Genomic DNA, 57671 nt, shown 5'->3' on the forward strand with positions numbered 1-57671 from the left:
CCACACACGCTACGACCGCTGCGCCCACACATTCATGTCCGCTATCTGCATCGCCGCAATCGTCATCTTCTGGCTGCCGCAATGAGTCCTGAGCCTAGATCGCGGTGGTTTTACGCCGATCCAAAACACCTCCCGTTCGTGTCGAGCGAAGTCGAGACACCGCGCAAAGTGTCTCGACTTCGCTCGACACGAACGGAAAGTTGACTCAGATTAACGCCATCCCGTTCTAAGGCACAATCACCGTATCAAGCGCCACATCATCGGTTTGCGGGTAATCCAGCGTGTAATGCAGCCCCCGGCTTTCATGCCGCGCGCGCGCTGACCGCACGATCAGTTCGGCGCTTTGCAGCAGGTTGCGCAGTTCGATCAGGTCGGTCGTCACGCGGAAGTGGCCGTAGTAATCGTTCACTTCGTCATTCAGCATCTGGATGCGGTGCGCGGCGCGTTCCAGCCTTTTGTTGGTGCGCACAATGCCGACGTAATTCCACATGAACCGGCGGATTTCCGTCCAGTTCTGCTTGATCACCACTTCCTCGTCGGAATCGGTAACGCGGCTTTCATCCCATGCCTGCACCGGTGGCGGGGCATCGAAACTGTCCCAGCGGCGCAAGATATCGCGCGCCGCCACATCGCCGAACACAAAGCATTCCAGCAAGGAATTGGACGCCAGCCGGTTTGCGCCGTGCAGCCCGCTTTCGGTGCATTCGCCCGCTGCATAAAGTCCCGGCAAATCGGTGCGTCCGTCCAGATCGATCAGCACCCCGCCGCAGGTATAATGCTGCGCCGGAACCACCGGAATCGGCTGCGTGGTCATATCGATCCCCAGCCCGATCAGCTTTTCGTAAATGTTGGGGAAGTGCCCCTTCACGAAATCGGCGGGCATGTGGCTGATGTCCAGATGCACGAAATCAAGTCCGAACCGCTTGATTTCGGAATCGATCGCGCGCGCCACCACATCGCGCGGGGCCAGTTCCAGCCGTGCGGGATCGTAAAATTCCATGAACCGCTTGCCGGTGCGCGGGTTGATCAACCGCCCGCCTTCACCGCGCACAGCCTCGGTAATCAGAAAGTTTTTGACGTCCAGATTATACAGGCAGGTCGGGTGGAACTGCATCATTTCCATGTTGGAAACGCGCGCGCCTGCCCGCCACGCCATGGCAATGCCATCGCCGGTTGCGCCGCGCGGCGCGGTGCTGAACTGGTAGACGCGGCCCGCGCCGCCCGTGGCAAGGATCGTCGCGCGCGCGGTGTGCGCTTCCACGCGGCCCGTCGCCTCGTCCAGCGCATAGACGCCCCACACCCGGCCAGAACCCGAATAACGCGCGGCCTCGTGCCGTCCGGTGATCAGATCAATACAGGTGCGGCCCGGCAGCAGCGTCACATTGGGATGTTCACGCGCGGCCTTCAGCAAAGCCTTTTGCACAGCCGCGCCCGTGGCATCATCCACATGCACGATCCGGCGGTGCGAATGGCCGCCTTCGCGCGTCAGGTGCAATGACCCCGCCTCGGCATTGAACGGCACGCCCAGTTCAATCAGGCGCGCAATCGCCGCTGGCGCATGTTCGATAACAAATTCAACCGTTTCACGCCGGTTAAGGCCAGCGCCTGCCACCATCGTGTCACGGACATGATCTTCAAACGTGTCACCGGCATCCAGCACGGCGGCGATGCCGCCCTGCGCCCAGTTGGTGGAACCGCCATCCAGTCCGCCTTTGGCCAGCACCAGAACGCGGCATTTTTCGGCCAGAACCAAAGCCGCCGTCAGCCCCGCCGCGCCTGATCCGATAATCAGGACATCGTGGGCTGCCAATTCTGTACCGCTCGATTGCGCGCCGCTCATGGGCGGTTCTCCATCCTCATCCCGGCCAGACGGGCGCGGGTCCTTGCCCTAGCTTGAGACTAACCGGCTGGAAAGACCTGCATTCATCCATGAACGGATTTCGAAACATTGTGACGAGCTGACAAAGGCCTTGCTTCGCAATTGCAGCATGATACGTATTTACACGTAGTTTTCTTGAAAACAGCAATAGGTTGAACGTCATGATGCGCGTGTTTTGCCTATTCAACCGACATCGACCGATCCGTGAGGACGTTGAGTGGACCGGTTTGCACCATCAGGGTACGTGCAAGACTTGTGGAGTACTTATCCGTCGGCTCGAAGGCGGCGGCTGGCGCAAGCGCCGCACCAAAAAAGGCTTGAATTGAAAGACTAATCGCGAGGTTTGCTGGTCAGGCTGACGAAGACATCTTCCAGATCGGCTTCGCGTGTTGACACATCGACAATGGCATAGCCCTGCCCTTGCACCAGTGACATCACTTCGCCTGCGGTCACGCGGTCCTTGTCATAAGTGATTTCCACCTGACGCGGACCGGTGCTGATGCACTTGGCAAACGATTCGTGCTGGGGGGCTTGGGCAACATCGCGGTCCAGCGTCAGCACGACAATCTTCTCGCGCGCCATATCCACCAGTTCGCGCGTGGGCTTGTTGGCAATCAGCTTGCCGTGATTGATGATCGCAATGCGGTCACACAGCTCCTCGGCTTCTTCCAGATAGTGCGTGGTCAGCACCACAGTCACGCCGTCTGCGTTCATTTCGCTGACCAGTTCCCACAATTGCCGGCGCAATTCCACGTCAACCCCTGCGGTGGGCTCATCCAGCACCAGCACAGGCGGGCGGTGGACCATCGCCTTGGCAATCAGCAGCCGCCGCTTCATCCCGCCTGACAGCGACCGGGCATAAGCGTTGGCCTTGTCCTCCAGATGGACCGCGCGCAGCAATTCCATCGTGCGCCGCATCGATTTTGGCACGCCATAAAGTCCGGCCTGATTGTCCAGTACTTCGGCAGGGGTGAAAAACGGATCGAACACGATTTCCTGCGGCACGATGCCGATCGATGCTTTGGCATTGCGCACATCGCGGTCAATATCGTGGCCCCAAATCTCGACCGAGCCGGATGTCTTCATCACTAGCCCGGCCAATGTATTGATCAGCGTGGATTTTCCCGCACCATTGGGGCCAAGCAGGCCAAAAATCTGCCCTTGCGGCACGTCAAAGCTCACGCCATCCAGCGCCAGCTTGCCGGCTGTTTTGCTGGTGGCAGCATAGCGCTTGACCAGATCTTTGATGCGGATGGCAGGGGTGAGCGCGGGGCTGGTGTTCATGGCTCTGCTGCCTGCCCCAAGCCGCATCAAAACGCAATTGTCTGTAAGCCCTGCATTTGCTAGCGGTGCCGCCATGCAACAGGCTCCTGAAACCGTCTTTACCAACACCACCCGCGTCAAATGCGATGGTTCCACCGATATTCGCGGCGGCGCAGCGCTTGGCCACCCGCGCGTCTGGCTTGAAATCGATGAACGCGGCTACGTCGAATGCGGCTATTGCGACAAGCGCTTCGTCCTGAAGGGCGGCCCTGCCGATAGCGCGCAGGCGGCCTGATGTCCTGATGCTTCGACAAGCTCAGCATGAGCGGTTGGAGTAAATCAAACAAAAACCCGCTCATCCTGAGCTTGTCGAAGGATGTACGCCACGCCACGCCACGCACATGCCCTACAAGCAGCCTTCCCCCCGGGCCGAACCCACCCTATATCGGCGGGGATGACCATGACAGACCCCCGCTCGCTGCTCTACCGCTCCGGCCTGCTCACCCCTGATGACGCACAGCGCATCACGCGTGATGCGCTGCAAAACTGCGATGATGGCGAACTTTATCTGCAATTCATCGCGTCTGAAAGCTTCGGCTTTGACGATGGCCGGTTGAAAACGGCGGACTATTCGCGCGATGCCGGATTCGGCCTGCGCGGCGTTTCGGGCGAGATGACCGGCTTTGCCCACGCCAACGAAATTTCTGCCGCCGCCATTGCCCGCGCGGGCGAGACGCTGAAACTGCTTGATCCTGCCAAGGGCCAGCCTGCCCCGCCGCCGCGCAACAACAATCGCCACCTTTATACCGATGCCTCGCCGCTTGATGCCGTGCCGTTTGAAGCCAAGGTCAAGCTGCTGGAAACCATCGATGCCGCTGCGCGCGGACGTGATTCGCGCGTGGCACAAGTCTCAGCCTCGCTCGCCGCTTCGTGGTCGGTCGTGGAAATCGTGCGGGCCGATGGCTTTGTCGGCCATGATGTGCGCCCGCTGGTGCGGCTCAACGTCTCGATTGTTGCGGAACAGGACGGACGGCGTGAAACCGGATCGTTCGGCATTGGCGGCAGGCGGCTCTATGATGATCTGTTCTCGCCCGAAACGTGGAACCGCGCGATTGATGAAGCGCTGGCGCAGGCGCTGGTCAATCTTGAATCGGTTGCCGCGCCTGCGGGTGAAATGACCGTGCTGCTCGGCCCCGGCTGGCCCGGTGTGCTGCTGCACGAAGCCGTCGGCCACGGGCTTGAGGGTGATTTCAACCGCAAGGGCACCAGCGCCTTTTCGGGCCGCATCGGACAACGCGTTGCAGCGGCTGGCGTCACCGTGGTCGATGATGGCTCCATCCCCGGACGGCGTGGGTCGCTCACCATCGATGACGAAGGCACGCCCACACAGGAAAACGTGCTGATCGAAGACGGCATCCTCAAAGGCTATATCCAGGACCGGCTCAACGCCCGCCTGATGGGCGTGGCCCCCACCGGCAACGGCCGCCGCGAATCCTACGCCCACGCCCCCATGCCGCGCATGACCAACACGTTCATGCGCTCCGGCAACGATGATCCCGCAGAACTGCTCTCACGCATCAAGAACGGCATTTTCGCCAAATCGTTCGGCGGCGGTCAGGTGGACATCACCAGCGGCAAGTTCGTGTTCTCCTGCACCGAGGCCTATCTCGTTGAAAACGGGAAGCTGGGCGCGCCGATCAAGGGCGCAACGCTGATCGGCGATGGCCCCACCGTCCTCACCCGCGTCACCGGCATCGGCAACGATCTCGCGCTTGATGAAGGCGTGGGCGTGTGCGGCAAGGGCGGGCAAAGCGTGCCCGCAGGCGTCGGCCAGCCGACCTTGCTGGTTGAAGGTCTGACGGTTGGCGGCACCGGCTAGGCCGCCGTTTCAGCTATCGTTCAGATGCGCGATGGCATCGTTCAGGGAACGACTCGCAAAGGATGCCTGCCATGACCAGAGTTGCCCGCACAATCGCCGCCAGCCTCACCGCCGGATCACTCCTGCTTGCCGGGGTGGCTGCAGACGCAAAGCCGCGCCTTACACCCGAACAGGCCCTCGCCAAGAAGCTAGAGGGCCGCGTTGCCGGAAAGCCGGTGGATTGCATCTATCTGCCCCGCGTCATGCAGACCCGGGTTTATGATAAGACCGCGATTGCCTATGAATCCGGCAGCACCATCTGGGTAAATCGCCCGACGTCGGGTGCAGGCATTCTAAGCGATGATGACATCATGCTGACAACGCCCTTCGGATCGCAATTGTGCAGCGTCGATATTGTCCGCATGATTGATCGCAACGTCGGCTTCTGGCGCGGTTCGGTCGGACTTGGCCAGTTCGTGCCCTACACCAAAGTGAAGGCCGAAAAGGAAGGCTGATCCCGTAGCGCGGCGCGGCTGGTGGCGTTATGGCGAATGGCATGATGCCTCGCCTCGCCATGCCCGCCGATACTGCCGCCATTGCCGATCTTGGCCGCCGCGCCTTCTTGGCCAAGTTCGGCCATCTCTACACCGCGGAAAACCTCGCGCAGTTCCTTGATGATGCACACACGCCCGCCAAAGTCCTGAAAGAACTGGCTGATCCTGCGATGCGCGTGGCCGTGATCGAACAGGACGGCAGCATCGCATCGTTCTGCAAGATCATCCGCACCAGCAGCCTGCCATCCCGCACCGATGCGCAATCCCCGATGGAACTGAAACAGCTCTACACCGACCCCGATCTGATCGGGCGCGGCCACGGTGCACGGCTGATGGAATGGGCCACGGCGCAGGCCAAAGACTGGCACGCAGACGAAATTCAGCTTTCGGTCTATGCCGATAACCCCCAGGCGCAGGCGTTTTACCGGCGTTTCGGCTTTGAAAAAGTAGCCGATATCGAATTCTGGGTGGGCGATCACTGCGATCCCGAATTCATGTTCGCCGCAAAGCTATAGACGCCTTCCCGTTGTCACGGCTTGGCTCTATAGAGGGCACCATGTCATCCATTCGTCCATGGCGCGATATCGCGCGTCGCAAGAGCCGCCAGATCATGGTTGGCGCGGTTCCCGTTGGCGGCGACGCCCCGATCACCGTGCAAACGATGACGAACACGCTCACCTCCGATGCGGTCGCCACGATCAACCAGATCCGCCGCTGCGAAGAAGCGGGCGCTGATCTCATTCGCGTGTCCTGCCCCGATGTGGAAAGCACCGCGGCCTTCCGCCAGATCGCCCGCGCCGCGCGCGTACCGCTCATCGCCGACATCCATTTCCACTACCAGCGCGCGCTTGAAGCCGCAGATGCGGGCGCAGCGTGTCTGCGCATCAATCCGGGCAACATCGGCAGCAGCCAGCGCGTGGCCGAAGTGGTCCGCGCCGCCAAAGCCAACGGCTGCGCCATCCGCATCGGCGTCAACGCCGGCAGCCTTGAAAAAGACCTGCTCGAAAAATACGGCGAACCTTGTCCCGAAGCGCTGGTCGAATCCGCGCTCGATCACATCAAGCTGCTGCAAGACCACGATTTCCATGAATACAAAGTGGCGGTCAAAGCCTCCGATGTGTTCCTCGCGGTCGCGGCCTATATGGGCCTTGCCGAAGCGGTCGATTGCCCGCTGCACCTTGGCATCACCGAAGCAGGCGGGTTGATCGGCGGCACCGTCAAATCCTCCATCGGCATCGGCAACCTGCTGTGGGCAGGCATCGGTGATACCGTGCGCGTCTCGCTCTCGGCTGAACCCGAAGAAGAAGTGCGCGTCGGCTTTGAAATCCTCAAATCGCTGGGCCTGCGCACACGCGGCGTCCGCGTTGTCTCCTGCCCCAGCTGCGCGCGGCAGGGCTTTGACGTGATTCGCACGGTCGAAGCGCTCGAAAGCCGCCTGTCGCACATCAAGACGCCGCTCTCGCTCTCGGTCCTCGGCTGCGTGGTCAACGGCCCCGGCGAAGCGCGCGAAACCGACATCGGCCTGACGGGCGGCGGCAACGGCAAACACATGGTTTACCTCTCGGGCGTGACCGACCACACCGTGCAATCCGAAGACATGCTTGAACACATCGTCAGCCTTGTCGAGGCCAAAGCCGCCGAACTGGAAAACGCCACGACAGACGCCGGGAATGCTACCGAAGCGGCGGAGTAGGGCTGGCTTGCCTACCCCGAAATTTGGTAGTCTCGCCCCATGACCATCTCCATCCGCCCCGCCACCGCCGAAGACCTGCCGTTGATCGCAAGCCTGATCCGCGCGCTGGCGGACTATGAAAAGCTCTCCCACGAAGTCCGTTTCGATGAAGCCGTTCTGGGCCAAAAGCTGTTCGGACCCCGTCCTTACGCCGAAGTGGTAATTGGCGAACTTGATGGCACACCCCAAGGTTTTGCCCTGTTCTTCCACAACTTCTCAACATTCGAAGGCAAGCCGGGTATCTATCTTGAAGACCTGTTTGTCCGGCCCGAAGCGCGCGGCAGCGGTCTTGGCAAGGCTTTGCTTTCGCACCTGGCCGCGCTGGTGATCGAACGCGATTGCGCGCGGCTGGAATGGTCCGTGCTTGATTGGAACACACCGGCCATCGGCTTTTACAAGTCGCTCGGCGCCAAATTCATGGACGAATGGACGGTCATGCGCGTCGATGGTCAGGCTTTGGTGCAACTCAGCGGAAACAATTAGACGCGAATACTGGAAATCCGGTCGCAAATGGGTAGAATACGGCCATTCACGCTGCATAAGGATATTGCGTGATAGGGACGGCATATGGGCATCGCGGTGAATAGACGGACGGTTCTGGCAGGCGTGGTGGCAAGCGCCGCTGCCGCTGTGTTCCCGCCGCGCGTGGCCGCAGCCACTTATTATCCCAATGAACAGCACCGCCGCATTTTGACTGTGGCAAAAGAACAGGCCGAACGGCACCGGGCTTCGCTTTGGCGCACCGATATTGTTGCCATTGCCGATTTCGCCATGCCATCGTCACTGCCGCGTTTCCACTTTGCCAATCTGGAACGTGGTGAGGTCAATTCGTTCCTCGTCTCGCACGGACGCGGTTCTGATCCTGAACATGACGGCTTTCTCAAGAACTTCTCGAACGTCGTCGGCAGCCTTGCCACCTCGCGCGGGGCCTATCTGACCAACGAATGGTACAAGGGCAAATACGGCACCTCGATCCGGCTCACCGGCTTGTCGCCTGAAAACTCCAATGCGCTGGACCGCGCCATCGTGCTCCATCCGGCAAAATACGCCAACCCCGATATGCTTGACCGCTTCGGCAAACTCGGCCGTTCAGACGGCTGTTTTGCGATGAGCGAGGCGGATTTCAATTACGCCTTGTGGCAGCTTTCGGGCGGACGCCTGATTTACGCTGACAGGCTGGGCCTGGGCTGAACGGGTTGGGCTAAACACGCTCGGCCTGACGTCGCCCGTTTGCAAAACTGCCGGCTTCATCGTCATGCTGAACTTGTTTCAGCATCCATTTCTCCCCAAGCACCGGTGGTGTGAATGGTGGGATGGACCTTGAAACAAGTTGGCGCTTATCCCCTTCGGCAACGTAAACCCTTAACTCCGTCATGCTGAACTCGTTTCAGCATCCATCTCTCGGCAAGCAGCGTCGGTTTGAATCGAGAGATAGACCCTGAAACAAGTTCAGGGTGACGAGCCAAGGGTAAGGTATGCGGATGGCCAGCGGCCAGAACACGCCTCCGCTTCTTCTCTGCGCCTCTGCGTGAAACCGGCTGGCCTTACGTTATCCCTACTTCGTCATCCTGAACTTGTTTCAGGATCCATCTATCCACGCACACTGCAGTTCGTACAGAAGGCAGGTCGTGGGGAGAAATGGTCCCTTCGACACGTTCAGCATGACGGGGTTAGGGGCATGCCTTGTTCAAGGTAACAAAGCCCGGGCAAATCAACGAGGATCATGGCCCTGATGCCAAAGGCCTCGGCTGACGCCGCCCTTTGGTGCGGCTGGTCAGATGAAACCGGAAACACCGCTCACACTTGTATGGATGAAGGACAAGGCCGCTCACCCTTGCGGCCTCGATCGCTTCATCCCGCGACGCGTAGCGCGCCTTGCGCGCGCAGACGCTTTGTCTTGTCCTCAGAGCGGGTTATCCAGCTTGATCACTTCCTCGGTGCTCTTGCGCTGGGCAGTATGGGCCTGTCGCGGCTGGGCAAAGCTGGCCATCACGGGCGCATCGCGATTGTAAATGTCGGGGAATGACCGCAGCATGCCGTTCACGTCGCGCGCCATGGTGAAATATGTCAGATAGACCGGGAAGGTCTTGGTCATCGGCACTTTGGTATAAGTCTTGGACGTGTGCGCGGCGATGGCATCATCCGGCGTCATGCCTGCACCCAGAATGGCCATCGTCATCGCCAGTTCGGTCGCGCCTTCAACCCGCACGCAGCCGTGGCTCAATGCGCGCGATGGCAGGTTGAACGCGGCTTTGCTCGGCGTGTCGTGCAGAAAGATCGCGTGTTCGTTCGGCATGTCCAGCTTCATCCGACCCAGTGCATTGCTGTCACCGGGTTGCTGGACAACCACGATCATGCCGTCAGACAGCTTGGTCACCTTGTAGCCTTCGCGTGCGGCTTGCCGGGGATTGTTCACCAGCCGCGCACCAAGACCTTCGCCCACCACGATGGATTGCGGCACGGTCCATGTCGGGTTGAAGATCACGCCTTCCACGGTTTCGGCCAATTGCGGCGTTGCCGTGCGGCCGGGTTTGCCCACCACCACCTTGTAGGTCTTGATGATCTTGTTGCGCACGGTCATCCGCAGCATCTGTTCGGGCACATTGGCCAGCAGATATTGCGTGCCCAGATCACGCGCCAACCAGCGCCAGCGGTCCATATTGGCGCGAATCAGCGCGGCTTGCTTGGGCGTCTGCGCCTTGGGCAGCGCGGCCTTCAAGGCGGCATAATCGGGCACGGTCGGGGCCAGCGCCATCAGTGCGCCTTTGATATCGCGGCGCACCAGCGCATCGGCAAGGATCAGCGATGTCGGGTTGACGTCCTGATCGGGATCAACCGCAAACCACTGCACGCGCGCGGTCATCGGTGTGCGCCCGTCGCGCAAGTCTTCGGCAAGCCAGGTGAAGAGTCGCGTGGCAATCTCGTCCAGTTCAGGGCCTTCCCCTTTGACGATGGCCGCAGACAGCAATTCCGGTTGGTAATCCTTGGGTATCAGACCGTCCGCACCAATGCCCTTGATCGCGGCAAGCAGGCTTTGCGCATCGGTTTGTGACCAGTGCGGCACTGGCAAAGGTGGCAGTGGTGCCGCAACAGTTACGGCAGGCGGTGCAGTCACAGGTGCAAGCTGCACCTGCCGCGTCAGGTCTACAGGGCCGGTGTTTGATGTGGTTTGCGCGGAAAGTGGCTGCGCCACCAGCGACATGCCCAACACAACTGCGCCAAGCTTACCGGAAAGGCCGGTCCCGTCGATCACACGCTTCACGTTTGTATCCCTGTATTTCCGCGCACCGGCCATAGCCGCATGCAAATCCGATGCTGTCACAGTGTTCCTGCCCCATGCCAGAAGCGTGATCAAGCATTGCGCCTTGCCACAGCCTGAATTCTGTAATGCACAACGCACAAGGTGGTTTCTAAAAACACCGACTTTGCCTAAGCCCGCCGCCATGAACCCGTCCCGTGCGCCTTTGATGCCGATCCTTGCGGTACTGCTGGGCCTGGGCGTGTTCTCGATCATGGACGGCGTGATGAAGGCCGCCTCGATCATGACCGGGGCCTATGCCGCCATGTTCTGGCGGGGCCTTGCCGGATCGGTGATGATGGCGCCGCTCTGGCTGCGCGCCCGCCAAGGCTGGCCTGCACGGGCAACCATGAAAGTCCATATTCTGCGCGGGGTGGTCGGGACCGCCATGGCGACATTGTTCTTTTACGGGCTCGTCCGCACCCCTTTGGCCGAAGGCATTGCGCTATCCTTCATTGCGCCCCTGATCGCGCTTTATCTGGCCGCCGTAATGCTGGGCGAGAAAATCCAGTCGGCGGCAATTGGCGGTTCGGTGCTGGCGCTATTGGGCGTTGCAGTCATCGGTTGGGGCAAGTTCGAAGGCCAGATCGATGCAGAGGCGGTCAAAGGCCTTGTCGCCATTCTCGTCTCGGCGGTGCTCTATGCGTGGAATCTGGTGTTGCAGCGCCAGCAAGCGCAGATCGCCGGGCCGGAAGAAGTCGCCTTTTTCCAGACGCTTGTATCGTTCCTGTTCCTTGGCATCGGCGCATGGTGGCTGGCCCCTTGGCCCAGCGCTGCGGCGTGGGGGTTGATCGTGATGTCGGCTGCCATGTCGACCGTATCGTTGATGCTGCTCAGTTGGGCTTACGCCCGCGCAGAGGCGCAAGCGCTGGTTCCTTTGGAATATACCGCGTTCCTGTGGGCAGCTGTGGTCGGCTGGATCGCCTTTGCCGAACCTGTCACACTGGCGACGCTGGGCGGGGTCGTCCTGATCGTTGCGGGCTGTCTTTATGCGACGTGGCGCAAGCCTGATTCGCCACGGCCAGAGATGCCGAATTGAGGCATTTGTGCTAATGATAATCAATAGTCGCAATTAAGCTTTTACATGCATGTGTTTCATCAACTAGCGCCTTGACGGGCGACAGGTTTACGCGCATCGGGCAGTCGCTTTCAGGCCGTTAAACGCCGCGCTGCGTGGACAAAATCCATCGCATTTCCCCGCGTGGCACTTTGGCAGCAACGGCCACGACAGGAGGGAAGACTCAACGCCATGACCCAGGTCGGACAAGATACACTCGGCACCCGCAGCACGATGAATATCGGCGGCAAAGAGTTCGCTTATTATTCATTGAAGAAGGCCTCGGAAAAGTTTGGCGATGTTTCCCGCCTGCCTTTCTCGATGAAGGTGCTCCTCGAAAACCTGCTCCGCTTCGAAGATGGTGGGTTCACCGTCTCGACCGATGACGTGAAGGCCGTGGTTGATTGGCAGAAGGACCCTTCTGCTTCGAACAACGAAATCCAGTACCGCCCCGCACGCGTTCTGTTGCAGGATTTCACCGGCGTTCCCTGCGTGGTCGATCTGGCCGCGATGCGCGATGCCATTGCCAAGCTTGGCGGTGATACCAGCAAGATCAACCCGCTGGTGCCAGTCAACTTGGTGATCGACCACTCGGTCATGGTTGATGAATTCGGCCACCCCAAGGCCTTCGAACAGAACATGGAAATCGAATACCAGCGCAATATGGAGCGCTACGATTTCCTCAAGTGGGGCTCGAAAAGCCTCAACAACTTCTACGCCGTTCCTCCCGGTACCGGCATCTGCCATCAGGTGAACCTTGAAAACATCGCGCAAACGGTGTGGTCCAGCGTTGACCAGAACGGCCAGACCGTCGCTTATCCGGACACGTGCGTTGGCACGGACAGCCACACCACCATGGTCAACGGCCTTGGCGTGCTCGGCTGGGGCGTTGGCGGGATCGAAGCCGAAGCTGCGATGCTCGGCCAGCCCGTATCGATGCTCATCCCCGAAGTTGTCGGCTTCAAGATGGTCGGCGAACTGCAGGAAGGCGTCACCGCAACCGATCTCGTGCTGACCGCCACCAACATGCTGCGCAAGCATGGCGTTGTGGGCCGCTTTGTCGAATACTTCGGCCCAGGCCTTGCCTCGCTCAGCCTTGCTGACCGCGCGGTTCTGGCCAACATGGCACCAGAATATGGCGCAACTTGCGGCTTCTTCGGCATTGACGACAAGACGCTGGATTACCTGCGCCTGACCGGCCGTGAAGAATCGCAGATCGCGCTGGTTGAAGCATACGCCAAGGAGCAGGGCTTCTGGATCGATCCGTCGGTTGAGCCGATCTTCTCCTCGACGCTCGAACTCGATCTTGCCACCGTCGTACCATCGCTTGCAGGCCCCAAACGCCCGCAAGACCGCGTGTCGCTTCCCGAAGTTGATGACGTGTTCAACGCCGATATGGCCAACACGTACAAGAAAGCCATCCAGCGCGTTCCCGTGGCTGGCACCGATTACGACATCGGCGATGGCGACGTGACGATTGCCGCAATCACCTCATGCACCAATACGTCGAACCCCGGCGTGATGGTTGCTGCGGGCCTCGTCGCCAAGAAGGCAAACGAACTGGGCCTCAAGCCCAAGCCTTGGGTCAAGACCTCGCTGGCTCCCGGATCGCAGGTTGTCACTGACTACCTCAACCGCGCTGGCCTGCAGGAACATCTCGATGCGGTTGGCTTTAACCTTGTCGGCTATGGCTGCACCACCTGCATCGGCAACTCCGGCCCTCTGTCGGAACCGATCAGCAAGGCGATCAATGACAACGGCCTCGTCGCCGCTGCGGTGATCTCGGGCAACCGCAACTTCGAAGGCCGCGTCTCGCCAGACGTTCGCGCAAACTTCCTCGCCTCGCCGCCACTCGTGGTTGCCTATGCGCTCAAGGGCACGGTGATCGAAGACTTCACCACCACCCCCATCGGCAAGAGCAAGGCTGGCGTTGACATCTATCTGAAGGACATCTGGCCTTCGAACAGCGAAGTCGCCACGACGATGGCCGGTTGCATGGACCGCGCGATGTTCCAGGCCCGCTATGCCGACGTCTACAAGGGCGATGCGCATTGGCAGGCGATCAACGTCACGGGATCGGAAACCTATTCATGGCGCGCCGGGTCGACCTATGTCGCCAACCCGCCGTACTTCGATGGCATGACCATGACGCCTGCGCCGGTGAATGACATCATCGAAGCCAAACCGCTGTTGATCCTGGGTGATTCGATCACAACCGATCACATCAGCCCCGCAGGCTCGATCAAGGCTGATAGCCCTGCTGGCCAGTGGTTGATGGAGCATCAGGTCGCCAAGTCCGACTTCAACTCCTATGGCGCGCGCCGTGGCCACCACGATGTTATGATGCGCGGCACTTTTGCCAACATCCGCATCAAGAACGAAATGGTCCCCGGCATCGAAGGCGGCTTCTCGCGTTATGGCGCCGAAACCGGCTCGGTTTACGATGTGGCGATGAAGCACAAGGCTGATGGCACGCCAACGGTCGTGATCGCTGGCAAGGAATACGGCACCGGCTCATCGCGTGACTGGGCGGCAAAGGGCACCAACCTGCTCGGCGTACGCGCGGTCATCGTCGAAAGCTTCGAACGTATTCACCGTTCGAACCTTGTCGGCATGGGCGTGTTGCCGCTGCAATTCCAGGAGGGGCAGAACCGCACCTCGCTGGGCCTGACCGGTGACGATACCTTCACCATCAAGGGCGTTGCAGGCCTGCAACCGCGTCAGGACGTGGAAGTAGAAGTCACCCGCCCCGATGGCACCAAGCTGACCTTCACCGCACTGTGCCGCATCGATACCGCCAATGAAGTAGAATACTTCATGAACGGCGGCATCCTGCACTACGTGCTGCGCAAGCTCGCTTCGTAATCAGCGCGGCATTGCCGAAACAAAAGCCCGCCGGGATCATCCCCGGCGGGCTTTTTCATGGCCGACAAGCGGGGCCGACAGGTCTTGCACCATGCTGACCAACAAAAAAGGGCGGCTCCCCCCGGAGGCCGCCCCTTCATGTGCCCCGCCGGAGGGCGGGGACTTTAGCTTGCGTGAATTAAGCCGTTTTTGCCTTGGCAAAGCGGCGGCGGGCGACAAGGCCAGCCGCAGCCGCGCCGAACAGGATGATCATCGATGGTTCCGGCACTTCCGTGCCACCCGTCGTGTTCCCGCTGGTGGTATTGCCACTCGTGGTGTTTCCGCTCGTCGTATTCCCGCCGGTCGAGGTGGAAGTTGACGACGATGTCGAGCTGCTGGTGCTGCTTGACGTTGATGAACTGGATGACGTCGAGGTTGACGAAGACGACGTGACGTTCCCTGACGAGGTCGAGGTGGACGAACTTGAAGCTACGTTGCCGGAAGATGTGCTGACGTTCCCGCTCGACGTGGATACGCCCCCGGTTGATGTCGACACGCCGCCGGTCGAGGTTGAAACGCCGCCCGTAGAGGTCGAAACACCGCCCGTTGACGTCGAAACGCCACCTGTTGACGTTGATGTCGAGACACCACCGGTCGAAGTGGAAACGCCACCGGTTGATGTGGACGTTGAAACACCGCCGGTTGATGTTGATACGCCACCGGTCGTACTGGAGCTTCCGCCGCTGCTGGTGGAGCCGCCCGAAGTCGATGTAGAACCGCCCGAGGTAGAGGTTGAGCCTGTGCTGGTTGACGAGATGACAACGCTGCCGCCGGCACCACCGCTACCGCCACCGCCGCCACCAAAGAAGCCGCCGAAGAACCCGCCGCCAAAGCCGCCAATTCCGCCGCCGCCGATAACCACGGGCACACCGCCGCCGCCGCCATTCATTGGCTGGGGTGGCATGGGGGGCATGTAGGGGACCGGAACCATCGCCATTTGCTGGGCTGGCTCACACGTCTTGGTTGTCGTCGTGGTCACGATGCGGCGTGCACGATGCACTTCACGCGGTGCAGCGCGGCGGGCGATCTTGCGCTTGACGGGCTGGGCCTGCTTCACCTTGATTGGCTTCACACGATGAATTTCGCCCTTTGAAGGGGCTTCCGATACGTGGACTGCGCCGCCGCCGAGCATTGCTCCGCCTGCTGCTGCTGCCGCCAGTTTTGCCAAAGCCATCCGAACCGACATGATCTGTGCTCTCGTTCTTCCCTGGGAAAGCGCTCTAGCAAAGAGGGGTTAACGCTCTGCCTGCCTTTCCTGATAAACCCAAAAGCGCAGAACGAAGCGGGCAGAGCAATGCCGTTAACCCTGTTTGCGGACCTGAATCTGCCCGAAATCGGGACCGCAACAGCGCAGCGGTTAACAATGTCCCATTATGGAACCGAATCCATCCAGAGTTCTAAAGTGATCCGTCTTCATCGAAAAACGACGGGGTCGATCCGGTGGGTGGGGTGATTCCCAAATGCAGCCATCCGCGATCATTCAGGCACCGTCCGCGTGCAGTGCGGGCCACAAGACCAAGTTGGATCAAGTAAGGCTCGATCACCTCCTCAATCGTGTCGCGCGGTTCAGACAGTCCCGCCGCCAGCGTTTCAACACCAACCGGCCCGCCTTTGTAAATGTCGGCAATCATCATCAAGTAACGCCGGTCCTGCAGATCAAGCCCGATCTTGTCGACTTCCAGCCGGGTCAGCGCGCTATCGGCCACGCTCTGGGTGATTGTTTCAACGCCATCGACTTGCGCAAAGTCGCGCACGCGGCGCAGCAACCGGCCTGCGACACGCGGCGTTCCGCGCGCACGGCGGGCAATTTCGGTCGCCCCGCCCTTGTCAATGCCCACACCCATCAGTGATGCCCCGCGCGCCACCACACGTTCCAGTTCCGCCACGGAGTAGAATTGCAGCCGCACCGGAATGCCGAAACGGTCGCGCAATGGCGTTTGCAGCAAGCCTTGCCGCGTCGTCGCGCCGATCAGCGTGAAGGGCGGTAGATCGATCCGGACTGAACGCGCCGAGGGGCCTTCACCGATGATCAGATCAAGCGCGCGGTCCTCCATCGCCGGATAGAGCACTTCTTCGACTACGGGGTTCAGCCGGTGGATTTCGTCAATGAACAGGACATCGCCCGATTCAAGATTGGTCAGCAGCGCTGCCAAATCGCCCGCCTTGGCGATGACCGGGCCGGACGTGGCGCGGAAATTGACGCCCAGTTCGCGCGCAATGATCTGCGCCAGCGTGGTCTTGCCCAGTCCCGGCGGGCCGAAGAACAGCACATGATCCATCGCCTCGCGCCGCATTTTGGCCGATTCGATAAACACCCGCAGATTATCCCGCGCGGCTTCCTGCCCCACGAATTCATGCAGTGTTTTGGGGCGCAGCGCGGCGTCAACGTCTTCGTGCTGCCGGTCGGGGGATAGGAGGGGGTTGTCTGTCATGGTTTGACCTGCTTCACAGCCCTTCGAGCATCCATGGCATGATGTATGATACGCACGATCAGCAGATCGTCACCCGTGAACTGGTAGACGATGCCGTGTTGACGATAGCTCAGGTAACGAATGCCACGACCTAACGCGGGCATTGCCCGCCCCGCTTCGGGGAAATCACGCAATTTCCGGAATGCGCCGGTGAAGCCACCCATGTAATCGGCAGCGACCGCATTACCGAACGTGCTCACGCTGTAGGTATCGATTTGTGCAAGGTCGTTTTCCGCAGCATTGGAGAATCGAATCTCAATCACGCGCGGAATTTCGCCGCGAAATAATGGTTTCGATGATTGTTTCGGGTGTTTCAGGAGAGATACCCGAATCCAATCCTTCCTGGATCATGGCACGCAGCCAAGCGGTTTGATCTGCCGCACCTTCGAGATCCCGCTCGATCAGATCGCGGACGTAATCGCCCACATCGGCGTAACCGGCTTCGGTCGCACGATGCTCGATCCTGCTATGGAGCGGCGAAGGAATGGAAAAGCTGAGGTCGGTCATGGCTGGATTATACCGGTTTTGGGGCGGGGTGGCAAAGTTGTAACAGGATAGGACGCACTAGATTGGCCTTTGCAAAAAGTTGGCACCGTCATGGTCTTTGACAAAGCTTGCCCTGATAATCCCATGCAACGCCGCTATCTAAGCAAGCGTCAATCTGCACGAATTCTGTGGCTTCGTTAGCAAGCCAGCCGCCAGCAAGGCCGACGACAAAAAGGAGTAGGCCAAGACTGCGCCTCACCCCGCCGCCCTCTTCAGCGCCACGCGCACAAGGTCGTTCAGCCCTGCATCCTCACCTAGTTCCTCGACCGCTTTGGCGACTGCTGTGCTGGCGACCAATGGCTTGAAGCCCAGATTCTGCAAGGCCGAGATTGCATCGGCGCTGGCCGAGCCTGGCAGGGTATAGCCGATGTCTGCGTCCATGCCTGCGGGTGAGGCATAGCCTGCGAGGCCGCCTGCCTTGTCCTTCAACTCGTTGACGATGCGGCTGGCGAGTTTGGGGCCGACACCGTTGGCGCGGGCGACCATGGCGGCATCGCCGTTGGCGCAGGCGCGCTGCAATTCTTCAATGGCCAGCGCAGAGAGGATGGCCAGCGCCACTTTGGACCCTACGCCCTGCACTGCTGTCAGCAGGCGGAACCATGCGCGTTCGCCCGCGCTGGTAAAGCCGATCAGGCGCTGGTCGGTCTCGCTCACCTGCATTTCGGTGTGGACGACGACTTTATCGCCGCGAATGCCGAGATGGGTGAGCGTCTTGGCCGAGCATTGCACGAGGTAGCCGACGCCGTTCACGTCAATCACGGCCCAATCGGGGCCTGTATCATCAAGGATGCCGGTGAGCTTGGCGATCATGGTTTGTTCCTATGCACTGCGCCGTGCGCCCGCGCAAGCCCACCGCCAAAACTCAAGGCTCTGGCGAGGCGCGGTCAATCATATCCATGAAGTTGCGCGCGGCATCGCGGTCTTCCGGATCTTTGAACGCCACGTCCAAATCAGGTGCGGCCGACAGCATATAAAGCAAAGACCACATCCCGAACCGCCGCGCGCGGTCTTTCTCCAGCCCGAAGTCTACCAGCATGTGTTCAACGCCTGCCTCAAGCGCGGCAGGCGTGGCAGCGGCAAGGTCATCGGTCCAGAAGTACCGGCGCATCTGGTCATCAAATTCCATGGGCGGTGCCTATGCTATGCTCGAAGCGTGCGCAACGGTCGCGCCATATTCGGCGATTGCCTAATGCCCATCCCCAACCTTTCTCGCAGGCGGGAAGGGGGCAAGAATACAAAAAAGGCGGCGCATCGCTGCGTCGCCCGTTTCGTAACTAACAAAATGGCAGAATTACTCCGCCGCGATCCCGGCGCTGCCGAACATATCCACCTCAACCTCAAGCGGCGCTGCTTCATTCGCGGCTGATTTCGCATTGCGGCGCTTGTCGAAGCTGCTCCAGACCGTGTTCCAGTCGCCCTTCGTGGCGGCCTTGGAATATTCTGTGGCGCGGGTTTCGAAGAAGTTGGCGTGTTCTACGCCGTTGAGCAGCGGGGCGAGCCAGGGGAGGGGGTGGTCTTCGATCATGTAGACCGCGGGCAGGCCAAGCTGGCTGAGGCGCCAGTCGGCGATGTAGCGGATGTAGCGCTTGATTTCCTTGGCGCTCATGCCGGGAACCGGGCCCTGTTCGAAGGCCAGATCGATGAATGCGTCTTCAAGGCGCACCGTCTTCTGGCAGCAATCGATGATGTCTTCCTTCACCGCCTTGGTCAGGCAGCCGCGCTCGGCCACGAAGGCATGGAACAGCTTGGTGATGCCTTCGCAGTGCAGCGATTCATCGCGGATCGACCATGTGACGATCTGGCCCATGCCCTTCATCTTGTTGAAGCGCGGGAAGTTCATCAGCATGGCAAAGCTGGCGAACAATTGCAGGCCTTCGGTAAAGCCGCCGAACATCGCCAGGGTGCGCGCAATGTCTTCGTCGTTATCAACGCCGAATGTCTGCAAATAATCGTGCTTGGCCTTCAGCTCCTCATATTCGAGGAACATGCCATATTCGCTTTCGGGCATGCCGATGGTGTCGAGCAAGTGGCTGTATGCGGCGATGTGCACGGTTTCCATGTTGGAAAACGCCGCCAGCATCATCTTCACTTCGGTCGGCTTGAACACGCGGCCATATTGTTCGTGGTAGCAGTTCTGCACTTCCACGTCGGCTTGCGTGAAGAAGCGGAAGATCTGCGTGAGCAGGTTGCGCTCATGCTCGGAAATCTTCTGCGCCCAATCGCGGCAATCTTCGCCCAATGGCACTTCTTCGGGCATCCAGTGGATCTGCTGCTGGCGCTTCCAGAATTCATAGGCCCAAGGGTATTCGAAGGGCTTGTATGTCTTGCGGGCTTCAAGAAGTGACATGATCGGGCGTCCTGTATTGATTCTGGTAATATAGGGATGGGTTGGGTGCGGGCAAAGCGCGCGAAGGTGCTTGGCCGTGGATAGCGGTGCGGTTTCGGCATGCCTTGAAGGACAGGGCCTTGAAGGACAAATTTCGCGCCATTGGTGTGCGGCGGTGGAATATTGCGGAACGGGCAGGGCCGCTGGCGGTTCTGGTCACAAGGCCGCCGGATGCTCCGGGAAGGCCAGACGTTACTGATACCGCAGGAGATTTGCCATGGGCGAACATCAAACCGAAAACGCGAACGCCGACTGGTCGGCGCATATCCGCGAACACATGGAAGTGATCGGCGCGGATGGCACGCATGTGGGCACCGTGGATGGCATCGTCGGCCACCGCATCAAGCTGACCAAAGCGGAAAACGATGCGGGGCATGAAGGCGGCACCCATTCGGGCCACCATCATTACCTGTCGTGCGGGCTGGTCGCCGAAGTTGAGGGCGACAAAGTCCGCCTTTCGGCCAACGGCGCCGTTGCGCACGGCCTGTTTGAAGAAGAAGAGTAAGTTTTCGGGTGAGGGGGCAGGACTTAAGTCAGGCCCTCCCCCGACCCCTCCCGCAAGCGGGAGGGGGGAAGAAGCGCAGCCCCCTACTTCCAGAACATGCCCGGCTTGATTCCCCGATCCTTGCGGTTCTTCCACATCGTGAAATACATCCACAGGCCCGAAATGCTGAAGAACAGCAGGGCAAAGCCGGTCATCAGCGAGATTGCGGTGCCGACGGGGCCAAATTCCTCGCCCGAATGCAGGTGATGGAACCAGCCGACCAGCGACTTCACCCCGCCCGGAGGTGCCTTGGGCCGGCACATCATGGTTTCGGGGCAGACGAAGCCCGCAGGGACGGGCGGCGGTCCGGCCTGTTCGCCCGCTGGCCAGAGGGCAGTCACGTGGCTGGCGACGCCGGTGAAGGCCATCCACAGCATGAACACGCCGAAAAATACCGTGATCCACCGGTGCCACTTGCGCATGATACGAAACCTTTTGATAATGCGAATAGATCGCAGAACTAGACAAAACCGCCTTAGCGGGCTTGACTGGGATCGTGCAAGCAGGATTGCTATTGGACATAGCCGGACTGACCGGCAAGCCGCGAAATGTCGTGATTTGTAACGCCGGGACACCTCCCGGCAGCCGGTCGGACGTCTTGGGACGTGCTATGACTGCCGGGGTAGGCATGAAGTTACCTCAAATATAGAGAGTTACTGACAGGCGAGGCATTCCTCGTAGTCCGTCTCGGCTGCGGCCAGTTCCATCACGGGGGCGGCGGCGGTGTTGTCAGCCTCGACCCCACCGGCAAAGCCTGCGCGCTGCACGGACTTTGAACGAAGGTAATAGAGGCTCTTGATGCCGCGTTCCCATGCCTGGAAGTGGAGCATCATCAGATCCCACTTGTCGACGTCTGCCGGTATGTAAAGGTTCAGCGACTGCGCCTGATCGATATAGGGCGTGCGGTCTGCAGCGAATTCCAGCAGCCAGCGCTGATCGATTTCGAAGCTGGTCTTGAAAACCGCCTTTTCCTCGGGGCTGAGGAAATCGAGGTGCTGGATCGAACCGCCGTTTTCAAGGATCGTGTTCCACACATTGTTGGAATCCTTGGATTTTGCGGCCAGCAGCTTTTGCAGGTAGGGGTTCTTGACCACGAACGAGCCCGACAGCGTCTTGTGCGTATAGATGTTCGCCGGGATCGGTTCGATGCAGGCCGATGTACCGCCGCAGATGATGCTGATCGATGCGGTAGGCGCAATCGCCATCTTGCATGAAAAGCGCTGCATTACGCCCATGTCTGCAGCATCGGGGCAAGGCCCGCGTTCTTGCGCCAGCATCAGCGAGGCTTCATCCGCCTTGGCCGCGATGTGCTTGAACATCTTGAGGTTCCACGCCTTGGCCATGGCGGATTCAAAGCCGATGCCCTTCATCTGCAGGAACGAATGGAAGCCCATCACGCCCATTCCGACGCTGCGTTCGCGCATCGCGGAATACTTGGCGCGGTCCATCACGCTGGGCGCGCGGTCGATGTAATCCTGCAGCACGTTATCCAAAAAGCGCAGCACGTCTTCGATGAACAGCTTGTCACCGTTCCATTCGTCCCACGTTTCAAGGTTCAGCGATGACAGGCAGCACACTGCCGTACGGTCATTGCCAAGGTGGTCGCGGCCGGTGGGCAGGGTGATTTCCGAACACAGGTTCGATGTCGAAACCTTCAGCCCCAGATCGCGGTGATGCTTGGGCATCATGCGGTTCACGGTATCGGCAAAGACGATGTAGGGTTCGCCCGTGGCAAGGCGGGTTTCGACCAGCTTCTGGAACAGCGAACGCGCATCCACCGTGGCGCGGATCGACCCGTCCTTGGGGCTGCGCAAGTGATGTTCGCGGCCATCGCGCACGGCTTCCATGAAATCGTCGGTCAGCAGCACGCCGTGGTGCAGATTCAAAGCCTTGCGGTTGAAATCGCCCGAAGGTTTGCGGATTTCGAGGAACTCTTCGATTTCGGGGTGGCTGACATCCAAATAGCAAGCCGCCGAACCACGGCGCAGCGAACCCTGGCTGATCGCCAGCGTCAGCGAATCCATCACGCGCACGAACGGGATGATGCCGCTGGTCTTGCCGTTCAGTCCGACCGATTCACCAATGCCGCGCACCTGGCCCCAATATGTACCGATGCCGCCGCCGCGCGAGGCGAGCCAGACGTTTTCGTTCCACGTGGCAACGATGCCTTCAAGGCTGTCATCGACCGAGTTGAGATAGCACGAGATCGGCAACCCGCGACCGGTGCCGCCGTTGGACAGCACGGGCGTGGCCGGCATGAACCACAGCTTTGAAATGTAATCATACAGGCGCTGGGCGTGTTCCTGATCATCGGCATAGGCATCGGCCACGCGCGCGAACAGATCCTGATACTTTTCACCGGGCAGCAGATAGCGGTCGTCCAGCGTATCCTTGCCGAAATCGGTCAGGCGCGCATCACGCGAATGATCGGTGACGATGGTGAACCGGCGCGGATTGACCTTCTTGGAATCGCTGACGGGTTCAGCCGCAGCAATCGCCGCTGCTGCAACGGTTGCCGCCATTCCGGCGACCAGCGCATCGCTGCCAGCGTCCTGGGTATTCATATCAATTGCCTTTGTTTCTCCGGCAGTTGCCTGTTCAGCAAGAGCCAGTTCGTCCTGTGCAGCCACCACGCCGTCTCCGGTTCTGAAATCCACGTCGCAACCCCTGTATCAATGCCCGCGCGAAGCGATCAGGCATGTCGTCCAATCCGAATCAGGGCTGTTGCCCCGACATAGCGAATTTGGAACACATCAGGAACATATTTCCCGACAGAACCGCATCGCAGCATTCACAAATCGCGGGCGAGCGCGCATTCGCAGTGACAAATCTTTGCCAAACTGCGCAAAAACGCGGCTCGAAGCCCAAAAACAAGGTCTAGAGGTTCCCCCGAAGCCCAACCACAACCTATAGTGCCTTAACCACATTCTCGCACAAGGGGGTAATGGTGCTGAGGGGGACTCGATTCGTCGCAAGCCCGATTCGCTTCGTCGCTTGACGGCTTATGCTGCAGTGCAGCGACGCGTGGAAGAAGCGGCAGTTCAAGTGCCAAATGTCATCAACTGAAATATATTTGGTGCACGTCAGCAAATTGTGGACAAGAACCGGTCAACAGACACCATATGCTGTGTCCACAGAAATGGAGCGCCAGCGTGCTGAATATTCTTTCGATCGTTTTTACCGGGTTGATCGTCGGTGTGCTCGCACGGTTCTTTTATCCGGGCGCTGTCGACATCGGGCTGTTCAAGACGATCCTGCTGGGCGTTGGCGGTGCGCTGATTGCGGGCCTGTTTGCCAGTTGGCGCAGCAGCGGCAACTTTGGCGATGGCGTGAACCGCGCGGGCTGTCTGGCCTCGGTCGTTGGCGCGATGCTGCTGATCCTTATCGGGCGTAGCTTGTAATTCTTGTTTCGCGCAGAGGCGCAGAGGAAGCAGAGAGCACAGAGACGCTGCAAACTGCGGCGAAGCCGCCTTGCGTTCTCAACCTTGCCTCAAATGGCAATAAAACGGCGTGCAGCGCAAAATCTCTCCGATCTCTGCTCCCTCCGCGCCTCTGCGCGAAACATCTAAGCCCGAGGCGCGACTCTGCGATAGCTGAGCGCTTCGGCGATGTGGATACGGCCCACGGTGTCTGCGCCGCCCAGATCGGCGATGGTGCGCGCGACGCGCAGCATGCGGGTGTAGCCGCGCGCTGACAGCCGCATCGCTTCGGCGGCTTGGGCCAGCAGACGGCGGCCTGCCTCATCAGGCGTGGCGTAAGTATCAAGCAGTTCGGCATCGAGTTCGGCATTGGTGCGACGGCCTGTACCTTCCAGCCGCGCAGTCTGGATGGCGCGGGCGCGGGCCACGCGGGCAGCCACCTGGTCCGATCCCTCGGCAGGCGGGGGCAGCGCGAGATCGGCGGCAGAAACCGGATCAACCTCGACGTGCAGATCGATCCTGTCCAGCAGCGGGCCTGATACCTTGGATTGATAGTCGGCGGCACAGCGCGGGGCGCGGCTGCACCCCAGCGCGGGATCGCCCAGATGCCCGCAGCGGCACGGGTTCATTGCAGCGATGAGCTGAACGCGCGCGGGGAAGGTGACATGGGCATTGGCGCGCGCCACGGTCACCTCGCCGGTTTCGAGCGGTTGGCGCAGCGAATCAAGCACGGCGCGCTGGAATTCGGGCAATTCGTCAAGGAACAGCACGCCGAGGTGCGCCAGGCTGACTTCGCCGGGGCGCACTTTCAACCCGCCGCCGGTTAACGCCGCCATAGAAGCCGAATGATGAGGGCTGCGGAATGGCCTTGCGCGGCTGATCCGGCCATCCTCAAGCGTTCCTGCCACCGATGCCACCATTGATACTTCCAGCGCCTCGGCAGGCGTCAGTTCGGGCAGGATGCCGGGCAGGCACGATGCCATCAGCGATTTGCCCGCTCCCGGCGGCCCGCTCATCAACAAGTTGTGCGCGCCCGCCGCGGCGATTTCGAGCGCGCGCTTGGCGGTTTCCTGTCCCTTCACCTGTTTCAGATCGGCGCGGCGGCGCGGCGGTTCGGCCTCACCCTGTTTCGGTGCGGGCAGGCGGTGCGTACCCTTCAGATGATTGAGCAGGCCGACCAGATCGGGCGCGGCGATCACATCGATCCCGCTGGCCCAGCGCGCCTCCGGCCCTTGCGCGGCGGGGCAGATCAGGCCTTTGTCCTGTCCGCTGGCATGAAGCGCCGCCAAAAGCACACCGGGCGATGGCAAAACGCGACCATCCAGCGCCAGTTCGCCTACCGCCACATAATCGGCAATCTGTTCCAGATCGACCACGCCCATCGCTGCCAGCAACGCCAGCGCCACGGGCAGATCATAGTGCGAGCCTTCCTTGGGCAGGTCGGCGGGCGACAAGTTCACGGTGATGCGTTTGGGCGGCAGCGCAAGGCCAAGCGCCGAAAGTGCCGATGACACCCGCTCCCGGCTTTCTCCCACCGCCTTGTCTGGCAAGCCCACCAGCTTGAACGCGGGCATCCCCGGCGCAACCTGACACTGCACTTCGACGCTGCGCGCCTCCAGCCCGAGATAGGCGACCGTCGATACCAGCGCGACCATGAACTCTCCAATCCGCTAAGGGTCATTGCTTAGGCAAGAGGCAGAGGGAAGCGATTGCGGCGCATTGCCGCCATTTTCGAAGCATTAAAGTGTTTCGCGCAGAGACGCCGAGGAAGCAGAGGGCGCAAAGATGCCGCGCTAACGGCAAAGCCGCTTGGTCAACTCCCGGCCCGTTGCAACTATGTTCACAAAACAGGAAAGGCCTGTCGGAACAGCGCACATCCCTGCGGCCTCTTTTTCCTTTGCGCCTCTGCGCGAAACGGAATCCAACGCAAAACAGGCAAATATTAAAGTAAACGCAACTTAACTGCTTTCCTTGGCAATTCGGCAAGGCGGGCTGGCGGATTAACACTTCATGTTCCGCCGCCTGATCCTTCCTGCCCTTGCCGCGCTGCTGGCCTGCCAGCCCGTTGCGGCGCGCGAGGTATTTACCCGTACCTGGGTGGAAAACGGCGTCAAATGGACCGAGACGACCGTTGTCGAGGTGGAAGAGGCAGGGTCTGAACGTCTGGTCGGCCTGCACCAGCCGCCTGCGCGCCCAGGGCTTACTAATAAAGGGGTGGCCAACTTCGGGCCGTTCACGGTGCTGGACGATACCCGCGCCGCGCTGGTAGCCGAAACCGACAGCTATTCGCCCGCCGATTTCCAGAAGATGCTGCGCGCCTATCCCGGCATCGCTGTACTGGAAATGGCCGATTGCCCCGGCACCGTGGATGACTTCGCCAATCTGCGGCTGGGCCGGATGATCCGCGCGCGCGGCATTGCAACGCATGTGCCCGATCATGGCTCGGTGCGTTCAGGCGCGGTTGAGCTGTTCCTTGCAGGAGCCACCCGCAGCGCCGCGCCGGACGCAGCGTTCGTGGTCCATTCATGGATTGATGAAAACGGGCGCGAACCTGATGACTTTGCCGCCAGCGATCCGGTCAACAAGGCTTACGTCAATTACTACCGCGAAATGGGCCTGACCGGAGACAATGCCGCAGCGTTCTATGCGCTGACCAATTCGGTACCGCATGAAGATGTGCTGATGCTGGGCACGGCCGATCTGGCAAAGTTTGCGGCGTTGAATTGACCCCACGGCGCCAACCTTAATGCGCCGCTCCCCACGATAGCCCCGTCCCGATCTCGACCCCCAAAGGTACTGTCAGCTTCACCGAAGGTTCCGCCGCCGTCGCCATCACGCGTTCAATGACGGGCCGTGCCGCATCGACATCGCCCGCAGGCAGTTCGAACACCAGTTCGTCGTGCACTTGCAGCAGCATCTTCACATGGCCCAGGCCCGCCTCTGCCAGAGCGGGCATCATGCGGGCCATCGCGCGCTTGATGATATCTGCGCTGGTGCCCTGAATGGGGGCGTTGATCGCGGCGCGCTCGCTGCCCTGCCGTTCGGCCTGATTCTTCGATCCGATGCGCGGGAACCACGTCTTGCGGCCAAACAGCGTTTCGGAATAGCCGCGCTCGCGAACGCTTTCCAAGGTATCGTGAATGTAGCGCTGGATGCCGGGGAAGCGTTCGAAATAGCGGTCGATCATCGCCTGGGCTTCATCCGCGCTCACGCCCAGCCGACCGGCAAGGCCCCAGCGGCTGATGCCATAAAGGATGGCGAAGTTGATCGTCTTGGCGCGGCCGCGCGTATCGCGGTCTACCGTGCCGAACATCTCCATTGCGGTGCGCGAATGGATGTCCTCGCCTGCCGCGAAGGCTTCCTTCAATGCGGGCACATCGGCCATGTGCGCGGCAAGGCGCAGTTCGATCTGGCTGTAGTCTGCCGCCAGCAGCACATTGCCCGGTTCGGCCACAAAGGCATCGCGGATCTGACGGCCGATTTCGGTGCGGATCGGGATGTTCTGCAAATTGGGATCATTGGACGACAAGCGTCCGGTCTGCGCGCCGACAAGGCTGTAGCTGGTGTGGACGCGGCCCGTATCGGGGTTGATCGCAGCTTGCAGCGCATCGGTATAGGTCGATTTCAGCTTGGACAATTGCCGCCATTCCAGCACCAGCGTGGCAACGCTCGCGCCTTGCGCTGCAAGGCCTTCCAGCACCGACTGGTCGGTGGAATATTGGCCGGTCTTGCCCTTCTTGCCGCCCTTGTAGCCCAGCCTTTCAAACAGCACTTCGCCCAGCTGCTTGGGGCTGCCGATCGAGAAGGTTATGTTGGCCTCTTTGTGGATCACGCCTTCGAGCCGCGCGATCTGCGTCGCGAATTCGGCGGAGAGGCCTGCCAGACGTTCACGATCCACCTTTATGCCGTTGCGCTCCATCATGGCGACAACGGGCACCAGCGGGCGGTCTACGCGGGTGTAAACGCGGGTTCCGCCCTCTTCGGCCAAGCGGGGGCTGAACAGGCGGTGCAGCCGCCATGTGACGTCTGCATCTTCTGCGGCATAGCGGGTGGCATCGGGCAGGGGTACTTCGGCAAAGGAGATAGCCTTTTTGCCGCTGCCGCAAAGGTCTTTGAACGTCATCGTGGCGTGGCCAAGGTGTCGGTCGGACAATTCGTCCATACCGTGCCCGGCCATGCCCACCTCGCCGCGCCCCGCATCAAGGCAGAAGCTCATCACCATCGTATCGTCGATGGGTGCAACTGCGATGCCGTGGCGGGCCAGCACGTTGAGATCATATTTGATGTTCTGCCCGACTTTCAGCACCGCATCGCTTTCCAGCAGCGGCTTGAGCAACGCCAAAGCGGCGGCCTTGTCCACTTGTGCGGGCTTTTCGGCGAACATATCGGTCCCGCCGTGGCCCAGCGGGATGTAGCACGCCTGATTGGGGCCGGTTGCAAGGCTGACCCCGACCAGATCGGCGCGCATCGCATCGAGAGCGCTGGTTTCGGTATCCACCGCCACCACCCGCGCAGCAAATGCGCGCGCGATCCACTGTTCAAGATCAGCGATGGTCTGGACGCAAACGTATGATTCGCGATCAATCGCTGGCCAAGCGGGCAGGGGGCGCACCGTGCCGACAGGAGTGGCAGGCGCGGCGGCATTGTCTGCCTTGGCAGGGTTCAGCTGCGTTTTGGGGCCGGGGCTGCCCTGCCCGCCATCCAGACGCCGCAGCAGGCTGGTAAAGCCGTGCTCGGTCAGGAACGCGGCCAGCGGATCACGCGGGATCTGGCCCAGCTTGAAATCCTCCAGCGCTACAGGAAGCGGGCAATCCTCTTTCAACTGCACCAGCACACGCGAAAGGCGGGCCATATCGGCCTGCTCGATCAGGCTCTCGCGCAGCTTGCTGGCTTTCATCGCAGGCGCGGCGGCCAGCGCCGATTCAAGATCGCCGTGTTCTTGGATCAGTTTGGTCGCGGTCTTCGGGCCGATCCCGCGAATGCCGGGGACATTATCAACCGAATCACCCATGAGCGCGAGCACATCGCCGACTCGTTCAGGCTCAACCCCGAACTTTTCGACCACTTCGGCCACATCGATTCGCAGATTCTTCATCGTATCGAGCATGTCGACACGCCCGCCGCCCTCGGAACAGGTGCCGACAAGCTGCATCAGATCCTTGTCCGATGAAACAATCGTTACGTCCCAGCCGCGCAAACTGGCAGCGCGCGCGTAAGAAGCGATGATGTCGTCGGCCTCAAGCGCTTCCTCCTCGATGCAGGCGAGGCTGAAGGCGCGCGTGGCATCGCGGATCAGCGGGAATTGCGGCACCAGATCTTCGGGCGGAGGCGGGCGGTTGGCCTTGTATTGATCGTATAAATCGTTGCGGAACGACGTTCCGGCTTTGTCCAGAATCACGGCCAGGTGGGTCGGGCCATCGGCTTTGTGCAGGTCTTCGGCCAGTTTCCATAGCATCGTGGTGTAGCCATAGACTGCACCAACCGGCACCCCTGCCGGGTTCGTCAACGGGGGCAGGCGATGATAGGCGCGGAAGATGTAAGCCGAGCCGTCGACCAGATAAAGATGCTGCTTTTCGTCCATCACGGGGTGTTAGCAGGGCGATGCGGCTGCGTCATCGGCATTGCACACAACAGGACTAACAAGATTTTGGCGGGCGCAAATATGGCCTGAACGCTAGAGATTCAGGCGAAAAAAAGGCATTCCCGCCCGAAGGATAGGCGGGCTGTGACACCTTATTGTCGTGTTATGCTTGCAAGCTGATGAATTGCCGATTAATTGGGCCTAGAAGTCTACCGGCTGAGTAGGCTTTGCGGCGGGCTGCGTGCCCGGCGCGGTTCACTTCAATCCAGGGATTGTAACATGCGCAAGCTCATCCTCGCCGCCGTTGCCGGCACTGCCTTCGCTCTCGCTGGCTGCTCGGAAAAGCCAGCTGAAGAAGCTACTGAAGCTGCTATCGAAGCAACTGAAGCTGCTGCTGACGCTTCGGCTGCTGCCGTTGACGCTTCGGGCGCTGCTTCGGAAGCCGCTTCTGAAGCTGCTGCTATGTAATCTTCCCGCAAGGGATGATTATAAGAGTTTAAGGGGTGTGGCCTTCGCGGGTCGCGCCCCTTTTCTCTGTCTGCGTGTTTGATACGCGCACCAAAAAACGCCGCGTCAGCACAGGCTGCGCGGCGGTTTTGATTGCAGTGTCCGGGAAGATCAGCGGCGGCGGACGATGTCCTGCGTGCCATTCATCACAGGCTGGCTGTAGCCATCATAGATGGTGCGCATCATCCGTGCGATCAGCTTGGCATGGGCTGCATGGCCTTCAGGCCCGGTGACAAAGAATGCCACGGCCAGATGACGCCCGTCAGGCAGGCGGACAATACCCACGTCATCTGTCACGCCCCAAAGCGTACCGGTTTTGTGCGCCACCAGCGTGCCTTCGGGCAGGCCTGCACGGATGCGGGTCTTGCCTGTGCTGGTGCGGGTCATCGTATCCAGCAGAACAGCGCGGCTTTCAGGGCTTAAAACGCCACCGCGATCAATCGCGGCCAAAAGCGCGATCATGGCGCGAGGGGTGCTGGATGTGCGGGTATCAATTACGCGGGCAGGATCAACTTTGCCGTCATCGCGCACCAGCGTGGCCATGGTATGGTCGAGTCGCTGGCCGGTTATCCCGTTGCGGGTCAGCCACCGGTTGACGTTTTCATACCCTCCGACAACATTGATCAGGCCGTCCGTTGCCTCATTGTGGCTGCGGGTGATCATCAATTCCATAAGGCTTTGTGCGGTCATGACCGTGCCTTCGCGCAGCGGTGCAACCGGGCCCAACTGCCCGGTTTCGCGCACGCGAAGCATCATCGGGAACTGCTGGTCCAGCCGGTATGTGCCCTTTTCAACCTGCTCAAGGAACGTTGCCGCAACGGCGATCTTAGCGGTGCTGGCCATCGGGAACGGCATGTCGCCATTCACAAAAACCTGTCCGCCACCATCAAGGTCCATCGCCGCAACACCGATTCGGCCACGGCCTTCTGCGGCGATTGCGGCTATCTGCTGCTGGATATACTGATCGCGCTGGTCAAGAACGGAATTTTGCGTCCGGCTCTGCACGGCAGGAACAGTTGCGACAAGCGCGGGCACTGCGGTGAACAGTGCGGCGATGATCCTAGCGGTGCGGAACTTCATATCGGCGGTATATCCCGAACCTGGTTTATGCGACTTTAACAAGCCTAACGCATTGCGATTTATGCGCAAAGTGCCTTTCGGTACGCTCTGGCGCGGATATCGCCCACTTTGCCGATGGCGTATCCATCCGCCGGGAACAAAATGCGCCGTGCTGAACCATTTTAGCCGCTGTTTTGGCCGTTCTCATTCAAACAGCCGGTCAAACCAACTGCGCTTCGGAATTGCTGTGATGCCGCATGCCGGTTCCAGGGTGACTACCGAAGCATGATTTTCGTTTGCAAACAGGCTTTCAACCACGGCCTGAACGGTGATTCGCTTACCCCTTGATGGACGATACGATGGCTTGGCCACGCCATAGACCAGCGCGGTGCCGTCCCCGCTCCATTTCCCGTCAAAAAACAGCGCTTGTTCCAAACGGCGGCGTGCCAGCAAGGCAGCAGGGCGTGCCCAATCAAGCATCGCCTTGCGCGCCCCTGCACGATCCCCGGCGACAAAGCGCTTGATCCAACTGGCGCGGCCAATGGCACCCGTGTTCCAGTGAAACGACAGGGCTGCTCCCAGTTCAGGTTCGGTCGGTTCATAAGTGCCAAATGCGGCCAGAACGGGGGGCAGGTACCTTTCGCGCAAGAGCCACAGATAGACGCCGATGCAGTGTTCCAGCGGCTGCGGCTTGTCCTTGTAGCGCGGGTAAACCTTATGGCCTGATGCATCGGTTATTCCCACGCTCCACGTCCACACACCCACGCTGTCTTTGTAGGCTTCGGTGACGATCCCTTCGTGGGCAATCAGTTCAAGGGCAATCCGTGGGGTGATGTCGCGCATGGTCCGGCTCCGCCAAAAGCCAGTGTGGTGGCGCGCAGGGTGTCTTGTAGGAAAGCAGAGATGAAACCCATCACAAGGAAACGGCCCGCATCCCGAAGGACACGAGCCGCCATTGCTTTGCGCAATGCGTTGATCAATCAGGCAATTGCAGCCTTCAGGTCATCGACCAGATCAAGCCGTTCCCACGGGAAGAAATCGCCCTCAGGCTTGCGGCCAAAGTGGCCATAAGCTGCCGAGGGCTGATAGATCGGCTTGTTCAGGCCAAGGTGGGTACGGATGCTGCGCGGGGTCAGGCCGCCCAGCTTGCTGATGCCCAGAATTGCCTGTTCGATCTTGTCGTCAGCCACCGTGCCGGTGTCGTGCGTGTCGACATAGAGCGAGAGCGGCTGTGATACGCCAATGGCATAGGCGATCTGGATCGTGCAGCGGGTGGCAAGGCCAGCGGCCACCACGTTCTTGGCAAGATAGCGCGTGATATAGGCGGCCGAACGGTCAACCTTGGTCGGGTCCTTGCCCGAAAACGCACCGCCGCCATGCGGGGCTGCGCCGCCGTAAGTGTCGACGATGATCTTGCGTCCGGTCAGGCCCGCATCGCCATCAGGACCACCGATTTCGAACGCGCCGGTCGGGTTGATGTAATACTTGGTGTCACGCAGCAGCACGGGCGGGATCACGTCGGCAACCACGCGCTTCACATAGGCTTCGAGTTCGGCATACTTGGCCGGATCAGCGTTTTCACCGGTCAGGCAATAGCCTTTGGCGTGCTGGGTAGATACCACAACCGCCGTGGCGGCCACAGGCAGCGACCCTTCGTAGCGCAAGGTAACCTGGCTCTTGGCGTCAGGTTCAAGGAATGGCGCGACGCCCGAATGGCGATCTGCAGCCATGCGCTCAAGGATCTTGTGGCTGTAATACAGCGTGGCAGGCATCAGATCGGGGGTTTCATCTGTCGCGTAACCGAACATGATGCCCTGGTCGCCTGCGCCTTCGTCCTTGTTGTCACCGGCATCAACGCCTTGCGCAATTTCGGCGGACTGGCCGTGAAGGTTGTTTTCAAAGCGAAAGCTCTGCCAGTGGAAGCCTTCCTGCTCATAACCGATGCGCTTCACCGTTTCGCGCACAGTGGCTTCGATTTCCTCTTGCGCGCCGGGCGACCATGCCCCGTCTTCGTAAACGCCCTTGCAACGGATTTCGCCAGCCAGAACAACAAGTTGCGTCGTCGTCAGGGTTTCGCAGGCAATGCGCGCTTCGGGGTCTTTTGAAAGAAACAGGTCAACAATTGAATCGCTGATCTGGTCAGCAACCTTGTCAGGGTGCCCCTCGGAAACGCTTTCGGAAGTAAACAGGTATTCTGTGCGCATTGCCAGCCTCATATAAAGAAAGCTTTATGTCTGGCTTGGCTCTAGCGCTTTCGGGTGGTGCTGGCAACCAGCGCGATGACAAGAAGCACTACGGACCAGACAAGAACCATTGCGTTACCCATTTTGGCAAACAGCGTTGGCACATGCGGCGGGGGCACGAACCCATCGATTCGCCCGGCCTTTCTCAGCGGCAGAAAGCGGCGCACTACGCCGTCGGCATCAATCACTGCGCTTATCCCTGTGGTGGTTGCGCGCAAGACCGGCAGTCCTTCCTCGATCGCGCGCATCCGGGCTTGGGCCAGATGTTGCGGCGGTCCCCATGAACCGAACCAGCCATCGTTTGAGGGATTGAACAGGTATTCCGGGCGGTTCGCGCGATCAACCACTTGGCCCGAAAAGATGATTTCATAACAAATCTGTACGCCAACTTTGCCGTGTGGGCCAAAATCGATGGTGCGAGGCCCCGGCCCGGACAGGAAATCAAGGCTGCCCGCCACAAATCGCGAAAGGCCAATCGGCTCGAGCCATTCGCGCATTGGCAGATATTCGCCGAACGGCACCAGATGCGCCTTGGCATAGCTACCGCGTATTGCGCCTGTATCATCCAGCGCGGTCACCACGTTGTAAGCGCCTTTGGCTTTCCCGTCCTTCATGGCGATGTCGACAGCTCCGGTCAGCAGCAGGCTGCCGGGGCCAATGACCCGCCCGATCCGCTCGCGCGCCAAAACCGGGTTGGCGGCAAATGTGGTATCTTCATACCAGAACTGGGGATAGCCGGTGCGCAGGAAATCGGGCACGCCGCTTTCCGGCCAAAGCACCAGGCGCCGGGTTCCGCGCTGGCGGGGGAGCGAGAGCGTGGCAGTATCGCGGAACTGGTTTTCGTAATTGGCAGGGTCATTCAGGACTTCCTGCCGTACGTCCGGCTGGACCAGCGTGAACGGCAGCGTACCCTCGCGCCGCTCTGCCCCCATCATCGCACTGCCCAGCGGCAGGACCATCAGCACAGCGGGGCCCAGCGCATAAGCCGCAGCGGCCCATTTCTGGCCCTTGTTCCATGATCTTATCGCAAACAGCCACCAACCGCCCAATAGAACGACAAAGCCGGAAAGCGCATAAGTGCCGGTCCATTGTGCCAGCAGGGCAAGTCCGGGCCGGTCGAATCCGCCCAGCGTCACCATGCCAAGCGGGTTCCACGCAAAGCCCGTGAACAGCATTGCCCGCAACCATTCGCTCATGATCCAGCAAGCCGCAAATGCCGGTAGCAATGCCGCGCTGCGCGTGCGTGCAAGCCACCAGCCACCGACCGTGGCGATGGCCGGGAAGATCGCGAGATAAAGCGCGATCAGCACGACGGCGATCATGCCCAGCCATTTCGGCATTTCGGCTTGATAGGTGAAGGCCGTGGCGATCCAGCCATTGCCCGCAGTGAACAGGCCAAGCCCGAACAACCAGCCCGACAGCAACGCCTGGGGCCAGGTTTTGACCACGTACAAACGGTGGAGCAGATAAGCCAAAGCCGCGAGCGTCAGCGGCCATAGGCCCAACGGTTGAAAGCCGGTTGCAGCAAGTGCACCGGCGGCAATGGTGTAAAGTTGCGGGCGGGGGGGCGTGATCAATCGCAGCATGCCCAACCGCTATGGGGTGCGCCGGGGCCGACCGCAAGCGGCCAGCCCCAAGCGTCACACCTCAGCCTTCAACAGGCAGCGGATTTTTGCGCGGACGGCCACGCTTTTTGGGCGCAGGAGCCGCGTCATCACTGGCAGCGGCCTCAACAGGGTCTGCGGCAACAGGTGCCGGAGTGGGAACCGGTGCCGGTTCTGGCTCTGGCTCGCTACGCAGGCTGATCGAAGGCGGCAGGCTTGATGGATCAAGCGCGGCGGGCGCATCATCGTGATCACGCTCACGTTCAACGCGCGGGCGGCGTTCGGTGCGCGGACGCAAGCCACGTGCAGGGCGGGCATCGCGAACAAACGGATTGTCGTTTGCATCAGCGACAGGTTCACCCTCAATCGCGGGAATGCCTTCACCGGGCAGGGCCGCAACCGCAGCAACCTGGGGCTCTGCGTCGCGTTCGCGCGAACGATCAAACCGGCGGTTGTCGCGTGGACGATCTTCACGTGGACCACGATCTTCGCGGGGTGTCCGATCTTCACGCGGTCGGTCATCACGCTGGCGGTCCTGGCGCGGACGGTCTTCACGATCTTCACGAGGCCTGTCGTCACGGGGCCGATCATCGCGCTGGCGGTCGCCACGGGGACGATCATCGCGTTGACGGTCCTGGCGCTGGCGGTCTTCGCGATCCTCGCGTGGCCGATCGTCACGGGGGCGCTCATCACGGGGACGCTCTTCACGCTCCTGGCGCGATGGTGCGCGTTCGAACGCGGCGTAATCGCCTTCTGCGCTGAATTCGTTGTTTTCTTCCTCGCCGTCCTGTTCCTGCCAACGTTCGCCGTTGGGACCAAGGGGGCGGGTGCGCTGATCTTCGGTGCGGACACGGCTGTCGGCAATCACGCGGAAGTAGTGATCGGCAAATTGCAGATAGTATTCGGCCTGCACGCGGTCACCGTTCAGGTGCGCGTCCGATGCAAGTTTGCGATACTTCTCCAGCATTTGGGGGGCATTGCCCCGTGCGCGGCTGTCGATCCGGTTGAGCTGCTGCCCGCCATTCTGGGGGCGACCGTTATTGGTGCGCCCGCGACGGCGGTTGTTACCACGATTGTTGTTATTCAACTTCAGGCACTTCCTTGTTTGGGGGCGGCCCAACTGGAATTCAGGCCCATCTGGAATGCAGGTTAAACCCGTATTGCCGTGCTACCCGTTAGCCGCGCAATCTCCACCACCGGTTCAGCCCATCATTGAAGACGGGCGAATCGGGGTTCCCAGCATCTGCTCTCGTCCCGGCCCCTTTGGCCGTTCATCCCTGCAAATGGTGAGGTAGGCAAGATCGGGAAGCCATCATCCGCTCTTTACCTAGGTACACGGTTAGTCGTCTGCCGCGGCCTTGCCAAGAGGAATTATGCGGTTTTTCGCCATTTCTATCGCGCGGGGCCGTCCGGCAAGGTCATGGTGCAAAATTGCCGCGAAATTTGAAGCCCTTGCCAGCGCAATGACGGGCTCTGCCTGCGTCCAGCCAATCTCGACCATGGCGATCCCGTCATCGGCCAGCAAAAAGGGCAATTGCGGGATCAGCAATCGATAATCATCCAGCCCGTCAGCCCCTGCAAACAGCGCTCCCGCCGGTTCATGCGCCCGTACTGACGGGGCAAGGTCCGCCGCATCTTCAACATAGGGCGGATTGGCAAGAATCAGGTCAAACGCGCCCAGCCCGTCGTTCCAGCCCGCTTTTGTCCAGTCGGCCTGCAAAAACCGCGCATTTGGCGCATGTCGCGCCCCATTTGCAGCAGCGATGGCCAGCGCCTCTGGCGAACGGTCAATCCCGATGCCTTCGGCTTCGGGCCAGATTGACAGGGCGGCAAGCAGCAGCGCGCCCGACCCTGTACCCAGATCAAGAATGCGCTGCGGCGGATGGCTGGCCAATCTTTCGCGCGCTGCGTCAATCAGCGTCTCGCTATCGCCGCGCGGGATCAGCACAGCGGGGCTGACCGCCAGATCAAGGCCATAGAACTCCTGATGACCCACGATATAGGCCACCGGTTCATGCGCCAACCGGCGTTCAACCAGCGCGGCAAAGCTGGCTGGCACATCGGCCTGCATGTGGCGCAACAGCACATCGGATCGCGAACAGCCCAACGCGTGTGCCATCAGCACTTCGGCGTCCAGCCGCGCCGTATCGCTGGTTTGCGCAAGGCGGGCAGCGGCCTCGCGAATGGCTTGGGCTACGGTCACGCCGTCGCCTCAGCCATCCATCGAGGCCAGCCGCTTGGCCTGATCCTCGGCAATCAGCGCGTCGACCAGTTCGCCCAGCCCAACACCCTCCAGCACTTCAGGCAAACGATGCAGCGTCAGGTTGATGCGGTGGTCGGTCACGCGGCCTTGCGGGAAGTTATAGGTGCGGATGCGTTCAGACCGGTCGCCCGATCCGACCATCGCCTTGCGCGCCTCGGCCTCTTCGCCTTGCGCGGCATCGCGCTGCGCTTCGAACAGGCGGGCGCGCAGAACCTGCATCGCCTTGTCCTTGTTCTTGTGCTGGCTGCGCCCGTCCTGGCAGGTGACGACCGTGCCGGTGGGCAAGTGGGTGATGCGCACCGCCGAATCGGTGGTGTTCACATGCTGCCCGCCCGCACCGCTGGCGCGATAGACGTCGATCTTCAGATCCTTGTCCTCGATCCGCACGTCAACTTCGTCAGGTTCGGGCAGAACGGCGACAGTGGCGGCAGAAGTGTGGATGCGCCCGCCCGATTCGGTAACAGGCACGCGCTGCACGCGGTGGACGCCGCTTTCGAACTTCAGCTTGGCGAAAACCCCATTGCCCGCAACATTGGCGACCACTTCCTTGTAGCCGCCGATGTCATTGGCGTTGACCGAGACGACTTCCACCCGCCAGCCTTGCTCTACAGCATACTTTTCGTACATGCGAAACAGATCGGCAGCGAACAGCGCTGCCTCATCCCCGCCGGTGCCCGCGCGGATTTCCAGCATGGCCGGGCGGCTGTCAGCCGAATCGCGCGGCAGCATGGCAATGGCAAGGCGGTGTTCGGCTTCCGGCAATGCGGCGTTGATCCGCGCCAGCTCTTCCTCGGCCAGTTCACGCATGTCTGGATCATCAAGCGCGGCAAGGCTGGTGATTTCCTCACGCATCGCCGCGATTTCCTGCGCGATGCGGGCGACGGGTTCAAGCTCGGCATAATCTCGGCTGGCGGCAATAAAGTCCGCGCCTTCCAAAGTGCCTGAACCCAGCCGCGCTTCCAGTTCGGCAAAGCGGTGGGTGATGTGGCCAAGGCGGGTGTCGGAAACGCTCATGCCACACCCCCACACTTCGTCATCCCGGGCTTGACCCGGGATCCCGCTTGTTGATCAGCCGCCGCGAAAAGAACAGCGGGACCCCGGGTCAAGCCCGGGGTGACGGGGGTATTTGACCTCTCCGAGAAACCGTCATGCTGAACTTGTTTCAGCATCCATCCCTCCGCAGGCGATGGGGGTGCACGGGGAGAGATGGACCCTGAAACAAGTTCAGGGTGACGGTGGGTTTAAAGAGCACCATTTAGCCTTCGCCAGATAAGCTGGTATAAGGCGCAGGAAGGCGTGCAAGGATATTGAACAAGTCATCCATCGCGTCACCTTGACTTCCCTTTACGTTCGTCAGGTGAAGTCGATCTTCGGGTTTTTCACCTTCACGCACGAAAAGGATCGCGTCGACTTTTTCTTTCTTCGCTTTCTCGGCCAACTTTTTACCTTGGCCTTTGAAAGACGTCCAAATGTAGTAGTCGCTATTGCGATCTGGTCGAGTGCTGACTGAGCGCAGGTGCGCTGCGATTCTGTCTGCCTCGTCCCTCATTGAAGGTGAGTCTGGCACAATTGCGAACACCGGCGTCGGGTCAAAATTAACACTTTCGCCACCCACCAGCATCGCCAGCCGCTCGATCCCCGCAGCCCAGCCGACTGCAGGCGTCGCAGGCCCGCCCAGTGCTTCCATCAACCCGTCATAGCGGCCACCGCCGAGCACGGTGCCTTGCGCGCCCAGCCGGTCGGTGACGAATTCGAACGCGGTGTGCCGGTAGTAATCGAGGCCGCGCACAAGTGTGGGGGCGCGGGTCCAATCCACGCCTGCTGCGTCCAGACCGGACGTCACCTTGCCGAAAAAGTCCTGCGCCTCGGCGGAAAGGTAATCATCAATCTTCGGCGCGTTGCCCGTGAACACCTTGTCGCGCGGGTCTTTGGAATCGAGGATGCGTAAGGGGTTGCGTTCCAGCCGGTCCTGCGAATCTTCCGACAATTCCGCAGCATGGGCGCGGAAGTATTCGATCAGCGCGGCGCGCCATGCATCGCGGCTGGCGCCATCGCCCAGTGTGTTCAATTGCAGCGTCACGCCGTCGGCAATGCCCAGTTCTTTCAGCAACTGGTCCGCCATCACCAGCAATTCCACGTCTGCTTGCGGTTCGGCTGCGCCGATCACTTCGGCGTCAAGCTGATGGAACTGGCGGTAGCGGCCCTTTTGCGGGCGTTCATAGCGGAACAGCGGGCCGTGCGTGGCCACTTTCAACGGCGCATATTGCTGCCAGCCATCGGTGATGAAAGCGCGGGCAATGCCTGCTGTAAATTCCGGGCGCAGCGTTAGCGATTCCCCGCCGCGATCCTCGAACGAATACATTTCCTTGGACACAACATCGGTCGTCTCACCCAGCGAACGCGAAAAAACCGCTGTTTTTTCAAACACCGGCATTTCAACGCGGCGGAAGCGGTAGAGCTTGCGCACGCGTTCGAATGTTTCGACGACAAAGGCGAAAGCCTCGGCATCGGCACCGAAAATGTCCTGCGTGCCACGGATAGCCTGAGGGGTCGGAATATTTGGGGTTTGTTGGCTCATGATGGCTGCGCGATTAGCCGCATTCGCGCCAAACGAAAAGCACTGTCAAAAAGGTGTGCAGATATGGTTGCGGATGCGACCGCTTCGGGCCATGAATTGCGTCATGAAAAAGACACACCCCATCAAAGCTCTCGTGGCGTCCGCCCCGCTCCTCCTCGCCCTTTCGGTATCAACCCTTGCCATGGCGCAGAACTCTGCTCCCGTGGCCGTGCCGATCACCCAGACGGTGCCCGATGCCCGCGATGTGGCCTATCCCGGCACGATGACGCTGGATATCGATGCGTCCGATGTTGCACGCGGAGCCTATCGCGTCACGCAAACCATTCCGGTGGCAGCAGGCGCGAAAGAGCTGATCCTGCTTTATCCGCAATGGCTTCCGGGCAACCACGGCCCGCGCGGCACCCTGTCCGAACTGGTTGGCGTGCAGTTCTATGTTGATGGCAAGCCGGTTGAATGGAAGCGTGACCGGGTTGAGGTATTTGCGTTCCATGTGATGCTGCCTTCAGGGGCAAAGGACGTGGTTGCCCGGTTCATCCACACCTCGCCCATCACGTCGGCTGAAGGGCGCATCACGATGACGCCCGAAATGCTGAACCTGCAGTGGGAAAAGATGAGCCTCTATCCCGCCGGACACTATGTGCGGCAGATCAAGGTGAAGCCGACCGTGACCTTGCCGCAGGGCTGGACCGCCGCCACGGCGCTGGATGGCCTGAGCATCGCGGGCAACCGCGCCACCTGGGCCGTGACCGATTACGAAACGCTGGTCGATTCGCCGATCTTTGCCGGCAAGAATTTCCGCAAGTGGGATCTGGGTCAGAACGTCACGCTGAACGTCGTTGCAGACAAGGCAGAGCATCTTGAAGCCAAGCCCGAACATATCGATGCGCACAAGGCGCTGGTGACCGAAGCCAAGCTGGCATTCGGCGCAAACCACTTTGACCATTACGAATTTCTGCTCGCGCTGTCTGACAAGATTGGCGGCATCGGCCTTGAACATCACCGGTCGAGCGAAAACCAGCTTGAGCCTGAAGCATTTACCGAATGGGGCAAGCAGGAGTGGGACCGTAACCTGCTGCCGCATGAATATGCGCATTCATGGTCGGGCAAATTCCGGCGCCCATCGCGGCTTTGGACGCCTGATTATCGCCAGCCGATGCAGGGGGACTTGCTGTGGACCTATGAAGGGCAGGACCAGTTCTGGGGCGCCGTATTGGCGGCGCGGTCAGGCATGCAGGGCAAAGACATTGTGCTCGGCATGCTGGCGGCGTGGGCGGGCGGCTTTACGCAGCAACCGGGCCGTGATTGGCGTTCTGTTGAAGATACCGGGTTCGATCCGGTGTTCGCGTCGCGCAAGCCAAAGCCGTTTGCCTCGCTCGCGCGGAACGAAGATTACTACACCGAAGGCGCGCTGGTGTGGCTGGAGATCGACCAGATCCTGCGCGAAGGCACCGGCGGCAAGAAATCCATCGATGATTTCGCACAGTCCTTCTTTGGCATGCGTCCGGGCGATTACGGACAGATCCCGTTCGAGGTGGACGAGATCGTGACCAAGCTGAATGCGCTCTATCCCTATGACTGGGCCAAGCTGATCGACACCCGCATCAATCAACCGGGCCAGCCCGCACCGCTGAACGGCATTGAAAAGGGCGGCTACAAGCTGGTGTGGAAGGAAGAGCCCAACCCGTACATGAAGGCCGGAATGGACTTCGGCAAAGGCCTCAGCCTTGCCAATTCGGTCGGCATTTCCATCGACAAGGACGGCAAAGTCACCGGTACGCGGTGGGACAGCCCCGCGTTCAACGCCGGAATCGTCACCGGCACACAGATCATGGCCGTAAACGGCATGGCTTATAGCGCTGACGATATGAAAAAGGCGGTGACCGCAGCCAAAGGCGCTTCGGGCAAGCCGATTGAATTGCTGACCAAGCGCGGCAGCCGGTTTGAAACGGTCAAGATCGATTACAAGGATGGCCTGCGCTATCCATGGCTGGAGCGCGTAGCCCCCGGCAAAGCCCCAACCGGCCTCGATCTGCTGCTTAACCCCAAGCGTTCCGGCGCGGCGGTGGCTGCAAAAAAGAAGTGAGCGCCTTGATTTAAGTAATTGTATTTTATGTAAATGCTGACGCAGTAAACCCTCCCCGAGCCCCTCCCTTGACGAAGGGGTGCAAGACTTGTTGAGCCGGTGGCGAAATTGGTCACAGCGGGGAGGGTGCTCTGCCGACGCGATTGTTGTTGTCATGCCTGACAAAATTGGCTGAAAGTTAACTCAGCCATAAGTCTTGTTGCTGTATATCGGTGCCTTCGCTAGGGGCGAAACCATCGTTTCAATCAATTATACAGGCCGAACACATGCGCATCGACATGATTCCCACTGGCGACAATCCGCCAGAAAGCCTTAACGTAGTTATCGAAGTGCCCATCGGTGGTGAGCCGGTGAAGTATGAATTCGACAAGGCTTCGGGCGCATTGTTCGTTGACCGTATCCTGCACACGCCCATGCGTTACCCCGCAAATTACGGTTTTGTGCCGCACACGCTCTCGCCCGATGGCGATCCGCTGGATGCGCTGGTGATTGCGCGTTCGCCGTTTCTGGCAGGCTCGGTGGTCCGCGCCCGCCCCATTGCGGTGCTGAACCTTGAAGATGAGCATGGCGGCGATGAAAAGCTGGTCTGCGTTCCCGTCGACTCAACCTTCCCGTATTATTCGGACGTGAAGGAACGTGAAGATCTGCCTGAAATCGTGATGCAGCAGATCGAACACTTCTTTACCCACTATAAGGACCTGGAAAAGGACAAGTGGGTTCGCGTTGGTACATGGGGCGGCGCTGCCGATGCCCGTCGCATCACAATCGAAGCGATTGAACGCGCCAAGGCTGCCGAAAAGGCCTGATCCTTTTTGACTGGTAACAAAACGGCCGCCCAGTTTCTCCGAACTTGGCGGCCTTTTTGTGTCTATCAGTCGCCCGCGATGCTCATGCCGTCCACACGCAAGGTCGGCACATCGATCCCGCGATAGATTTCAAGGTCATTGGCAGCGGTCAGCGCGGCGAACATGTCGATCAGGTTACCCGCAACGGTGAATTCGGCAATTGATCCGGCCAGTTCACCATTGACGATACGAAAGCCTGAAGCGCCGCGGCTGTAATCGCCGGTCACACCGTTCACCCCGTGGCCGATCAGTTCGGTCACATATACGCCATCTGCAATGTCGGCCATAAGCTCCGCCGGGCTCAGCGTTCCTGCCGATAGCACCACGTTGCTGGCGGTAACATGCGGCGGGCCGGATGACCCGCGCGAGGCGTGGCCGGTCGGCTGGCTGTCAAGCTGGCGCGCGGCGGCAGAATCCATCAACCAGCCTGTGATCCGCCCGCCTTCAACCAGATTGCGCGCGCCGGTTGGCAGGCCTTCACCATCAAACGGGCGTGACCGCATTCCGCGCCGGACGTGGGGATTATCGGTGATGGTGATGGCGCTATCGAACAATTGCTGTTCATCGCGGTCGAGCAGAAAGCTGGCGCGCCGCGCGATGGACGCGCCCGACATTGCGCCGATCAGATGCCCGATTAGCGAATTGCCAACGCGCGGATCGAATACGACCGGCATTTGTCCGCTCTTCACCCGGCCCGGATTAAGCCGCGATACGGCGCGTGTCCCTGCTTCGCGGCCGATTTCGGCAGGGCCTTTGAGGTCCGCCGCATGGCGTGTGCTGCGCCAGGAATAATCGCGCTGCATCGTGCCGCCTTCGCCCGCGACGACGCTGGCCGAAATGCTGTGGCTCGATGCGGCATAGCCTCCGGAAAAGCCGTGGCTGGTGGCCAGTGCAAACAGCCCGCGCCCTGCGCTGGCGCCTGCGCCTTCGCTGTTAGTGACGCCAGCAATGCTGCGCGCGGCGTCTTCAGCCTCTTCGGCAAGGCGGCGCAAATCCATCGGGCTGCGTTCGGTCAGATCATCCAGATCAAGTTCGAGCGCGTCACCGCGCAACAGCATTTCCTCGGGGGCAAGACCTGCAAACTTGTCCGCAGGCGCCAGCCGGGCCATTGCCACCGCGCGCCTAGCCAGTTCATCCAGTGCCTCATCGCCAAGATCGGATGATCCGATTGATGCCGAAGCGCCATTGGCAAATACACGCAAACCGATGTGTTCGGATTCCGATCGTTCAACATCTTCCAGCGCGCCCAATCGCACCTGGACCGATTCGGAAGCGCTGGCGACATAGATCGCATCGCCTGCATCGGCCCCGGCGCGGCGCGCGCGCTCGATCAGCGCTTCGCAGCGCTCTTGAGCTTCGGCGGGTGATAGCATGAACAGGCCTTTCGCAAGCGTTTACGCTGCGCGGTCTAGCGCCCGCTTGAGGCCGGGGCAATGTTTCGATCAGAACAGGATGCTAAGCACCTTGAACGAGCCGGTGATGGCGAAAGGAAGCACAGCAGACAAGAGCCAAACCCGCACTTGATCACGGCGAAAAGCGGCCTTGAACCCTGGATTATGGGCCTGTTCGTCGGTCAGCAGCTCCCACCGGCGTTCAAAATTGCGGAACAACGGAATGATCGCCGCGACCAGAACGACCAGCACAAACAGCGGCAGGATTGACGCGCTGCTGCCCTGGATTTCATGCATCGTTACGAAGATTTGCAGGGCGGTGTAGACCAGCAGGCCATAAGCGACATTGTCGCTCATCTTTTTGCGCCAATCGAGCTTCTGCAATTTGGCCTCGTCCTGGGCCGTTGCTTGTTCTGCCTGGAGGGCCTTGTTCATGGCGCTTCCTTGTGTTTGATCCTTATCCCACGTCAGTAAATCACGCGACACAATCGACTGCAAGGTTAATTGCGCGCTAACCTTCCCGGATTAGGACTTTGGGTGGACCCATGCATAAATCCTGCCAGTTCGCATGTGGCGGGTTTGCGGCATGGCAACGACGCGCTAATGAGAGTGGCCTGAGCCTTGCAAAAAGACTGAACCGATGACTTTGACCGACGACGCTCCCACTGTTGCAAACGCCGCGCCGCCGATCCCGCAGGGCGGGCTTGAGGTTGTGTCGATCGCCAAATCTTATGACAAGCGCGCGGTTCTCAGCGACATTTCGCTATCCGTGGGCAAGGGCGAAGTGGTTGGCCTGCTTGGCCCGAACGGTGCGGGCAAAACGACGTGTTTCTATTCGATCATGGGGCTGGTCCGTCCGGATTCGGGCCGCATTCTGCTTGATGGCGTCGACATCACGAAACTGCCGATGTATCGGCGATCGGTGCTGGGCCTCGGCTATTTGCCACAGGAAACGTCGATTTTCCGCGGCATGACGGTGGAACAGAACATCGCCACGGTGCTTGAGTTGATCGAGCCGGACAAGGCAACGCGTGCGGCAGAGCTTGAACGCCTGCTCGATGAATTCGGCCTCACCCGCCTGCGCTCCAGCGCGGCGATGGCGCTTTCGGGCGGTGAACGCCGCCGGTGCGAAATTGCGCGCGCCCTTGCCGCACGGCCCTCGATCATCCTGCTTGATGAACCGTTTGCCGGGATCGATCCGCTGTCCATTAGCGACATTCGCCATCTGGTCAAAGATCTGAAGGGCCGTGGCATTGGTGTTTTGATTACCGATCACAACGTGCGCGAAACGCTCGACATTGTAGACCGGGCCTGCATCATTTACGGCGGACAGGTGCTGTTTGCCGGCAGCCCCGAAGCGCTTGTGGCCGATGCCAATGTCCGCCGCCTCTATCTGGGCGAGGGCTTTACGCTCTGATGCTACGCCCGGGGGGGATCTAGATCATGGCGCTCGGGCCCAGACTCGATCTGAGGCAGTCCCAGTCGCTGGTGATGACGCCGCAATTGCAGCAGGCGATCAAGCTGCTCGCGCTATCGAATCTTGAGGTCGAGACGTTCATCGGTGAAGCGATGGATGCCAACCCCCTGCTTGAAATCGGCGAAGTAGCTGCACCCGAAATCGTCGAAGCGGTGCCCGAAGAACTGCGCCGCACCCATCTCGAAACCTCGCCGGTCGATCAGCTTGTTGCCGAAGGTCGCGTTGCCGAGGACCGCCCGCTGGATATTGATGCCAGCGCGCTCGATCGTGACAGGGATACCGGCGATGGCGGATTGATCGACCTTTCCTCCTCGCGCGAATTTACCGGCAGCGGCGGGGAAGGCCCAGATATTGATGAACGCGGCCGGTTTGATGAAACGCTGGCCGAGCACCTTCATGCGCAAATCGGCACGACCACATCCGATGCGCAATTGCTGTTCGTGGCGCGTTGGCTGATCGACCAGATTGACGAGGCGGGCTATCTGACGATCCCGTTGAACGAGGCCTGCACCGCGCTGGGCCTGTCGATGGTGGTGGTCGAACGCGCACTGGGGTTGGTGCAATCGCTTGATCCCACCGGCGTTGGCGCGCGCAACCTAGCGGAATGTATTGCGCTGCAGGCCAAAGAGGCGGACCGCTATGACCCTTGCATGGCGCGGCTGATCGATAATCTCGAACTTGTCGCACGCGGTGAAGTCGCCCGGCTGAAGCGGCTGTGCAATGTCGATGATGAAGACTTTGCCGATATGCTGGCCGAATTGCGCAGCTATGATCCGCGCCCCGGCATGCGTTTTGGCGGCGGGATGGGCGAAGCAGTGGTGCCCGATATCCTGATCCGTGCGGGCAAGGATGCCAAGGGAAATTTGGGAGGCTGGGACATTGCGATCAATCAGGCCACCCTGCCGCGCCTGATCGTCAACCGCAGTTATTACGTCGAAATGCGCGGAGCCTGTGTTTCCAAAGAGGCCAAGGCGTGGCTGGGCGAAAAGCTGGCCGATGCCAATTGGCTGCTTAAAGCATTGGACCAGCGGCAGAAAACCATCCTGAAAGTGGCCGCTGAAATTGTGAAGCAGCAGGATGGCTTCTTCCGGCACGGCGTTGCGCATCTTCGCCCGCTGACGCTCAAAACCGTTGCCGATGTGATTGCGATGCACGAATCCACGGTCAGCCGCGTCACCTCGAACAAATACCTGCACTGTGATCGCGGGACGTTCGAACTCAAATACTTCTTCACCTCGGGGGTCGGGTCGTCCGATGGCGAAGGCGCCTCTGCCGAGGCTGTAAAGGCATCGATCCGCCAGTTGATCGATGCCGAGGACCCCAAGGCCGTGCTGTCGGACGATGCACTGGTCGATCTGTTGAAAGCCAAAGGCTTCGATCTTGCCCGCCGCACCGTGGCCAAATATCGCGAGGCTATCGGCCTTGGCAGTTCGGTGCAGCGCCGCCGCCAGAAGACACTGGCCGGAGTGCGCTGATCCCGCTTAGTGCTGGGGCCGCTCGGCCAGCATATGCTGGATCATGCCTTGCAAATTGGCGTCATAGCGGGCGAGGACCTGGTGGTCCTCTGCCGTATCCCAATGCGTGATCAATTCGCGTCCGTTGAACCAGTGCAGGGCAAAACCGGGCGGATCGGCAATGATCAGGTGGCGTTGATCGGGCACATCAGGGTCAATTGCGCGCAAATCGAGCGCAACTTGTGGAGCGGTTGACGGGCACGTGGCCACAATCGTGCCTTCCCAAGCGGTGGTTATGGCGCGGTGAATGTGGCCGCACACCACGCCGGCGACATTGCTGCGCCCGCGCAAGCATTGACCAAGGCGCTCGACCCACGGTTCAGCCGGGTCGGTGTTCATCCATGGTATGCCAACTTCAACCGGCGGGTGGTGTTGCACGATCAGCGTGCGCACGTCGGCGGCTTCATCCAGCCGCGCATTCAGCCATGCCGCGCGCGCTTCGCAAAAGGCACCGCCGTGGCGCCCTTCTTCCAGCGTATCGAGCACGATGATCCGCAACGGCCCGCCTTCCACGACGTATTGCAAAAAGCCGCCATCGAATGTGGCTTCGGGAAAGACTTCGGCAAAAGTGGCGCGTTCGTCGTGATTGCCCATCGCATAGTAGACGGGGAAGGGGATGATCGAAAACGCTTCGCGCAGACGCTCGTAACTCGGGCGGTCACCACGGTCGATCAGGTCCCCTGTGGCGAGCAGCAGGTCCGGGCGGGGCTCCATGCGGGCCAATTGTTCCAGCACACGGTCAAGCCGTTGCCGGTTGAATTCGCCGGGGGAATCCGGTTCGAACCCCAGATGAATATCAGTGACCTGCGCGATCAGCATGTTCCCCCGCCAAAGCTCTAGTGCAGCTTGACCGGGAGCCGTGGACGGTCTGCCACGGCTACAGTCTGCGCAACGTCTTTCTTTCGATCTTTCGTGGGCGCCCACGGCGCACCTGCATCCATGTGATAGGAGTGACACATTGCGCAGGAAGAATCGACAGGGTCCTTTACTGACGCGGTGGTAAGCTTTGCTCCATCTCCGCCGACATGGCAGGTGCGGCAGCCGCCCTTGCCATCAATCCCCGGCACCAGCAAGTCGGCGGCCTTGTTGGAAGTGCCCGCTTGCGTGTGGCAATCAGCGCAATCGCTTTTGTTGTGGGGCTTGTGATCGAACCAGCCTTTTTGGTAATAGCGGCTGGTCTGCGCCACGGGTTGCACCGCAAATCCGCCGCTGGCCACTGTTCCGCCCCGCGTCACGGTATGGCAATCATAGCACATGCCGCCGTTCGAAAAGACTTGGGCGACGGCCTGTTCCGCGCGTGTGGGGTAAAACCGTACGGCGCGCGCATAATCGGCAGCAGTAGACCGCAAGGCGGCATCGCCGGGCACCCTTCGTGCAAAGCCCGAAAGGTTGGCCGGGCGGGCAGGGGCACCGCCACGATAGAAGGAGCGCAAATCGGCGACGACCTGTTCAGGCTTTCCGTGGCGCAAGGTGCGGAACGTGCCGCCGATCTGGTCAAAGCTGAGCGAATGGCAGGACTGGCACGAATCTTCCATCTCAACCGGCTTGAACCGGGTGCCGGTGGAATCGGTCTGATGGCAATCCTTGCAATCCAGTGCTTCACTGCCGGAAAACTGGCCGGGCAGGCGGCGGACCATCTGGGCAATGCCGTTGGTTTTTGACAGATGCTGGCCGTGCGTGAACTTCAACCCGTTGTTTTCCTGCAGGGTTGGCGTCCAGTTGGCGCGCGTGAACACAGGTTTGTCTCCGTCCATGCCGCTGATGATCATCGGCTTGAACTGGGGATGGGCCGTTCCGAAATCGGCGGCATCGGCGATCTTCGTATCGGGCAAGCGACCTTTCATCCCGTTGTGGCAATCGGCGCAGAACTTCTGCTGAGTGGCAGGCATAGCGCCTTCGCCTTCGTGTTCGGTGTGACAATCGACACATCTTCCGGCGGGACGGTTAAATGCTGTTGCAACAGCACGTTGGATGGCCGCCATCCCGGCAGGCTCGCCGCGCGCTTTCAGCAGGCGGGATTTGTCGGCAATGTGGTCATGCGCATCTTTGGTGTGGCAGGTGAGACAGGCGTTATCCGTCACGGCAACGAATGCTTGCGTGTGGCAGGCCTGACAATCGCTGCCCAGGTTCTTGTGGGCAACGCTCAACGGCCCGGATGACCACGTCTGATCGGCATGGAAACTGTCGGGGCGGCGCGCCTTTTCCTGCATCGCCAGCGGCTTGTAAGTGACATAGCTGTAGATGGGGAACGCCAGAAACGCGATCAGCACCATGACCGCAAAGCTCCACGCCGACATCCGCTTGCCCGGAAGCAAGCCTTTCAGCGTGTAAGCGGTGGTGATGTCCTTGTCTTCGGCGGAGTCAGAAACGGCTTCGACGCGGCGCACGGTGAATGTGGGCAAGCCCGTGTCACTATCGCGGGAAACGGTGATGCGGTGGCCGCCAAAGCCCAATTCGGCACCGACAACCGGATCAAGCGTGGCTTGCGTGGCTGATCGTCCGTTTACGTCGAACGCCAGTTCGCCAATCGAGGCGATGGTCAGGCTTCCGTCGGCGGCTTGCTTTATGCGGGCATGGCGCGGATCAACTGCAAGGTCGGGCAAGTGAATGCCCGATGCGGCATCGCGGCCAATGACCAGTTCGGTGCCATCGATGGTCGAGGGACGCACGATCTCCTCACCACTGGATTTGAGCGCGATCTGGCGGACAAGAAAGCTCATTGATCGCTCACCAGTAGAAGAAGACGCTGACGATATGGGCGGAAAGCGCCGCAATCAGCGCAAAGGTGACCGGCACGTGGACATAGAGCCACGCCTGCAACCATGATTTCAGTTTCAAATGGCGTCGCATCCGCCCCAGCATGGCCTCCTTGCGGGTCAGCAGCGCATCGACCTTGTCGGCCGGATCATCGCCCATGCGCGGCTGGTAGGCGCGAATGCGGCGCAATTCGGCGGCGGCATGGCGCGTGGCGCATTTGGGGTAATTTTCGGTTATGCGGTTCCAGAACGACCCGGCAAACGGGTCCTGCTCAAGGCTGAGGTTGACCAGTGCGGCGCTTTGCGGATCCAGCGTTTGCGCCGCGTCATGGATCTGCCGGTCCAATGACCGCACTGCTTCGATCATCTGCTTCTCGGTAATCGCGCCTTCATCGTCATATCGGTTGGCCGAAAGTGCGCGCGGTGCCGTGGCATAGACCCAGATGCCGAAAATGCCTGATCCGATCACCAGCAGCATCAAAGCCCACGCCAGCGTGTGGACGTTCCAGCCGAAGTGGAAGCCCGAATGCAGGGTGCCGATCACTGTCAGGCATAGTCCCAGGTAAACATGCGCGCTGGTCCAGGCTTTCAGGCTCCACCGCCCGGGCGTGATCGCGCGTTTGCGCATGCCCAGCATGGTCAGCCACAGGATCAGCAGCGCGCCGATGGTTCCCAGCGTATAGCCCAGCCAGCTTGAACCGAAGTGCTGCCCCGGCAAGGGCACGAAAATATACAGAGCCAGAAGTGCGACGGCAATGGCGGCAGACAACTTGCCCCAGAACATGTTGTTATGGCGTAAAAAGCCTTCGTGCGTGCTGGTGCGGGCTCGGCTGGCACCGGTGCGCTTTTTGGGGGCGATGGTTGCCATTGCCTCAGGCCCCTTCGTTTTCGAGGCGAGACACGGTCAGGAATTCGTCCGGCGAAACGCGGATGGCAGCGCCGGTTGGGCAGGCGCGCACGCAGCTTGGGCCGCCCTCGATGCCTGCGCACATGTCGCACTTGATCGCCTTCTTGCGGTCAAGCAATTCGTCCACCGCAGGGTCGCCGGTGTATTTGGTGTTCTTCTTTGACCACTTATAGGGCGGCTCGCCCGGTCCCGGCCCTGATCCGAAGAACAGCCAGCTGAGCAGCGACGGCTTTTTGGGCGGCACCTTGTCCATGCGGATGACGCCATAGGGACAATTGCGCTGGCAATTGCCGCAGCCGATGCAGGTATCGTTGATGAACACTTCGCCGTCCGGCCCGCGCTTGATCGCATTGGGCGGGCAATCGGCCATGCAGTGCGGGTGTTCGCAGTGGCGGCACGATGTGGGGACGTGCAGGTGCGCAAAGCTCTTGCCCGCCTCGCGGTCCAGCCGCGAAAGGCCATCGTGGCTGTCAGCGCAGGCCTTTTCGCAATTGTCGCAGCCCACGCACAGCCGTTCATCAATCAGCAGAACGTCGGTTGCCTCGCCCAGCCCCTGCGAAACGAGGAACTTGGCCTGTTCGGAATAAAGATCGACGATGCCGGAAAAGCTGTCTTTTTTGGATTCGATAAAGGCGTTGGTCGCGCGGCGCACTTCCATGTCCTTGCGCGCGCGTTCGAGCAGCGCGGGCTTGGCCGCCAGCACCCGCCCGAACGCCTCGCCATCGATCTTGATCACTTCGCTTTTGATTGCAGCGCGCACCGTGGCGGTGCGGCGGCCCCCGTCAATCAGCGCCATTTCACCGACATAGGAACCGGCGGGAAGGTACGACAGGAACACCGGCTTTCCGCCCACTTCCTTTTCCACGATCATCGATCCGACGCGGATAACGTAGATATCCTTGTCCTCGTCGCCTTCCTTGATGATAGCATCGCCTGCGCGGACCGACACGATCTTGGCGGTTTCCACCACTTCGGCCACATCGGCGCTGGTCAGCCCTGATCCGAACATTTGCAGGATCTGGCGCTCGGTAGAGATACGTTCAATCGCGCGCCGCGCCGTGGGCACCTGGCTTTGCAGTTTCAGCGCGGCATTGCGGCTGATCTCGACACAGACGGTGTCCTCTGCGGCCACAATCGTTGCGCCGCGCCGCCGTCCTGAGATCAAGCCAACTTCGCCAAAGATCGTGCCGGACGGAATCGGGATGACTTTTGATGGGTCAGCGGGATCAATCCGCACGTGGACCGATCCCGATGCAATCGCGAACAAAGATGATCCCGGATCATTGCGTTCAAACACCACATCGCCAGCAGCATACCCGCGCGCTTCGGAATCCAGCATGAATTCGCGCAACTGCAAGGTCGTCATGCCTTGCAGGATCCCGACGTTCTTTTGCAGGAATTCCAGCCATTCGTTGACCGACCGCTTGCCCGGAAGACCGGCGAACTTGGCCTCCAGCAAGGGTTCGTCGGCAGGTTTCAGGCTGGTGTTGCCATTGATGAATTCGACCACATCGTGGCCCTGATTCATGCAGTGCTTGATTAGCGGATAGCCCGCCAGCGCGCCGATCACGAAAATGCCCGGCGCGGTCGATTCAAACTGCGGCGACAGCGTCGGGAATGCCAAACGGTCCGCGCTGGCAAATTCGATGCCACAGCCTTCGACAAAGGCGCGCGGCGGGGCAGAGCCGATGCGCGCGATGATCCGGTCACAACGGATGCGCTCTTCGCCATCGCGTGTGGATAGCGTGATCCAGCCGGGTTCAACCGCTTTGGTTTCGGTCTCGTACCGGATCGTCAGCTTGCCCGCCGCGTCATCTTCGACCAGCGCTTTGGCGTTGGGCTCCTTGGCGGTGGCAAAGCTTTCGCGCACGTTGGTGGATTTCGTACTGCGGTTGAGCACGGTAACGGTGTTGCCCTGCGCTGCATCCTCCACCAGACCGCGCGCGTTTTCAATTCCGGCATCGCCTGTGCCAATCACGATGATGTGCTGGTCCAGCACTGCATAGGGATCATCAAGCTGATAGGTAACGTGCGGCAGATCACCACCGGGGCAGCGCATCAGGTTGGGGTTGCCTTGCGTGCCGATGGCCAGCACCACGGTTTCGGCCATCACTGTCTCGCCATTGGTCAATGTTATGGCGTAGGGCGGGGCATAGCGCTGCACTTCGGTGGTGGTGCTTGTTCCATCGCGGGCGCGGGTGACGATCTTCTGGACAGATCCTTCGATGGCAGGGCCGGTGCCCTTGATCGATTTCACATCGGCATTGAATTTCACATTCACGCCAAGTTCGGCAGTGCGCCTGTTCCACTTGTCGAGGATGTCCTCTTTCTTGCCCGCATCAAATTCCTGATCGGACCGCAAGATCAATTGCGATGGCGTGGCCATCACATGCTTGCCTTTTTGATATTTATAGATCGTATCGGAAAGGTGGTCGGTCTTTTCCAGCAGGACATGGGCAAGGCCAAGCTGCGCCGCGCGTCCGGCCGCGCTCATCCCTGCGGGGCCGGAACCAATAATCGCGACTTTGAAAACCTCGCCCACCGGCATGCGTCCCCCGCATTGCGCGCAAAGACGGCGCGTGTTCCCACGCCTGCCTTCATCCAAATTTCGAATTGCGACCCCTGTGCGGCAGACATTAGCCGATGTGCCACGCATTGCCAGCCGCAATTTGTGCAAGGCAGCGCTGATTAAGCGGCTTGCTGTTCAAGCGCTTGCAACGCACCCGCCTGCCAAGATATGCGCAACAGGAGCGACGGTGCCGCCCAAGGCACCCGACAGGAGTTTGCAATGACCGAGCCTCAGCCTCCGCGCCCTGATCAAGCGGATAAGCGCGATGAAGCGCAAGCAGGCTCACGCTTTGGCAAAATTGCGCTGGCGGCAGCCGCGCTGATTGCGCTGGGTGCAGGCGGGTTTGCCATGATGCGCGGGCCGGAAACGCCGCCGCCTGCCGCTGTCCCGCCTGCACCGACGCCAGACCAGCAGCCCTCGGTTGATGATGTGATTGCCAAGCTTGAAAAAAAGCTGGCCGAAAAGGCCGATGATGCCGAAGGTTGGCGCATGCTCGGCTGGTCCTATTTCCAGACCGAACGCTTTGCCGAAGCGGCCACCGCGCTGAAGCAGGCGACCAAACTTGATCCAGAACATGCCGAAACGTGGTCGTTTCTGGGGGAAGCCCTGGTGCTGGCCAGCAAGGAAGAAGGCAAGATGCCGCGCGATGCCAAGGTGGCCTTCGACAAGGCGATCAAGCTTGATCCCGAGGACGCGCGTGCGCGCTATTTTCAGGCCGTCGCGCTCGATCTTGCGGGGCGGCCGCGTCAGGCGATCAACGCGTGGTTCAAACTGCTCGAAGACACGCCGTCCGACGCACCCTATGCCGACGACATTCGCGAAGTCATCCGTAACGTGGGCGAGAAGCGCAAGATCGACGTTGAAAAGCGTCTGGCCGAGGCAAAGTTTGCAAGCCCTGCAAACGGCACGGTGACTGACGGCCCGCAAAAAGCGGCAGCCGGCATTCCCGGCCCCACGTCCGAACAGATGAAGGCTGCTGCCGGAATGCCCAAGGGCCAGCAGGAAGCAATGATCCGCGGGATGGTTGACGGGTTGGAGGAAAAGCTCGTCAAAGACCCTGCCAATGCCGACGGCTGGATCATGCTGATGCGCAGCCGGATGCAGTTGGGTGAGCCCAAGAAGGCCGCCGAAACCTTGCAAAAAGCACTGGCAGCGTTCCGAAATGATACCGCTTCGGCCCGCAAATTGCGCGAAGCGGCATCAAGTTTGGGGATTGCCGGGGCATGATTCGCAGGGCTGGCCATGGCTCTGTCTATTGGAATCGCCCTAAGCATTAACCACAGCCGATTTGTAGCCTGCCTGTAAATGCCCCCTGATTCATATTGGGACACGACGGAATCCTTGCAAAAATGGTTTCATTCTGAATCGTTTATAATCTCTTTTGAGTCATTACCGGGCTGATGCGTGGTTAACGTCATCCTTTCATGTGGTTGCGTTTACAACAAATTAACCTTTTATGTTCATTCATCCTATGGTTAATGGTGATGAACACGGATTGATCCCGGGTTAATTGCCACAGGGACATGGCAAATTAAGGGGCGGTTGAATGCGCGTACTCCTGATCGAAGGCGAACCGACAACCGCTAAGGCGATAGAGCTTATGCTCACGACCGAAGGGTTCAATGTCTATTCAACCGACCTTGGCGAAGAAGGCCTCGATCTCGGCAAGCTCTATGATTACGACATCATCCTGCTCGACCTGAACCTGCCAGACATGCACGGCTATGATGTGCTCAAGAAATTGCGCGTCGCCAAAGTACAAACTCCGGTCCTGATCCTGTCGGGCATTTCGGAAATGGACAGCAAGGTCCGCTCATTCGGCTTTGGCGCTGATGATTACGTGACCAAGCCATTCCACCGTGAAGAACTGATTGCCCGCATCCATGCGGTTGTGCGCCGTTCAAAAGGCCATTCGCAATCGGTCATCCGCACCGGCAAGCTTTCGGTCAACCTCGATGCCAAGACCGTCGAAGTTGACAGCGCCCGCGTCCACCTGACCGGCAAAGAATATGCGATGCTTGAGCTGCTCTCGCTGCGCAAGGGTACCACGCTCACCAAGGAAATGTTCCTGAACCACCTGTATGGGGGCATGGACGAACCCGAACTCAAGATTATCGACGTTTTCATCTGCAAGCTGCGCAAGAAACTGGCGCATGCCTGTGGCGGTGAAAACTACATCGAAACCGTCTGGGGCCGCGGCTATGTGCTGCGCGATCCTGACGACATGGAAGCCACAGAAGCGGCTTAATCCTCCGAATCGCCATTCATCCCCGAAACGGCCCGCCTTGTTTGGCGGGCCGTTTTGGTTGGTACGAGGCCATTGACCCGCGCCTGCCCGCCTGCCATCCGCCGCCCAAATTACCGAGGCTTTGATGACTGCGCACAAATCTGGCGATCCGACCACGCTGAACCGGCTTTACGGCCGGGCAAAGGGCAAGCCGTTGCGGCAGGGGCAGCAGGGGCTGGTTGATACGCTTCTGCCCAAAATCGCAATGCCGGCCGAAGGGCCGATCACGGCGGAAGGCTTGTTTGGTGAACCCCGCCCATTGCACTTCGAAATCGGCTTTGGCGGGGGTGAGCATATGGCATTCCGCGCCGATATGCTGCCCGATCATGGCTTTATCGGGGCCGAACCGTTCCTGAATGGCGTGGCGCAGGCGCTGACGCATGTGGCGGGCGACAATGGCGCGCACGCTCCGCTGGGCAATGTCCGCATTCACCACGGTGACGCTTTGGAAGTGCTGGCGCGCATCCCCGATGGTGCGCTGTCGTTCCTCTATCTGCTGCATCCCGATCCCTGGCCCAAAGCGCGCCATGCCAAACGCCGGATGATGAACGATGGCCCGATCGATATGTTTGCGGCAAAATTGCGCCCCGGTGGCGAATTCCGCTTCGGCACCGATCATGATGTCTATTTGCGCCATGCGCTGATGGTTATGCGCCGCCACAAGCACCAGTTTGAATGGCTGGCCAAGGATTGCCGCGATTTCCAGAACCGCCCGGGCGGCTGGCCCGAAACCCGCTACGAACACAAAGCGCGCACGGTTTACAATCACGAGGTCTGGTACTTTCGCTATCGCAAACGCTGAATCCCGTTTTGGCGCAAGATAGAGGCGTTTCGTGCCCTCAAAATAATTCTTCTGTTTTGGTAGAGATTAAATCCGGCTATTGACCTGCCCAACAGGGAAGGAATCGCGATGGAGTTTATCGCCGGTATAGATTTTGCCGCGCTGCTGCCGTTCATCGCGGTCGGCTTTGCCGCGCAGATGATTGATGGCGCGCTGGGCATGGCATTCGGGGTGATCGCCAATACCTTGATGGTCGGCGTGCTTGGCGTGCCGCCTGCGCTCGCCTCGCAACGTGTGCACATTGTCGAATGCTTTACCACGGCAACATCGGGCATCAGCCACCTGCTGCACGGAAATATCGACAAAAAGCTGTTTTTCCGGTTGCTGATTCCGGGTGTGATTGGCGGCGTGCTGGGGGCCTATGCGCTTTCCTCCATTGATGCCACGGTCGTAAAGCCGTGGGTCTTGCTCTATCTGGCAGGGATCGGCGTTTATCTGCTGGTGCGCGGCATTCTCTATCCCCCCAAGATCAAGGACGCAGGTCTGGTGGCACCACTCGGGCTGGTTGGCGGATTTATGGATGCGGCAGGCGGCGGCGGCTGGGGGCCAATTGTAACGTCCAACCTGCTGATTCAGGGCGCTGATCCGCGCAAAGTCATCGGCACGGTCAATTCAGTCGAGTTTTTCCTGACGCTCACCGTATCGGCAACATTCATCTGGCAACTCGGTTTTGCCGATCTTGCTGGGGCAACGCTGGGCTTTTTGATTGGCGGTATTGCTGCTGCACCGCTTGGCGCATGGGCGGCAAAGCACATCCCGGCCAAGACCATGCTGATCCTCGTGGGCGTGGTCCTGACGCTGACCAGCCTTTACGGCGCATACAGCGCTTTTGGCTAAAGGTCATTGCAGGCTCTGCGGAGGCTATGGTTACGTGGAATTAACCAAGAGCTGACAAGGTTCAGCCTGTCGCGCGGACCGTTTCCGCCAGCGACAGGGGGCAAGAATATGGCGCGTTACGATGCGAGCGGACTGACCATTGCTGAACTGCGCGAATTTGCCAGCTTTGCGGCTTGCGAACAGCGTTATATCCGGCGCAGTCTGGACATCGCGCTTGACCGTGGGGATGCGGTGAAGCGCTGGGCGCGTGACGATGATGAAGCGGCATCCATCCGAGCGCAGCTCGTGGCCTATCGTGATCTGGAAAAAGTGCGCAAACTTCTGCCGATGGTCGACGGGTTGGATAACCTGCAACCATTCATGGCACGGCTTATGCAGCAAACTGCCTTCGACCTTGCGCAAGGCCGGATCGAGGGCT

General features: G+C 60.3%; 51 protein-coding genes and 1 pseudogene (1 of these 52 running past the window's edge). 24 read left to right on the top strand and 28 right to left on the bottom strand.

Going from position 1 to position 57671, the window contains the following annotated elements; all coding sequences use genetic code 11:
- Nucleotides 1-85, top strand: a pseudogene (locus B7Y89_RS09085) (IS5/IS1182 family transposase); the annotation flags it as partial.
- Between the two features lie 141 nt (nt 86-226).
- On the opposite strand, the gene nadB reads toward B7Y89_RS09085, so the two are convergent.
- Both nadB and B7Y89_RS09095 read right to left on the bottom strand, forming a co-directional pair.
- The gene (gene nadB / locus B7Y89_RS09090; protein WP_292937795.1) at nt 227-1840 is read right to left on the bottom strand and encodes an L-aspartate oxidase; all 1614 of its coding nucleotides are present in this window, start codon (nt 1838-1840) and stop codon (nt 227-229) included.
- 369 nt (nt 1841-2209) lie between these two features.
- The gene (locus B7Y89_RS09095; RefSeq protein ID WP_292937797.1) at nt 2210-3163 is read right to left on the bottom strand and encodes an ABC transporter ATP-binding protein; all 954 of its coding nucleotides are present in this window, start codon (nt 3161-3163) and stop codon (nt 2210-2212) included.
- Nucleotides 3164-3236: 73 nt separating this feature from the next.
- Here B7Y89_RS09095 and B7Y89_RS09100 point away from each other — a divergent pair, with 73 nt between their 5' ends.
- From B7Y89_RS09100 to B7Y89_RS09130, 7 genes are all read left to right on the top strand, one after another.
- Nucleotides 3237-3437: a zinc-finger domain-containing protein gene (locus tag B7Y89_RS09100; RefSeq protein WP_292937997.1), complete on the top strand. Its 201-nt coding sequence runs from the start codon at nt 3237-3239 to the stop codon at nt 3435-3437.
- 159 nt (nt 3438-3596) lie between these two features.
- Nucleotides 3597-5021 carry a metalloprotease TldD gene (gene tldD, locus B7Y89_RS09105; RefSeq protein WP_292937799.1) on the top strand — a complete coding sequence of 475 codons (1425 nt, stop codon included), beginning with the start codon at nt 3597-3599 and terminating at the stop codon, nt 5019-5021.
- Between the two features lie 71 nt (nt 5022-5092).
- Nucleotides 5093-5515: a hypothetical protein gene (locus B7Y89_RS09110; protein WP_292937801.1), complete on the top strand. Its 423-nt coding sequence runs from the start codon at nt 5093-5095 to the stop codon at nt 5513-5515.
- 41 nt (nt 5516-5556) lie between these two features.
- Nucleotides 5557-6069: a GNAT family N-acetyltransferase gene (locus B7Y89_RS09115; protein ID WP_292937803.1), complete on the top strand. Its 513-nt coding sequence runs from the start codon at nt 5557-5559 to the stop codon at nt 6067-6069.
- A 41-nt stretch (nt 6070-6110) separates the two neighbouring features.
- Nucleotides 6111-7247, top strand: a complete 1137-nt coding sequence (gene ispG, locus B7Y89_RS09120) for a flavodoxin-dependent (E)-4-hydroxy-3-methylbut-2-enyl-diphosphate synthase (protein ID WP_292937805.1) — start codon at nt 6111-6113, stop codon at nt 7245-7247.
- A 39-nt stretch (nt 7248-7286) separates the two neighbouring features.
- Nucleotides 7287-7769: a GNAT family N-acetyltransferase gene (locus B7Y89_RS09125; RefSeq protein WP_292937807.1), complete on the top strand. Its 483-nt coding sequence runs from the start codon at nt 7287-7289 to the stop codon at nt 7767-7769.
- Nucleotides 7770-7865: 96 nt separating this feature from the next.
- Complete coding sequence (locus tag B7Y89_RS09130; RefSeq protein ID WP_292937809.1) at nt 7866-8477, top strand: murein L,D-transpeptidase catalytic domain-containing protein; 612 nt, start codon at nt 7866-7868, stop codon at nt 8475-8477.
- Nucleotides 8478-9189: 712 nt separating this feature from the next.
- On the opposite strand, the gene B7Y89_RS09140 is transcribed toward B7Y89_RS09130, so the two are convergent.
- Nucleotides 9190-10548, bottom strand: coding sequence for a L,D-transpeptidase family protein (locus tag B7Y89_RS09140; protein WP_292937810.1), 1359 nt, complete (start codon nt 10546-10548; stop codon nt 9190-9192).
- A gap of 181 nt (nt 10549-10729) precedes the next feature.
- Between B7Y89_RS09140 and B7Y89_RS09145 the strand changes: the two genes are divergently transcribed.
- Together B7Y89_RS09145 and acnA are read left to right on the top strand one after the other, a co-directional pair.
- The gene (locus B7Y89_RS09145; protein ID WP_292937812.1) at nt 10730-11623 is read left to right on the top strand and encodes a DMT family transporter; all 894 of its coding nucleotides are present in this window, start codon (nt 10730-10732) and stop codon (nt 11621-11623) included.
- Nucleotides 11624-11833: 210 nt separating this feature from the next.
- Nucleotides 11834-14506 carry an aconitate hydratase AcnA gene (gene acnA / locus B7Y89_RS09150; protein ID WP_292937814.1) on the top strand — a complete coding sequence of 891 codons (2673 nt, stop codon included), beginning with the start codon at nt 11834-11836 and terminating at the stop codon, nt 14504-14506.
- Nucleotides 14507-14684: 178 nt separating this feature from the next.
- Here acnA and B7Y89_RS09155 read toward each other — a convergent pair whose 3' ends face one another.
- The gene (locus B7Y89_RS09155; protein WP_292938001.1) at nt 14685-14759 is read right to left on the bottom strand and encodes a hypothetical protein; all 75 of its coding nucleotides are present in this window, start codon (nt 14757-14759) and stop codon (nt 14685-14687) included.
- Between B7Y89_RS09155 and B7Y89_RS09160 the strand changes: the two genes are divergently transcribed.
- Nucleotides 14752-15462 (top strand): hypothetical protein, encoded by a 711-nt coding sequence (locus B7Y89_RS09160; protein WP_292938014.1) that lies wholly within the window; start codon nt 14752-14754, stop codon nt 15460-15462. The genes B7Y89_RS09155 and B7Y89_RS09160 overlap by 8 nt on opposite strands.
- 480 nt (nt 15463-15942) lie before the next feature.
- Here B7Y89_RS09160 and ruvB read toward each other — a convergent pair whose 3' ends face one another.
- The 6 genes from ruvB to B7Y89_RS09190 all read right to left on the bottom strand — a co-directional run bounded on the left by ruvB (nt 15943) and on the right by B7Y89_RS09190 (nt 19909).
- Nucleotides 15943-16977, bottom strand: coding sequence for a Holliday junction branch migration DNA helicase RuvB (ruvB, locus tag B7Y89_RS09165; RefSeq protein ID WP_292937816.1), 1035 nt, complete (start codon nt 16975-16977; stop codon nt 15943-15945).
- The gene (locus B7Y89_RS09170; RefSeq protein ID WP_292937818.1) at nt 16974-17279 is read right to left on the bottom strand and encodes a type II toxin-antitoxin system RelE/ParE family toxin; all 306 of its coding nucleotides are present in this window, start codon (nt 17277-17279) and stop codon (nt 16974-16976) included. Before B7Y89_RS09170 ends, ruvB begins: the two co-directional genes overlap by 4 nt.
- The gene (locus tag B7Y89_RS09175; protein ID WP_292937820.1) at nt 17272-17523 is read right to left on the bottom strand and encodes a hypothetical protein; all 252 of its coding nucleotides are present in this window, start codon (nt 17521-17523) and stop codon (nt 17272-17274) included. The genes B7Y89_RS09170 and B7Y89_RS09175 overlap by 8 nt, the downstream gene beginning before the upstream one ends.
- A 234-nt stretch (nt 17524-17757) precedes the next feature.
- Nucleotides 17758-18372 carry a Holliday junction branch migration protein RuvA gene (ruvA, locus tag B7Y89_RS09180; protein ID WP_292937822.1) on the bottom strand — a complete coding sequence of 205 codons (615 nt, stop codon included), beginning with the start codon at nt 18370-18372 and terminating at the stop codon, nt 17758-17760.
- A gap of 52 nt (nt 18373-18424) precedes the next feature.
- Nucleotides 18425-18688: a hypothetical protein gene (locus tag B7Y89_RS09185; protein WP_292937824.1), complete on the bottom strand. Its 264-nt coding sequence runs from the start codon at nt 18686-18688 to the stop codon at nt 18425-18427.
- Between the two features lie 165 nt (nt 18689-18853).
- Complete coding sequence (locus tag B7Y89_RS09190; protein ID WP_292937826.1) at nt 18854-19909, bottom strand: ribonucleotide-diphosphate reductase subunit beta; 1056 nt, start codon at nt 19907-19909, stop codon at nt 18854-18856.
- Nucleotides 19910-20165: 256 nt separating this feature from the next.
- Here B7Y89_RS09190 and B7Y89_RS09195 point away from each other — a divergent pair, with 256 nt between their 5' ends.
- Nucleotides 20166-20453 (top strand): DUF2171 domain-containing protein, encoded by a 288-nt coding sequence (locus B7Y89_RS09195; protein WP_292937828.1) that lies wholly within the window; start codon nt 20166-20168, stop codon nt 20451-20453.
- An 83-nt stretch (nt 20454-20536) separates the two neighbouring features.
- Here B7Y89_RS09195 and B7Y89_RS09200 read toward each other — a convergent pair whose 3' ends face one another.
- On the bottom strand, nt 20537-20914 hold the full coding sequence (locus B7Y89_RS09200; protein WP_292937830.1) for a PepSY domain-containing protein: 378 nt from the start codon (nt 20912-20914) through the stop codon (nt 20537-20539).
- Between the two features lie 231 nt (nt 20915-21145).
- Complete coding sequence (locus tag B7Y89_RS09205) at nt 21146-23149, bottom strand: ribonucleoside-diphosphate reductase subunit alpha (RefSeq protein ID WP_292937832.1); 2004 nt, start codon at nt 23147-23149, stop codon at nt 21146-21148.
- 495 nt (nt 23150-23644) lie between these two features.
- On the opposite strand from B7Y89_RS09205, the gene B7Y89_RS09210 reads away from it, so the two are divergent.
- Entirely contained in the window at nt 23645-23893 is a 249-nt protein-coding gene (locus B7Y89_RS09210; protein ID WP_292937834.1) for a GlsB/YeaQ/YmgE family stress response membrane protein, read from the top strand.
- Nucleotides 23894-24057: 164 nt separating this feature from the next.
- On the opposite strand, the gene B7Y89_RS09215 is transcribed toward B7Y89_RS09210, so the two are convergent.
- Nucleotides 24058-25566, bottom strand: a complete 1509-nt coding sequence (locus B7Y89_RS09215; RefSeq protein ID WP_292937836.1) for a YifB family Mg chelatase-like AAA ATPase — start codon at nt 25564-25566, stop codon at nt 24058-24060.
- Between the two features lie 355 nt (nt 25567-25921).
- On the opposite strand from B7Y89_RS09215, the gene B7Y89_RS09220 reads away from it, so the two are divergent.
- Nucleotides 25922-26638, top strand: a complete 717-nt coding sequence (locus B7Y89_RS09220; protein WP_292937837.1) for a hypothetical protein — start codon at nt 25922-25924, stop codon at nt 26636-26638.
- A 16-nt stretch (nt 26639-26654) separates the two neighbouring features.
- Here the strand turns inward: B7Y89_RS09220 and polA are convergent, their stop codons facing one another.
- Nucleotides 26655-29492, bottom strand: a complete 2838-nt coding sequence (polA, locus tag B7Y89_RS09225) for a DNA polymerase I (protein WP_292937839.1) — start codon at nt 29490-29492, stop codon at nt 26655-26657.
- Nucleotides 29493-29771: 279 nt separating this feature from the next.
- Between polA and B7Y89_RS09230 the strand changes: the two genes are divergently transcribed.
- On the top strand, nt 29772-29960 hold the full coding sequence (locus tag B7Y89_RS09230; protein WP_292937840.1) for a hypothetical protein: 189 nt from the start codon (nt 29772-29774) through the stop codon (nt 29958-29960).
- 150 nt (nt 29961-30110) lie between these two features.
- Here B7Y89_RS09230 and B7Y89_RS09235 read toward each other — a convergent pair whose 3' ends face one another.
- The 8 genes from B7Y89_RS09235 to hisS form a co-directional block, all read right to left on the bottom strand.
- A complete protein-coding gene (locus B7Y89_RS09235; protein WP_292937842.1) occupies nt 30111-31079 on the bottom strand; it encodes a serine hydrolase in 969 nt (322 codons plus the stop codon).
- A gap of 183 nt (nt 31080-31262) precedes the next feature.
- Nucleotides 31263-31901, bottom strand: coding sequence for a hypothetical protein (locus B7Y89_RS09240; RefSeq protein ID WP_292937844.1), 639 nt, complete (start codon nt 31899-31901; stop codon nt 31263-31265).
- A 137-nt stretch (nt 31902-32038) separates the two neighbouring features.
- Nucleotides 32039-33262: a methionine adenosyltransferase gene (gene metK / locus B7Y89_RS09245; protein ID WP_292937846.1), complete on the bottom strand. Its 1224-nt coding sequence runs from the start codon at nt 33260-33262 to the stop codon at nt 32039-32041.
- 41 nt (nt 33263-33303) lie between these two features.
- Nucleotides 33304-34887, bottom strand: coding sequence for an apolipoprotein N-acyltransferase (lnt, locus tag B7Y89_RS09250; RefSeq protein WP_292937848.1), 1584 nt, complete (start codon nt 34885-34887; stop codon nt 33304-33306).
- Between the two features lie 61 nt (nt 34888-34948).
- Nucleotides 34949-35992: a DUF4167 domain-containing protein gene (locus B7Y89_RS09255; RefSeq protein ID WP_292937850.1), complete on the bottom strand. Its 1044-nt coding sequence runs from the start codon at nt 35990-35992 to the stop codon at nt 34949-34951.
- Between the two features lie 252 nt (nt 35993-36244).
- Nucleotides 36245-37108, bottom strand: coding sequence for a peptide chain release factor N(5)-glutamine methyltransferase (prmC, locus tag B7Y89_RS09260; protein ID WP_292937851.1), 864 nt, complete (start codon nt 37106-37108; stop codon nt 36245-36247).
- Nucleotides 37109-37117: 9 nt separating this feature from the next.
- Nucleotides 37118-38182: a peptide chain release factor 1 gene (gene prfA, locus B7Y89_RS09265; RefSeq protein ID WP_292937852.1), complete on the bottom strand. Its 1065-nt coding sequence runs from the start codon at nt 38180-38182 to the stop codon at nt 37118-37120.
- Between the two features lie 241 nt (nt 38183-38423).
- Entirely contained in the window at nt 38424-39746 is a 1323-nt protein-coding gene (gene hisS / locus B7Y89_RS09270) for a histidine--tRNA ligase (RefSeq protein WP_292937854.1), read from the bottom strand.
- Between the two features lie 103 nt (nt 39747-39849).
- Between hisS and B7Y89_RS09275 the strand changes: the two genes are divergently transcribed.
- Both B7Y89_RS09275 and ppa read left to right on the top strand, forming a co-directional pair.
- The gene (locus B7Y89_RS09275; protein WP_292937856.1) at nt 39850-41829 is read left to right on the top strand and encodes a peptidase M61; all 1980 of its coding nucleotides are present in this window, start codon (nt 39850-39852) and stop codon (nt 41827-41829) included.
- 266 nt (nt 41830-42095) lie between these two features.
- Nucleotides 42096-42635 (top strand): inorganic diphosphatase, encoded by a 540-nt coding sequence (ppa, locus tag B7Y89_RS09280; RefSeq protein WP_292937858.1) that lies wholly within the window; start codon nt 42096-42098, stop codon nt 42633-42635.
- Between the two features lie 65 nt (nt 42636-42700).
- Here ppa and B7Y89_RS09285 read toward each other — a convergent pair whose 3' ends face one another.
- Both B7Y89_RS09285 and B7Y89_RS09290 read right to left on the bottom strand, forming a co-directional pair.
- Nucleotides 42701-44047: a TldD/PmbA family protein gene (locus B7Y89_RS09285; protein WP_292937860.1), complete on the bottom strand. Its 1347-nt coding sequence runs from the start codon at nt 44045-44047 to the stop codon at nt 42701-42703.
- A gap of 69 nt (nt 44048-44116) precedes the next feature.
- The gene (locus B7Y89_RS09290; protein WP_292937862.1) at nt 44117-44500 is read right to left on the bottom strand and encodes a hypothetical protein; all 384 of its coding nucleotides are present in this window, start codon (nt 44498-44500) and stop codon (nt 44117-44119) included.
- A 205-nt stretch (nt 44501-44705) separates the two neighbouring features.
- On the opposite strand from B7Y89_RS09290, the gene lptB reads away from it, so the two are divergent.
- Together lptB and rpoN are read left to right on the top strand one after the other, a co-directional pair.
- Nucleotides 44706-45482, top strand: coding sequence for an LPS export ABC transporter ATP-binding protein (lptB, locus tag B7Y89_RS09295; protein ID WP_292937864.1), 777 nt, complete (start codon nt 44706-44708; stop codon nt 45480-45482).
- A 26-nt stretch (nt 45483-45508) separates the two neighbouring features.
- Nucleotides 45509-47017, top strand: coding sequence for an RNA polymerase factor sigma-54 (gene rpoN, locus B7Y89_RS09300; RefSeq protein WP_292937865.1), 1509 nt, complete (start codon nt 45509-45511; stop codon nt 47015-47017).
- A gap of 6 nt (nt 47018-47023) precedes the next feature.
- Here the strand turns inward: rpoN and B7Y89_RS09305 are convergent, their stop codons facing one another.
- The 4 genes from B7Y89_RS09305 to B7Y89_RS09320 are packed head-to-tail and all read right to left on the bottom strand — an operon-like array spanning nt 47024 to nt 53261.
- Nucleotides 47024-47875 carry a phosphodiesterase gene (locus tag B7Y89_RS09305; RefSeq protein ID WP_292937867.1) on the bottom strand — a complete coding sequence of 284 codons (852 nt, stop codon included), beginning with the start codon at nt 47873-47875 and terminating at the stop codon, nt 47024-47026.
- Between the two features lie 17 nt (nt 47876-47892).
- Nucleotides 47893-49776, bottom strand: a complete 1884-nt coding sequence (locus B7Y89_RS09310; RefSeq protein WP_292937868.1) for a cytochrome c3 family protein — start codon at nt 49774-49776, stop codon at nt 47893-47895.
- 7 nt (nt 49777-49783) lie between these two features.
- Nucleotides 49784-50680 (bottom strand): hypothetical protein, encoded by an 897-nt coding sequence (locus B7Y89_RS09315; RefSeq protein ID WP_292937870.1) that lies wholly within the window; start codon nt 50678-50680, stop codon nt 49784-49786.
- Nucleotides 50681-50684: 4 nt separating this feature from the next.
- On the bottom strand, nt 50685-53261 hold the full coding sequence (locus B7Y89_RS09320) for a cyclic nucleotide-binding domain-containing protein (protein ID WP_292937872.1): 2577 nt from the start codon (nt 53259-53261) through the stop codon (nt 50685-50687).
- 246 nt (nt 53262-53507) lie between these two features.
- Here B7Y89_RS09320 and B7Y89_RS09325 point away from each other — a divergent pair, with 246 nt between their 5' ends.
- The 5 genes from B7Y89_RS09325 to B7Y89_RS09345 all read left to right on the top strand — a co-directional run.
- Nucleotides 53508-54515, top strand: coding sequence for a tetratricopeptide repeat protein (locus tag B7Y89_RS09325; RefSeq protein WP_292937874.1), 1008 nt, complete (start codon nt 53508-53510; stop codon nt 54513-54515).
- A gap of 319 nt (nt 54516-54834) precedes the next feature.
- Nucleotides 54835-55536 (top strand): response regulator transcription factor CtrA, encoded by a 702-nt coding sequence (gene ctrA, locus B7Y89_RS09330; RefSeq protein ID WP_292937876.1) that lies wholly within the window; start codon nt 54835-54837, stop codon nt 55534-55536.
- 124 nt (nt 55537-55660) lie between these two features.
- Nucleotides 55661-56377, top strand: coding sequence for a tRNA (guanine(46)-N(7))-methyltransferase TrmB (locus tag B7Y89_RS09335; RefSeq protein ID WP_292937877.1), 717 nt, complete (start codon nt 55661-55663; stop codon nt 56375-56377).
- A 108-nt stretch (nt 56378-56485) separates the two neighbouring features.
- On the top strand, nt 56486-57253 hold the full coding sequence (locus B7Y89_RS09340) for a sulfite exporter TauE/SafE family protein (RefSeq protein ID WP_292937878.1): 768 nt from the start codon (nt 56486-56488) through the stop codon (nt 57251-57253).
- Nucleotides 57254-57361: 108 nt separating this feature from the next.
- On the top strand, nt 57362-57671 hold the 5' portion of the coding sequence (locus B7Y89_RS09345) for a hypothetical protein (protein WP_292937880.1). 218 nt of this gene lie beyond the right edge of the window; 310 of the gene's 528 nt are visible here — the first part of the coding sequence; its start codon is at nt 57362-57364; its stop codon lies off the right edge, out of view.

The organism is Novosphingobium sp. 32-60-15, from assembly GCF_002280675.1.
Classification (GTDB): domain Bacteria; phylum Pseudomonadota; class Alphaproteobacteria; order Sphingomonadales; family Sphingomonadaceae; genus Novosphingobium.

Bases quoted from the DNA above. Each gene is read 5' to 3' on its own strand.
- nadB (WP_292937795.1), bottom strand. From the start codon at position 1,840: ATGAGCGGCGCGCAATCGAGCGGTACAGAATTGGCAGCCCACGATGTC.
- B7Y89_RS09095 (WP_292937797.1), bottom strand. From the start codon at position 3,163: ATGAACACCAGCCCCGCGCTCACCCCTGCCATCCGCATCAAAGATCTG.
- B7Y89_RS09100 (WP_292937997.1), top strand. From the start codon at position 3,237: ATGCAACAGGCTCCTGAAACCGTCTTTACCAACACCACCCGCGTCAAA.
- tldD (WP_292937799.1), top strand. From the start codon at position 3,597: ATGACCATGACAGACCCCCGCTCGCTGCTCTACCGCTCCGGCCTGCTC.
- B7Y89_RS09110 (WP_292937801.1), top strand. From the start codon at position 5,093: ATGACCAGAGTTGCCCGCACAATCGCCGCCAGCCTCACCGCCGGATCA.
- B7Y89_RS09115 (WP_292937803.1), top strand. From the start codon at position 5,557: ATGATGCCTCGCCTCGCCATGCCCGCCGATACTGCCGCCATTGCCGAT.
- ispG (WP_292937805.1), top strand. From the start codon at position 6,111: ATGTCATCCATTCGTCCATGGCGCGATATCGCGCGTCGCAAGAGCCGC.
- B7Y89_RS09125 (WP_292937807.1), top strand. From the start codon at position 7,287: ATGACCATCTCCATCCGCCCCGCCACCGCCGAAGACCTGCCGTTGATC.
- B7Y89_RS09145 (WP_292937812.1), top strand. From the start codon at position 10,730: ATGAACCCGTCCCGTGCGCCTTTGATGCCGATCCTTGCGGTACTGCTG.
- acnA (WP_292937814.1), top strand. From the start codon at position 11,834: ATGACCCAGGTCGGACAAGATACACTCGGCACCCGCAGCACGATGAAT.
- B7Y89_RS09160 (WP_292938014.1), top strand. From the start codon at position 14,752: ATGATCATCGATGGTTCCGGCACTTCCGTGCCACCCGTCGTGTTCCCG.
- ruvB (WP_292937816.1), bottom strand. From the start codon at position 16,977: ATGACAGACAACCCCCTCCTATCCCCCGACCGGCAGCACGAAGACGTT.
- B7Y89_RS09175 (WP_292937820.1), bottom strand. From the start codon at position 17,523: ATGACCGACCTCAGCTTTTCCATTCCTTCGCCGCTCCATAGCAGGATC.
- ruvA (WP_292937822.1), bottom strand. From the start codon at position 18,372: ATGATCGCCAAGCTCACCGGCATCCTTGATGATACAGGCCCCGATTGG.
- B7Y89_RS09185 (WP_292937824.1), bottom strand. From the start codon at position 18,688: ATGGAATTTGATGACCAGATGCGCCGGTACTTCTGGACCGATGACCTT.
- B7Y89_RS09190 (WP_292937826.1), bottom strand. From the start codon at position 19,909: ATGTCACTTCTTGAAGCCCGCAAGACATACAAGCCCTTCGAATACCCT.
- B7Y89_RS09195 (WP_292937828.1), top strand. From the start codon at position 20,166: ATGGGCGAACATCAAACCGAAAACGCGAACGCCGACTGGTCGGCGCAT.
- B7Y89_RS09200 (WP_292937830.1), bottom strand. From the start codon at position 20,914: ATGCGCAAGTGGCACCGGTGGATCACGGTATTTTTCGGCGTGTTCATG.
- B7Y89_RS09215 (WP_292937836.1), bottom strand. From the start codon at position 25,566: ATGGTCGCGCTGGTATCGACGGTCGCCTATCTCGGGCTGGAGGCGCGC.
- B7Y89_RS09220 (WP_292937837.1), top strand. From the start codon at position 25,922: ATGTTCCGCCGCCTGATCCTTCCTGCCCTTGCCGCGCTGCTGGCCTGC.
- polA (WP_292937839.1), bottom strand. From the start codon at position 29,492: ATGGACGAAAAGCAGCATCTTTATCTGGTCGACGGCTCGGCTTACATC.
- B7Y89_RS09230 (WP_292937840.1), top strand. From the start codon at position 29,772: ATGCGCAAGCTCATCCTCGCCGCCGTTGCCGGCACTGCCTTCGCTCTC.
- B7Y89_RS09235 (WP_292937842.1), bottom strand. From the start codon at position 31,079: ATGAAGTTCCGCACCGCTAGGATCATCGCCGCACTGTTCACCGCAGTG.
- B7Y89_RS09240 (WP_292937844.1), bottom strand. From the start codon at position 31,901: ATGCGCGACATCACCCCACGGATTGCCCTTGAACTGATTGCCCACGAA.
- metK (WP_292937846.1), bottom strand. From the start codon at position 33,262: ATGCGCACAGAATACCTGTTTACTTCCGAAAGCGTTTCCGAGGGGCAC.
- lnt (WP_292937848.1), bottom strand. From the start codon at position 34,887: ATGCTGCGATTGATCACGCCCCCCCGCCCGCAACTTTACACCATTGCC.
- prfA (WP_292937852.1), bottom strand. From the start codon at position 38,182: ATGAGCGTTTCCGACACCCGCCTTGGCCACATCACCCACCGCTTTGCC.
- hisS (WP_292937854.1), bottom strand. From the start codon at position 39,746: ATGAGCCAACAAACCCCAAATATTCCGACCCCTCAGGCTATCCGTGGC.
- B7Y89_RS09275 (WP_292937856.1), top strand. From the start codon at position 39,850: ATGAAAAAGACACACCCCATCAAAGCTCTCGTGGCGTCCGCCCCGCTC.
- ppa (WP_292937858.1), top strand. From the start codon at position 42,096: ATGCGCATCGACATGATTCCCACTGGCGACAATCCGCCAGAAAGCCTT.
- B7Y89_RS09285 (WP_292937860.1), bottom strand. From the start codon at position 44,047: ATGCTATCACCCGCCGAAGCTCAAGAGCGCTGCGAAGCGCTGATCGAG.
- B7Y89_RS09290 (WP_292937862.1), bottom strand. From the start codon at position 44,500: ATGAACAAGGCCCTCCAGGCAGAACAAGCAACGGCCCAGGACGAGGCC.
- lptB (WP_292937864.1), top strand. From the start codon at position 44,706: ATGACTTTGACCGACGACGCTCCCACTGTTGCAAACGCCGCGCCGCCG.
- rpoN (WP_292937865.1), top strand. From the start codon at position 45,509: ATGGCGCTCGGGCCCAGACTCGATCTGAGGCAGTCCCAGTCGCTGGTG.
- B7Y89_RS09305 (WP_292937867.1), bottom strand. From the start codon at position 47,875: ATGCTGATCGCGCAGGTCACTGATATTCATCTGGGGTTCGAACCGGAT.
- B7Y89_RS09310 (WP_292937868.1), bottom strand. From the start codon at position 49,776: ATGAGCTTTCTTGTCCGCCAGATCGCGCTCAAATCCAGTGGTGAGGAG.
- B7Y89_RS09315 (WP_292937870.1), bottom strand. From the start codon at position 50,680: ATGGCAACCATCGCCCCCAAAAAGCGCACCGGTGCCAGCCGAGCCCGC.
- B7Y89_RS09325 (WP_292937874.1), top strand. From the start codon at position 53,508: ATGACCGAGCCTCAGCCTCCGCGCCCTGATCAAGCGGATAAGCGCGAT.
- ctrA (WP_292937876.1), top strand. From the start codon at position 54,835: ATGCGCGTACTCCTGATCGAAGGCGAACCGACAACCGCTAAGGCGATA.
- B7Y89_RS09335 (WP_292937877.1), top strand. From the start codon at position 55,661: ATGACTGCGCACAAATCTGGCGATCCGACCACGCTGAACCGGCTTTAC.
- B7Y89_RS09340 (WP_292937878.1), top strand. From the start codon at position 56,486: ATGGAGTTTATCGCCGGTATAGATTTTGCCGCGCTGCTGCCGTTCATC.